This is a genomic window from Saccharothrix sabaoui, assembly GCF_051756985.1.
Taxonomy (GTDB): domain Bacteria; phylum Actinomycetota; class Actinomycetes; order Mycobacteriales; family Pseudonocardiaceae; genus Actinosynnema.
This window is the reverse complement of record NZ_JBPKJK010000021.1, coordinates 1-57,671: the sequence shown is the minus strand read 5'-3', so window position 1 is coordinate 57,671 and position 57,671 is coordinate 1. Positions and strand designations below refer to the sequence as shown.

At 71.6% G+C, this 57,671-nt stretch carries 29 protein-coding genes, 1 tRNA gene and 3 pseudogenes (1 of these 33 running past the window's edge); 18 read left to right on the top strand and 15 right to left on the bottom strand.

Annotation, left to right across the window (positions count from 1 at the left end; all coding sequences use genetic code 11):
- Together ACR807_RS09260 and ACR807_RS09255 are read right to left on the bottom strand one after the other, a co-directional pair.
- Positions 1 to 4,249 (bottom strand): annotated as a pseudogene (locus ACR807_RS09260) (thioester reductase domain-containing protein); its annotated part reaches 1,586 nt to the left of the window's first position; the annotation flags it as partial.
- Between the two features lie 11 nt (positions 4,250 to 4,260).
- Positions 4,261 to 15,264, bottom strand: a complete 11,004-nt coding sequence (locus ACR807_RS09255) for a beta-ketoacyl synthase N-terminal-like domain-containing protein (RefSeq protein ID WP_438920808.1) — start codon at positions 15,262 to 15,264, stop codon at positions 4,261 to 4,263.
- 136 nt (positions 15,265 to 15,400) lie between these two features.
- Between ACR807_RS09255 and ccrA the strand changes: the two genes are divergently transcribed.
- The gene (ccrA, locus tag ACR807_RS09250) at positions 15,401 to 16,747 is read left to right on the top strand and encodes a crotonyl-CoA carboxylase/reductase (RefSeq protein WP_438920807.1); all 1,347 of its coding nucleotides are present in this window, start codon (positions 15,401 to 15,403) and stop codon (positions 16,745 to 16,747) included.
- A gap of 10 nt (positions 16,748 to 16,757) precedes the next feature.
- Positions 16,758 to 18,761 carry an aminotransferase class III-fold pyridoxal phosphate-dependent enzyme gene (locus tag ACR807_RS09245; RefSeq protein WP_438920806.1) on the top strand — a complete coding sequence of 668 codons (2,004 nt, stop codon included), beginning with the start codon at positions 16,758 to 16,760 and terminating at the stop codon, positions 18,759 to 18,761.
- A 105-nt stretch (positions 18,762 to 18,866) separates the two neighbouring features.
- On the opposite strand, the gene ACR807_RS09240 is transcribed toward ACR807_RS09245, so the two are convergent.
- On the bottom strand, positions 18,867 to 20,054 hold the full coding sequence (locus ACR807_RS09240) for an acyl-CoA dehydrogenase family protein (RefSeq protein WP_438920805.1): 1,188 nt from the start codon (positions 20,052 to 20,054) through the stop codon (positions 18,867 to 18,869).
- Between the two features lie 546 nt (positions 20,055 to 20,600).
- On the opposite strand from ACR807_RS09240, the gene ACR807_RS09235 reads away from it, so the two are divergent.
- Together ACR807_RS09235 and ACR807_RS09230 are read left to right on the top strand one after the other, a co-directional pair.
- Positions 20,601 to 21,389: an AfsR/SARP family transcriptional regulator gene (locus tag ACR807_RS09235; protein WP_438920804.1), complete on the top strand. Its 789-nt coding sequence runs from the start codon at positions 20,601 to 20,603 to the stop codon at positions 21,387 to 21,389.
- 202 nt (positions 21,390 to 21,591) lie between these two features.
- Positions 21,592 to 24,201, top strand: a complete 2,610-nt coding sequence (locus tag ACR807_RS09230) for an ATP-binding protein (RefSeq protein WP_438920803.1) — start codon at positions 21,592 to 21,594, stop codon at positions 24,199 to 24,201.
- A 964-nt stretch (positions 24,202 to 25,165) separates the two neighbouring features.
- Here the strand turns inward: ACR807_RS09230 and ACR807_RS09225 are convergent.
- The gene (locus ACR807_RS09225; RefSeq protein ID WP_438920802.1) at positions 25,166 to 27,892 is read right to left on the bottom strand and encodes an AfsR/SARP family transcriptional regulator; all 2,727 of its coding nucleotides are present in this window, start codon (positions 27,890 to 27,892) and stop codon (positions 25,166 to 25,168) included.
- 174 nt (positions 27,893 to 28,066) lie between these two features.
- On the opposite strand from ACR807_RS09225, the pseudogene ACR807_RS09220 reads away from it, so the two are divergent.
- A pseudogene (locus ACR807_RS09220) lies at positions 28,067 to 28,189 on the top strand (IS5/IS1182 family transposase); the annotation flags it as partial.
- A gap of 492 nt (positions 28,190 to 28,681) precedes the next feature.
- Here the strand turns inward: ACR807_RS09220 and ACR807_RS09215 are convergent.
- Positions 28,682 to 29,972: pseudogene (locus tag ACR807_RS09215) on the bottom strand (IS256 family transposase).
- A 723-nt stretch (positions 29,973 to 30,695) separates the two neighbouring features.
- Between ACR807_RS09215 and ACR807_RS09210 the strand changes: the two are divergent.
- Together ACR807_RS09210 and ACR807_RS09205 are read left to right on the top strand one after the other, a co-directional pair.
- Positions 30,696 to 31,286 (top strand): RNA polymerase sigma factor, encoded by a 591-nt coding sequence (locus tag ACR807_RS09210; RefSeq protein ID WP_438920801.1) that lies wholly within the window; start codon positions 30,696 to 30,698, stop codon positions 31,284 to 31,286.
- Between the two features lie 62 nt (positions 31,287 to 31,348).
- Positions 31,349 to 31,819, top strand: coding sequence for a hypothetical protein (locus tag ACR807_RS09205; protein ID WP_438920800.1), 471 nt, complete (start codon positions 31,349 to 31,351; stop codon positions 31,817 to 31,819).
- Positions 31,820 to 31,916: 97 nt separating this feature from the next.
- On the opposite strand, the gene ACR807_RS09200 is transcribed toward ACR807_RS09205, so the two are convergent.
- Positions 31,917 to 32,495: a hypothetical protein gene (locus ACR807_RS09200; protein WP_438920799.1), complete on the bottom strand. Its 579-nt coding sequence runs from the start codon at positions 32,493 to 32,495 to the stop codon at positions 31,917 to 31,919.
- A gap of 700 nt (positions 32,496 to 33,195) precedes the next feature.
- Between ACR807_RS09200 and ACR807_RS09195 the strand changes: the two genes are divergently transcribed.
- From ACR807_RS09195 to ACR807_RS09180, 4 genes are all read left to right on the top strand, one after another.
- Positions 33,196 to 33,828, top strand: coding sequence for a hypothetical protein (locus ACR807_RS09195; protein WP_438920798.1), 633 nt, complete (start codon positions 33,196 to 33,198; stop codon positions 33,826 to 33,828).
- Between the two features lie 376 nt (positions 33,829 to 34,204).
- Positions 34,205 to 34,287 (top strand) — tRNA-Leu (locus ACR807_RS09190).
- A 342-nt stretch (positions 34,288 to 34,629) separates the two neighbouring features.
- Entirely contained in the window at positions 34,630 to 35,061 is a 432-nt protein-coding gene (locus ACR807_RS09185; RefSeq protein WP_438920797.1) for a hypothetical protein, read from the top strand.
- Positions 35,054 to 36,187: a tyrosine-type recombinase/integrase gene (locus ACR807_RS09180; protein WP_438920796.1), complete on the top strand. Its 1,134-nt coding sequence runs from the start codon at positions 35,054 to 35,056 to the stop codon at positions 36,185 to 36,187. Before ACR807_RS09185 ends, ACR807_RS09180 begins: the two co-directional genes overlap by 8 nt.
- A gap of 242 nt (positions 36,188 to 36,429) precedes the next feature.
- Here the strand turns inward: ACR807_RS09180 and ACR807_RS09175 are convergent, their stop codons facing one another.
- Positions 36,430 to 37,437, bottom strand: a complete 1,008-nt coding sequence (locus tag ACR807_RS09175; protein WP_438920795.1) for a PIN domain-containing protein — start codon at positions 37,435 to 37,437, stop codon at positions 36,430 to 36,432.
- 384 nt (positions 37,438 to 37,821) lie between these two features.
- On the opposite strand from ACR807_RS09175, the gene ACR807_RS09170 reads away from it, so the two are divergent.
- Positions 37,822 to 39,114 (top strand): hypothetical protein, encoded by a 1,293-nt coding sequence (locus ACR807_RS09170; protein WP_438920794.1) that lies wholly within the window; start codon positions 37,822 to 37,824, stop codon positions 39,112 to 39,114.
- A 200-nt stretch (positions 39,115 to 39,314) separates the two neighbouring features.
- Positions 39,315 to 40,520: a hypothetical protein gene (locus ACR807_RS09165; RefSeq protein ID WP_438920793.1), complete on the top strand. Its 1,206-nt coding sequence runs from the start codon at positions 39,315 to 39,317 to the stop codon at positions 40,518 to 40,520.
- A gap of 222 nt (positions 40,521 to 40,742) precedes the next feature.
- Here ACR807_RS09165 and ACR807_RS09160 read toward each other — a convergent pair whose 3' ends face one another.
- Positions 40,743 to 41,258 carry a helix-turn-helix domain-containing protein gene (locus tag ACR807_RS09160; RefSeq protein ID WP_438920792.1) on the bottom strand — a complete coding sequence of 172 codons (516 nt, stop codon included), beginning with the start codon at positions 41,256 to 41,258 and terminating at the stop codon, positions 40,743 to 40,745.
- 1,231 nt (positions 41,259 to 42,489) lie between these two features.
- On the opposite strand from ACR807_RS09160, the gene ACR807_RS09155 reads away from it, so the two are divergent.
- Both ACR807_RS09155 and ACR807_RS09150 read left to right on the top strand, forming a co-directional pair.
- Entirely contained in the window at positions 42,490 to 43,680 is a 1,191-nt protein-coding gene (locus ACR807_RS09155) for a hypothetical protein (protein WP_438920791.1), read from the top strand.
- A gap of 64 nt (positions 43,681 to 43,744) precedes the next feature.
- Positions 43,745 to 47,491, top strand: coding sequence for a hypothetical protein (locus ACR807_RS09150; protein ID WP_438920790.1), 3,747 nt, complete (start codon positions 43,745 to 43,747; stop codon positions 47,489 to 47,491).
- Between the two features lie 421 nt (positions 47,492 to 47,912).
- Here the strand turns inward: ACR807_RS09150 and ACR807_RS09145 are convergent, their stop codons facing one another.
- Positions 47,913 to 48,266, bottom strand: coding sequence for a DUF6283 family protein (locus ACR807_RS09145; RefSeq protein WP_438920789.1), 354 nt, complete (start codon positions 48,264 to 48,266; stop codon positions 47,913 to 47,915).
- Positions 48,267 to 48,355: 89 nt separating this feature from the next.
- Here ACR807_RS09145 and ACR807_RS09140 point away from each other — a divergent pair, with 89 nt between their 5' ends.
- Positions 48,356 to 49,138 carry a hypothetical protein gene (locus ACR807_RS09140; protein WP_438920788.1) on the top strand — a complete coding sequence of 261 codons (783 nt, stop codon included), beginning with the start codon at positions 48,356 to 48,358 and terminating at the stop codon, positions 49,136 to 49,138.
- Here ACR807_RS09140 and ACR807_RS09135 read toward each other — a convergent pair.
- From ACR807_RS09135 to ACR807_RS09125, 3 genes are all read right to left on the bottom strand, one after another.
- Positions 49,127 to 49,495, bottom strand: a complete 369-nt coding sequence (locus ACR807_RS09135; protein WP_438920787.1) for a helix-turn-helix domain-containing protein — start codon at positions 49,493 to 49,495, stop codon at positions 49,127 to 49,129. The two genes, ACR807_RS09140 and ACR807_RS09135, sit on opposite strands and share 12 nt — an antisense overlap.
- Positions 49,496 to 49,649: 154 nt before the next feature.
- Positions 49,650 to 50,096, bottom strand: coding sequence for an SsgA family sporulation/cell division regulator (locus ACR807_RS09130; RefSeq protein ID WP_438920786.1), 447 nt, complete (start codon positions 50,094 to 50,096; stop codon positions 49,650 to 49,652).
- A 156-nt stretch (positions 50,097 to 50,252) separates the two neighbouring features.
- Entirely contained in the window at positions 50,253 to 50,795 is a 543-nt protein-coding gene (locus ACR807_RS09125; RefSeq protein ID WP_438920785.1) for a hypothetical protein, read from the bottom strand.
- A gap of 266 nt (positions 50,796 to 51,061) precedes the next feature.
- Between ACR807_RS09125 and ACR807_RS09120 the strand changes: the two genes are divergently transcribed.
- Positions 51,062 to 52,516 (top strand): cytochrome P450, encoded by a 1,455-nt coding sequence (locus ACR807_RS09120; protein ID WP_438920784.1) that lies wholly within the window; start codon positions 51,062 to 51,064, stop codon positions 52,514 to 52,516.
- Between the two features lie 15 nt (positions 52,517 to 52,531).
- Here the strand turns inward: ACR807_RS09120 and ACR807_RS09115 are convergent, their stop codons facing one another.
- From ACR807_RS09115 to ACR807_RS09105, 3 genes are all read right to left on the bottom strand, one after another.
- Complete coding sequence (locus ACR807_RS09115; RefSeq protein ID WP_438920783.1) at positions 52,532 to 54,997, bottom strand: winged helix-turn-helix domain-containing protein; 2,466 nt, start codon at positions 54,995 to 54,997, stop codon at positions 52,532 to 52,534.
- A 240-nt stretch (positions 54,998 to 55,237) separates the two neighbouring features.
- Positions 55,238 to 55,459 carry a hypothetical protein gene (locus ACR807_RS09110; RefSeq protein ID WP_438920782.1) on the bottom strand — a complete coding sequence of 74 codons (222 nt, stop codon included), beginning with the start codon at positions 55,457 to 55,459 and terminating at the stop codon, positions 55,238 to 55,240.
- Positions 55,460 to 55,841: 382 nt separating this feature from the next.
- Positions 55,842 to 57,041 carry a hypothetical protein gene (locus tag ACR807_RS09105; RefSeq protein ID WP_438920781.1) on the bottom strand — a complete coding sequence of 400 codons (1,200 nt, stop codon included), beginning with the start codon at positions 57,039 to 57,041 and terminating at the stop codon, positions 55,842 to 55,844.
- 99 nt (positions 57,042 to 57,140) lie between these two features.
- Between ACR807_RS09105 and ACR807_RS09100 the strand changes: the two genes are divergently transcribed.
- A complete protein-coding gene (locus ACR807_RS09100; RefSeq protein ID WP_438920780.1) occupies positions 57,141 to 57,326 on the top strand; it encodes a hypothetical protein in 186 nt (61 codons plus the stop codon).
- The last annotated feature ends 345 nt before the right edge of the window (positions 57,327 to 57,671 follow it).

Sequence of the window (57,671 nt, the reverse complement as noted above, 5' to 3'; positions counted from 1 at the left end):
CGACGGCGGCGTCCAGCAGGGCCGTGCCGCGGTCGGCGGTGAGCGCGCCGAACCCCTCGCGGCGCACCCTGCGCAGGTCGCCCGCGGCGGCCATGCCGCCACCGTCCACGGCCCACGGGCCCCAGGCGACGGAGGTGGCGGGCAGGCCGAGGGCGGCGCGGTGCTCGGCGAGGGCGTCCAGCCCGGCGTTGGCGGCGGCGTAGTTGCCCTGGCCGGGTCCGCCGAGGACACCGGCGATGGAGGAGAACACCACGAACGCGCGGAGGTCCGCGTCACGGGTCAGCTCGTGCAGGTGGTGGGCGGCGAGCAGCTTGGGCCGGGCCGCGGTCGCCAGTCGCGCGGGGGTCAGTGCGGTGAACGCGCCGTCGTCCAGGGCTCCCGCGGCGTGCACGACGCCGGTGAGGGGTGGTTCGACGTCCGCGAGGACGGCGGCCAGGGCGTCCCGGTCGGCGACGTCGCACGCCGCGGTGGTGGCGCGGCAGCCGAGCGAGGCGAGTTCGGCGACGAGGTCGGCCGCGCCGGGTGCGTCCGGGCCGCGCCTGCTGGTCAGCAGCAGGTGCCGCACGCCGTGGCGGCCGGCCAGGTGGCGGGCGACCAGCGCGCCGAGGGCGCCGGTGCCGCCGGTGACGAGGACGGTGCCGTGCGACGGCCAGCCGCCGGTGGCGGGACCGGCGGGCAGGGGCGCGAGGCGGGGCGTGGTGGCGCGGCCCGCGCGCAGCGCCAGCTGGGGTTCACCGGAGGCCGCGGCGGCGGCGAGCACGTCGGGCGGCACGTCGTCGTGGTCGCTGTCGAGGAGCACGAACCGGCTGGGGTGCTCGGACTGGGCGGAGCGCAGCAGGCCCCAGACGGGGGCGACCGCGCCGTGCGGGCCGACCGCGTCGCGGGTGAGCACGACCAGCGGGCGGGGGTCGTCGCCGGTGAGCCACCGCTGGGCGGCGGTGAGGGTCTCGTGGCCGGAGCCGGGGTCGGTCACGCGGTGCACGGCCGGGGCGGGGTGGTCGCCGGGCGGCAGCAGCACGGGTTCCCAGGTGACGTGGTAGAGGTCGCCGGGCGGCACGACCGGGGTCACCGTGGCGGACGCGGTCACTGCGGCGGACGCGGTCACCGAGGCGGCCTCGACGACGACGTGCCCGGTCGGGTCGGTGGCGGTGAGCCGGTCGCCGTCGAGGTGGACGCGCAGGGAGCGGGCCCCGGAGGCGTGGACGCGGACGCCGCGCCAGCGGGTGCGGTCGCCGAGGGTGTCGGCGAGCAGCGCGGGGTGCAGCAGGTACGCGCCGGTGTCGTCGGTGGTGACGGGCTCCCCCTCGCCGTCCGGGACGGCGGCGGCAGGGGTGGCGGGTGCGGCGGTGGGGCTCAGGACGGCGTGGGCGTGGCGGGTCCACGCGCCGAGGTCGCCGGGTCGGGCGTGCAGGCGGGCGGCGCGGCGGCCGTCGGCGTCGGCCGGGTCGACGGTGACCAGCAGGTCGACCGCGCGACCGGCCGGCAGGTCGAGGGGCACGTCCACGTCGAGCCGGTCGACGGTGGTGCAGCCGGACTCGTCGGCGGCGCGCAGGGCGGCCTCGACCCAGGTGGTCGCGGGCACCCGGTCGGTGGCGAGCCAGGGGTGGTCGGCGCGGACGAGGCGGCCGGTGAGCGTGACGCGGTCGTCGGCGTCGGTGACCGCGCCGGTCAGCAGCGGGTGTCCGGTGCCCCGGTCGCCGGAGGCGGTGGTGTGCTGCCAGTAGCGCTGGTGGTCGAAGGCGTAGGTGGGCAGGTCGACGCGGCGTGCGCCGGTGCCGTCGAAGAACGCCTCCCAGTCGACCGGCACGCCGAGCGCGGCCAGGCGCGCGACCCCGGCGGTGAGCAGGGCGGCCTCGTCACCGCCACGGCGGTCCAGCACCACGACGGGGGTGTCGCTGATCGCCGGGGCCAGGACGGCGTCGGGGCCGATCTCGGCGAGCACGTCGGCGCGCAGCGCGGTGACGGCGTCGGCGAACCGGACGGGTTCGCGGACCTGCCGCACCCAGTACTCCGGGTCGGTGACCTCGCCGGGGCTGACGGCCTTGCCGGTGAGGCCGGACACCAGGGGCAGCACGGGTTCGCGCAGGGTCAACCCGGCCACCACGCGCCGGTAGTCGTCCAGCATCGGTTCCATGAGGGCGGAGTGGAAGGCGTGGGAGACGGCCAACCTCTTGTGCCGGTAGCCGTCCAGGTCGGCGAGCACGGCGGAGAGGGCGTCCTCCGGGCCGGAGAGCACGACCGCCCGCGGCCCGTTGACGGCGGCGATCGACACGTCGTCGCGCAGCAGCGGCAGCACCGCTTCCTCGGGGGCGCGCACCGCAACCATCGCCCCACCGGGCGGGAGGGCCTGCATGAGCCTGCCGCGCGCCCGGACCAGCGCCCACGCGTCGTCCAGGTCGAGCACGCCGGCGACGTGCGCGGCGGCGATCTCGCCGATCGAGTGGCCCGCGACCGCGGTGGGTCGCACGCCCCAGGACAGCAACCGGTGGAACAGCGCGACCTCGAACCCGAACAACGCCGGCTGCGCGAACTCCGTGCGGTCGAGGTCACCCTCGGCGGTGAACCCCAGGGCCGCCCCCATGCCTGACCACTGCGCGCCCTGCCCGGAGAACACGAACCCCAGGCGGCTGCGGGTGACGGGGCGGAGCTCCTCGGCGGTGTCGAGGGCGGCCAGCACCTCGTCGCGGGTGCGGCCGGTGACGGCGAGCCGGTGGGGCAGGGTGGCACGCGTGGTGGCGAGGCTGTAGGCGGTGTCGAGCAGGTCGTGGTCGGCAGGGTCGTGGTCGGCGAGGTGGGCGCGCAACCGCGCGACCTGCCCCCGCAACCCGCCCGACGTGGCCGCCGACAGCACCACCGGCACCGGCACCCCGGCAGGACGGGAAACCTCCTGCTCGGCCTCGACCTCCGGCGCCTCCTCGATGATCACGTGCGCGTTGGTGCCCGAGATCCCGAACGACGACACACCCGCCCGACGCGGCCTGCCCGCCGTGCGCGGCCAGGGCTGCTCGGTGGTGGCGAGCCGCACCGCGCCCGCGGTCCAGTCGACGGCGGAGGTGGGCTGCTCGGCGTGCAGGGTGCGCGGCACCCGTTCGTGCGCCAGGGCGAGCAGCACCTTGAGCACACCGCCGACGCCCGCCGCGGCGGAGGTGTGGCCGAGGTTGGACTTCAGCGACCCCAGCCACAACGGGGTGTCGCGGTCCTGCCCGTAGGTCGCCAGCAGCGCACCCGCCTCGATCGGGTCGCCGAGCCGGGTGCCGGTACCGTGCCCCTCCACGAGGTCCACTTCGGACGGTGTCACCCGCGCGTCGGCCCACGCCTCCCGGATGACGCGCTCCTGGGCGGGGCCGTTGGGCGCGGTGAGCCCGTTGGACGCGCCGTCGGAGTTGACGGCCGTGCCGCGCACCAAACCCAGGACGGGGTGGCCGTTGCGGCGGGCGTCGGACAACCGCTCCAGCAACAGCACCCCCACACCCTCCGACCAGCCCGTGCCGTCCGCACCCTCGCCGTAGGACTTGCACCGACCGTCCACCGCGAGGCCCTGCTGGTGCGAGAACTCGACCCACGCGCCGGCGCTGGACATGACGGTCACCCCGCCCGCGAACGCCAGGTCGCACTCCCCCGACCGCAGTGACCGGACCGCCAGGTGCAGCGCCACCAGCGACGACGAGCACGCCGTGTCCACGGTGAGCGCGGGCCCGTGCAGGCCCAGCGCGTAGGCGACGCGGCCGGAGGCGACGCTGGCGGCGCTACCGGTGAGCAGGTAGCCGCGCAGCTCCTCCGCGCCGCGGTCCATGTCGGTGTAGGTCTGCCCCGCGAAACCCGCGAACACCCCGGTGCGGGTGCCGCGCAGGGAGGACGGGTCGAGGCGGGCGCGTTCCGCCGCCTCCCAGGCGGTCTCCAGCAGCAGCCGCTGCTGCGGGTCGGCGGCCAGCGCCTCGCGGGCGGACATGCCGAAGAACGCCGGGTCGAAGTCGCCCGCGTCGTCGAGGAACCCGCCGCGGCGGGTGTCGGAGGTGGTGGCGAGGCCGTCGAGGTCCCAGCCCCGGTCGGTCGGGAAGTCGCCGATCGCGTCCCGCCCCCCGTCCAGCAACGCCCACAGGTCCTCCGGCGCGCGGACACCGCCGGGGTAGCGGCAGGCCGCGGACACGACGGCGATCGGGTCGTCGGCGGCCTCCAGGCGGGCGAGGCGCTCCCGGGTGCGGCGCAGTTCGGTGGTGGCGCGCTTGAGGTACGCGGCCAGCTTCTGCTCGGCTGGGGTGGTCATCGGTGGTCGCTCTCCTCCGGGCCGAGTTCGCCGTCGACGAGCGCGAACAGCTCCTCCAGCGAGGTGTCGTCGGGGCGCAGCCGGTCGCGCAGGTGCTCGGCGAGCGCGTCGGGGGTGGGGTGGTCGAAGACGAGCGTCGGCGGCAGGTCCAGGCCGGACAGGGTGACGAGCCGGTTGCGCAGCTCGACCGCGGTCAGCGAGTCGAAGCCCAGCTCGCGGAACGCCCGGTGCGGGTCGACCTCCGCGTCACCGCGGCCGAGGACGGCGGCGGTCTGCGCGCACACCACGTCGAGCAGGTCCGCGTCGGCGAGCGCGGCCAGGTCGACGGGCGGGACGGGTTCGGCGGGCGGGTCCGGTCGGAGCACCGGCGACGCGCCGTCGGCGATCCAGTAGTGCCGGTGGTCGAAGGCGTAGGTGGGCAGGTCGACGCGGCGTGCGCCGGTGCCGTCGAAGAACGCCTCCCAGTCGACCGGCACGCCCAGCGCGGCCAGGCGCGCGACCCCGGCGGTGAGCAGGGCGGCCTCGTCACCGCCACGGCGGTCCAGCACCACCACCGGCCGGTCGGTGACCACCGGCGCGAGGACGGCGTCCGGACCGATCTCCACCAGCAGGTCGGCGGCGGTGGCGGTGACGGCGTCGGCGAACCGGACGGGTTCGCGGACCTGCCGCACCCAGTACTCCGGGTCGGTGACCTCCCCCGGCCCGACGAGGCGGCCGGTGAGGCCGGACACCAGGGGCAGCACGGGTTCGCGCAGCACCAGCCCCGAGACGACGCGCCGGTAGTCGTCCAGCATCGGTTCCACGAGGGCGGAGTGGAAGGCGTGGGAAACGGCCAACCTCTTGTGCCGGTACCCGTTCAAGCCGGCGAGCACGGCGGTGACGGCGTCCTCCGGGCCGGAGAGCACGACCGCCCGCGGCCCGTTGACGGCGGCGACCGACACGCCGTCGCGCAGCAGCGGCCGGACCAGGTCCTCCCCTGCTTCCACGGCGACCATCGCGCCGCCCGGCGGGAGGGCCTGCATGAGCCTGCCGCGCGCCCGGACCAGCGCCCACGCGTCGTCCAGGTCGAGCACCCCGGCGACGTGCGCGGCGGCGATCTCACCGATCGAGTGCCCGGCGACGACGTCCGGCCGTACACCCCAGGAGCGCAACCGGTGGAACAGCGCGACCTCGAACCCGAACAACGCCGGCTGCGCGAACTCCGTGCGGTCCAGGTCCCCTTCGGCGGCGAAGCCCAGGGCCGTCCCCATGCCGGCCCACTGCGCACCCTGCCCGGAGAACACGAACCCCAGGCGGCGGGCGGCGGCCTGCTCGGGCACCGCGGTGTCGAGCGCGGCGAGCACCTCGGCGGTGTCGCGGCCCGCGACCGCGATGCGGCGCGGCAGCGGTGAGCGGGTGGTGGCGAGGCTGTAGGCGGTGTCGAGCAGGTCGTGATCGGCCAAGTGGGCGCGCAACCGCGTGACCTGCCCCCGCAACCCGCCCGGCGTCGCCGCCGAGAGCACCACCGGCACCGATACCGGCACCGGCACCCCGACAGGACGCGGAACCCCCGGTCCGGACTCGACCTCCGGCGCCTCCTCGATGATCACGTGGGCGTTGGTGCCCGAGATCCCGAACGACGACACACCCGCCCGACGCGGCCTGCCCGCCGTGCGCGGCCAGGGCACGGGTTCCCGCAGCAGCCGGACCGCGCCGGAGGACCAGTCGACCTCGGGCGTCGGCGTGTCGGCGTGCAGGGTGCGCGGCAGGCGGTCGTGCCGCATCGCCTGGAGCGCCTTGGCGATCCCGGCGACACCCGCGGCGGCCTGCGTGTGGCCGATGTTGGACTTGACCGAACCCAACCACAGCGGCGTGTCGCGGTCCTGCCCGTAGGTCGCCAGCAGCGCACCCGCCTCGATCGGGTCGCCGAGCCGGGTGCCGGTACCGTGCCCCTCGACGAAGTCCACTTCGGACGCTGTGGTGCCCGCGTCGGCCCACGCCTCCCGGATGACCCGCTCCTGGGCGAGGCCGGAGGGGGCGGTCAGGCCGTTGGACGCGCCGTCCTGGTTGATCGCCGTGCCGCGCACCAGGCCCACGACCGGGTGGCCGTTGCGGCGGGCGTCGGACAACCGCTCCAGCAACAGCACCCCCACACCCTCCGACCAGCCCGTGCCGTCCGCACCCTCGCCGTAGGACTTGCACCGACCGTCCACGGCCAGGCCCTGCTGGCGGGAGAACTCGACGAACGTGGTGGGGGTGGACATGACGCTGACCCCGCCCGCGAGCGCCAGGTCCGACTCGCCGCGCCGCAGCGACTGCACCGCCAGGTGCAGCGCCACCAGCGACGACGAGCACGCCGTGTCCACGGTGAGCGCGGGCCCGTTCAGGCCGAACGCGTAGGCGACGCGACCGGACGCGACGCTGCCCGCCGAGCCGGTCATCAGGTAGCCCTCGACGCCCTCGGGCACCTCGGCGGCGCGCACCGCGTAGTCGTGGTAGGCCACGCCGAGGAACACGCCGGTACGGCTGCCGCGCACCTCGGCCAGGGGGATGCCCGCACGCTCCCAGGTCTCCCAGGAGGTCTCCAGCAGCAGCCGCTGCTGCGGGTCCATCGCCAGCGCCTCGCGCGGGTTGATGCCGAACAGGTCCGCGTCGAACTCGCCCGCGTCGTGCAGGAAGCCGCCGCGCCGGGTGGCGGACCGCCCGCGCCGCGCCGGGTCGGGGTCGAACAGGGCGGCGGTGTCCCAGCCCCGGTCGGCCGGGAAGTCGCCGATGGCCTCGCCGCCCTCGTCGACCAGCCGCCACAGGTCTTCCGGGCCGGTGATGCCGCCGGGGAAGCGGCAGGCCAGCGCGACCACGGCGATCGGGTCGTCGGTGGGACGGGTGCGGGTGGTCGCGGTGACGTGCTCCGCCCCGCCGAGCAGGAGGGTGCGCAGGCGCGCGGCCAGCGCCGCGGGCGTGGGGTGGTCGAACAGGAGGGTCGCGGGCAGCGTGAGGCCGGTGGCCGCGCCGAGCCGGTTGCGCAGCTCGACCACGGTCAGCGAGTCGAGGCCGGATTCGCGGAACGCCCGCTCGGGGTCGACGGCCGCGGTGTCGGCGGGGTCGTGGCCGAGCACGGCGGCGGCGTGGCCGCGGACCAGGGCGAGCAGTTCCCGGTCCCGGTCGGCGGCGGACAGTGCGGTCAGCCTGGCCGCGTACCCGGTCCCCGGGGCGCGACCGGCGCCCGCGGCGGTGCGGGTGGGTCCCCGGACGAGGCCGCGCAACAGCGGTGGCACGTCGCCGCGCCGGGCGCGCTCCCGCAGCGCGGGCAGGTCCAGCGCGGCGGGCACGAGCAGCGCCCGGTCCGCGCCCAGCGCGCTGTCCAGCAGTGCCCACCCGTCGTCGGCGGACATCGGGGCCAGCCCGGCGCGGGAGAGGCGCGCGAGGTCGCGCGCGTCGAGCGCGCCCAGGCCGCTGTCCAGGTCCCACAGTCCCCACGCCAGGGACACCGCGGGCACGCCTCGGGCGCGGCGGCGCTGGGCGAGGGCGTCGAGGTGGGCGTTGGCGGCGGCGTAGGCGGCCTGCGCCGGGGTCCCGAGGACGCCGACGGCCGAGGAGAACAGCGCGAACGCGCGCAGCGGCTGGTCGCGGGTCAGCTCGTCGAGGTGCCGCGCGCCGTCGACCTTGGGCCGCAGCACGGCGGCCAGGCGGTCGGCGGTCAGCTCCTCCAGGGGCGCGTCGTCACCGGCGGCGGCCAGGTGCAGCACGGCGGTGAGCGGCCGGTCGAGCCCGTCGAGCAGGGCGGCGAGCGCGGCGCGGTCGGCGGTGTCGCAGGCGACGGCGGTGGCGCGCGCGCCCGCCTCGGCGAGGTCGGCGCACAGCTCGGCGGCTCCCGGCGCGTCGGGACCGCGTCGGGAGACGAGCAGGAGGTGCCGGACGCCGTGCCGGGTGACCAGGTGGCGGGCCAGACCGCCGCCGAGGGCCCCGGTGCCGCCGGTGACCAGCACGACGCCCTCGGGGTCGAGGACGGGCGGCGCGGCACCCGCGACGGGCGTCAGCCTGGGCACCAGCAGGTCGCCGCCGCGCAGCGCTCCCTGGTCCTCCCCGGCGGCGGCCAGGGCCGCGACGGCGCGGCGCACGGCGTCGGCGTCGGTTGACGGGTCCGCTGACGGGTCGGCGTCCAGGAGCAGGAAGCGACCCGGGAACTCGGCCTGCGCGGAGCGGACCAGGCCGCGGGCGGCGCCGTGCGCGGTATCGGTGACCTCGGCGGCGTCCCGGGTGGCGACGCCGCCCCTGGTGACCACGGCGAGCGGTTCGGGCCGGCCGTCGGCCAGGTGCCGCTGGAGGGCGGCCAGCACGGTGGCGGCCGGTGCGCCGGAGGGCGGCTCCAGCACCGCGACGGCGGTGCTCCCGACGGGGGTGCTCCCGACGGGGGTGCTCCCGACGGGGGTGCTCCCTGTAGGGGTGCTCCCTGCGGCGGCCGCCGGGGGCCGCCAGTCCAGGCCGTAGAGCGCGCCGCCGCCGGTGGGCCCCGCGGTGAGGTCGGCCGGGCGCACGGGCCGGAACAGCAGGGACTCGACGACGGCGACGACGTGGCCGGTGTCGTCGGTGGCGGTCAGCCGCACGGCCTCACCGCCCGCGGGGCGCACCCGCACGCGCAGCGCGGTCGCGCCCGCCGCCGGCACCGACACGCCGGTCCAGGCGAACGGCAGCCGCAGCACGCCCGGCTCGGCGGGTGCGCGCAGCAGCTCGGCGTGCAGGGCGGCGTCCAGCAGGGCCGGGTGCACGGTGAAACCGCGCGCCTCGGCGTGCCGGGAGGGGTCCAGGGCGACGTCAGCGCACATCTCGTCGCCGTGCCGCCAGGCGGCGCGCAGTCCCCGGAAGGCCGGGCCGTAGCCGTAGCCGTCGCGCTCCCGGTCGGCGTAGAAGCCGCTGACGTCCACGGGTTCCGCGCCCGACGGCGGCCAGTCGCCCGCCTCGTCGTCGGGCGGGGCCGGCTGGGCGGTGAGGGTGCCCGAGGCGTGCCGGGTCCACGGGCCGGAGCCGTCCTCGGGGCGGGCGTGCACGGCGACCGCGCCGCCGTCGCGTTCCACGACCACGCGCAGCAGCACAGGGCGGCCCGCGGGCAGCGGCAGGGGCCGTTCGACGGTCAGCTCGGCCAGGTGGGGCGCGCCGATCTCGTCACCCGCGCGCAGCGCCAGTTCCACGAACGCCGTGCCGGGCAGCAGGGCGGTGCCGGACGCGGCGTGGTCGGCGACCCACGACGGGGCGTTCGCGGTGACGCGGCCGGTCAGCTCGACCCGGTCGCCGCCCAGGTCGGCGACGACCGCGCCGAGCAGCGGGTGCCCGGCCGGGGTGAGGCCCGCGGCCGAGACGTCGGGCGTCCCGGAGCCGGCGGTGAGCCAGTGGTGGCGGTGCTGGAACGGGTAGGTGGGCAGGTCGGCGCGGCGCGCCCCGGGCAGGGTGACGTCCCAGTCGACGGCGACGCCGCGGACGTGGGCCTCGGCCAGGGAGCGGCGGAACCGCGCCCGGCCTCCTTCGCCCCGGCGCAGCGTGGCGAGCACGGCGGGTCGGTACCCGGTGGCGTCCGCGGTGTCCAGCACCGCGGCGGCCAGCACCGGGTGCGGGGCGCACTCGACGAACGCGCCGTGCCCGTCGGCCAGCAGGGCGGTGACCGCGGCCTGGAAGTCCACGGGCTCCCGGACGTTGCGGAACCAGTGGTCGTCGCCCAGCTCGTCGAGGCGGGAGCCGGTGATCGCGGAGTAGAACGGCACGGTGGGCGGGTGGTGGGCGATGCCCGCCAGGGCGGCGAGCAGCGGTTCGCGCAGCGGTTCGACGATCGCGCAGTGCGACGCGCCCGCCCGGACCACGACCCTGGCGCGGACGCCGTCCTCCTTGCAGCCCGCGACGAACCGGTCCACCTCGTCGGGCTCGCCGCCGACGGTGACCGCGAGCGGGCCGTTGACCACCGCGACCTCCAGCCGGGCGGCGCGGTCGGCGATGCGGGCGCGGGTGTCGGCGGCGGACAGCTCGACGGCGGCCATCGTGCCGCGGCCGGTGAGCAGTTCCGCGTAGACGCGGCTGCGGCGCACCACGACCCGCGCGGCGTCGGCCAGGGTCAGCGCCCCGGCGACGCAGGCCGCGGCCAGCTCGCCCTGGGAGTGGCCGACGACGGCCGAGGGCCGCACGCCGTGCGCCTCCCACAGCGCAGCCAGCGACACCATGACGGCGAACAGCACGGGCTGCGCCACGTCGGAGGTCTCGCGGTCGGCCGCGCCGGGCCGGTCGAGCGCGGTGTCCAGCAGGGACCAGTCGACCAGGGGGTCGACGGCGGCGGCGCACTCACGCAACCGGGCGGCGAAGGCGGGTTCCTCCGCGTAGAGGTCGGCGACCATGCCGGGCCACTGGGAACCGTGGCCGGGGAAGACGAACACGACGCCGCCGGGGTCGGTGGCGGTGCCGGTGGCGGCGGTCGTGGGCGCGGTGCCCGCGAGGGCGGTCAGGGCAGCGCGGTCGCCGGCGGTGACCACGGCGCGGTGCGGGAACGGGGTGCGGGTGTGCAGCAGGGACCAGGCGACGTCGGCCGCGGGCAGGCCGGGGTGGGCGTCGAGGTGCTCGCCCAGCCGGTCGGCCTGGGCGGCCAGCGCCTCGGGGGTCGCGGCGGACAGCGGCCACATCACCGGGCCGTCGACGTCCGCCGCGGGCTCGTCTGGGTCGGCGGGCGGGGGTTCCTCCAGCAGCAGGTGGGCGTTGGTGCCGGAGATGCCGAAGGAGGAGACGCCGGCGCGGCGCGGCCGGTCGGGGTCGCGCGGCCAGTCGACGGCCGCGGTGAGCAGCCGGACCGCCCCGGCGTCCCAGTCGACGCGCGGGGTGGGTTCGGCGGCGTGCAGGCTGCGGGGCAGGACGCCGTGCCGCATGGCCTGCACGACCTTGATCACGCCCGCGACGCCCGCGGCGGCCTGGGTGTGGCCGATGTTGGACTTGACCGAGCCCAACCACAGCGGGGTGTCGCGGTCCTGGCCGTAGGTGGCGATCAGGGCGGCGGCCTCGATGGGGTCGCCGAGCCGGGTGCCGGTGCCGTGCGCCTCGACGGCGTCCACGTCGGCGGGCGACAGGCGGGCCGCGGCGAGGGCGCGGCGGATGACCTGCCGCTGCGCCGCGCCGTTGGGTGCGGTGAGGCCGTTGGACGCGCCGTCGGAGTTGACGGCGCTGCCGCGCACGACGGCGAGCACGGGGTGGCCGTGGCGGCGCGCGTCGGACAGGCGCTCCAGGACGAGCACGCCCGCGCCCTCGGCCCAGCCGGTGCCGTCGGCGTCGGCGGAGAACGCCCTGGAGCGACCGCGCGGCGACAGGCCGCCGAGGCGGCCGAGCTCGGCGAACACGCCGGGGGTGGGCATGACCGTCGCGCCGCCCGCCAGCGCCAGGGAGCACTCGCCGGAGCGCAGGGCCGCCGAGGCGGTGTGCACGGCGACCAGGGACGCCGAGCAGGCGGTGTCCAGGGTGATCGCCGGGCCGTGCAGGCCCAGGACGTAGGCGATGCGGCCGGACGCGACGCTGGGGGTGGTGCCGGTGAAGCGGTAGCCGGCGGAGCCCTGGCCGGGCTCGCCGAGGCGGGGGCCGTACTCCTGGTAGGTGGTGCCGACGAAGACGCCGGTGTCGGTGCCGCGCAGGGACGCGGGGTCGACGCCCGCGCGTTCCAGCGCCTCCCAGGAGGTCTCCAGCAACAGCCGCTGCTGGGGGTCCATCGCGGCGGCCTCGCGCGGGTTGACGCCGAAGAACGCGGCGTCGAAGCCGGTGACGCCGGACAGGAAGCCGCCCTCGTCGACGGGGGTGGCGTCGGGGCGGTCGGGGTCGCGGAGGCGGTCGGTGTCCCAGCCCCGGTCGGTGGGGAACGGACCGATGGCGTCGACCCCGTCGGCGACGACGCGCCACAGGTCCTCCGGGGCGCGGACGCCGCCGGGGAAGCGGCAGGCCATGCCGACGATGACGACCGGGTCGTCGTCGAGGGCCGCGCGCGGGGTCCCGGGGGTCGTGTCGTCCGGGTCGTCGTCCGCGCCGCTTTCGGCGAGGTGCGCGGCGAGGGCGGCGGGGGTGGGGTGGTCGTAGACGAGGGTTTCGGGCAGTGCCCGGTCCAGGGCGGTGGCGAGCCGGTCGCGCAGCTCGACGCCCGTGGCGGAGGTGACGCCGAGGTCGCGGAACGACCGGTCGGGGACGATCCCGGCGGCGGTGTCCAGGCCGAGGACGGCGGCGGTGTGCACGCGGACCAGGCGCAGGGTGTCGGGCCGCCGGGCTTCGGGCCGCTGCGGTTCGGGCCGCTGCGGTTCGGCGGACTGCCGGGGCTGCTCGGGCAGGAGTTCACCGGCCGGGGCGGTCGGGTCGGCCGGGGCGGAGGAGTCGGCGGGATCGGGCAGCCAGTGCCTGCGGCGGCGGAACGCGTAGGTGGGCAGCGGCACGCGGTGACCGCCGGTCAGGGCGGCGAGGTCGACGGCCACGCCCGCGGCGTGCAGGGTCGCCAGCGCCTCGACGAGCGCGGTGGGCTCGGGGCGGTCGCGGCGCAGGGCGGCGGCGAAGGCGTCACCGGGGACGGCGGCGCGGACCGCGGGCGCGAGCACCGCGTCCGGGCCCAGCTCCAGGTGGGCGGTGACCCCGGCTTCGGCGAGCCGCCGCGCGCCGTCGCCGAAGCGGACGGTCCCGCGGATGTGCCGCACCCAGTACTCGGGATCGGTCAGCTCCCCCGGGCGGGCGGGGCGACCGGTGACGTTGGAGACGACGGGAACGGCGGGCTCGGCGTAGGACAGGGAACGGGCCACGGCGCGGAACTCGTCGAGCACCGGGTCCATGCGGTGCGAGTGGAAGGCGTGGCTGACCCGCAGCCCGCGGGTGCGGCGGCCCCTGGCGCGCAGGCGTTGGACCAGCGCGTCCACCGCGTCGGCGTCACCGGAGACGACGACGGCGCGGGGACCGTTGACCGCGGCGACGCCCACCCGACCGGCGAGGTCGGCGAGGTTGGCGAGGTCGGTGAGCACCTCGTCCTCGGTGGCCTCGACGGCGGCCATCGCGCCGCCCGGCGGCAGCGCGCCCATGAGCCTGCCGCGCGCGACGACGAGGGTGGCCGCGTCGGGCAGGGTCAGCACGCCCGCGACGTGCGCGGCGGCCAGCTCGCCGACGGAGTGGCCGAGCAGCAGGGCGGGGCGCACGCCGAGCGCGGTGACCAGCCGGTGCAGCGCGACCTCCACGGCGAACAGGGCGGGCTGCGCGTAGGCGGTGTCGTCCAGGTCCTCGGCGGAGGTGCCCCAGGCGACGTCGCGCAGGGGCCGGTCGAGCAGCGGGTCGAGGTGGGCGCAGACCTCGTCGAAGGCGGCGGCGAACACCGGGTGGGCGGCGTGCAGCTCGCGCCCCGCGCCGAGCCGCTGCGCGCCCTGGCCGGTGAACAGCGCGGCGAGCACCCCGTCCCCGGCCGAGCCGGTCACAAGCCCGGCGGCGGGCTCGTCGACGGCGAGCGCGTCGAGGCGACCGAGGAGGGCGCCGCGCTCCCCCGCGACCACGACGGCCCGCCGGGTGAACGCGGTGCGGGTGGCGGCGAGGGAGTGCGCTAGGTCGGCGGGCGCGGCGTCGGGGCGCTCGCGCACCCAGTCGGCGAGCCGTGCCGCCTGCGCGCGCAGGCCGTCGTCGTCGGGCGCGGAGAGCGGGAACGCCAGGGGGCCGCCCACGAGCGCCGGCGGGTGGGCGGTGTCCCCGGTCCCCGCCCCGCGCGGTCCGGGGGCCGCGGCCAGGACCAGGTGGCAGTTGGTGCCGCCCATGCCGAAGGAGCTGACGCCCGCGATCAGCGGCTCGTCCGGGCGCGGCCACGGTGACAGGCGGTCGTGCACGCGCAGCCGCCACTCGTCGAACGCGATGTCAGGGTTCGGCTCCTCGTGCCCCGGGCTCGCCGGGAGCAGGCCGGCGTGCAGCGCCAGCACGACCTTCAGCAGGCCGGTGACGCCCGCCGCGCCCTCCAGGTGGCCGACGTTCGTCTTCACCGAGCCGACCAGCAGGGGGCGGTCCGCCGGGCGGTGCGCGCCGATCGCGGCGCCCAGGGCGCGTGCCTCCACGGGGTCGCCGACGCGGGTCCCGGTGCCGTGCAGCTCCACGTACTGCACCTGGTCCGGCCCGATCCCGGCGGCGGCGTGCGCGGTGGTGACCACGGCGCGCTGGGCGTCCGCGTCGGGCGTGGTCAGCCCCGCTCCCCCGCCGTCGTTGTTGACCGCGCCGCCGCGCAGGACCGCCCACACCTCGTCGCCGTCGGCCAGGGCCCGCGCCAGGGGCTTGAGCACCACGACCGCTCCGCCCTCACCGCGCACGTAACCGTTGGCGCGGGCGTCGAACACGCGGCACCGGCCGTCCGGGGACAGCGCGCCGAACCGCTCGGCGGCGACGGTCGACGTGCCCGCCAGGTTGAGCTGCACCCCGCCCGCGACGGCCAGCTCCGACTCGCCGGAGCGCACGCTCTGCGCCGCCAGGTGCACCGCCACCAGCGACGACGACTGGCCGGTGTCGACGGTGGCGCTGGGGCCCCGCGCGCCCAGCAGGTAGGACAGCCGGTTCGCCAGCAGCGCCCGGTTCAGGCCGGCCAGGGTGTGCGGGGTGACCGCGTCGGGGCCGGCGCGGTCGGTGAGGCGCGCGTAGTCGTCGGCGGTCGCGCCGATGAACACGCCCACGTCGGTGCCGCGCAGCGCGGCGGGCACGAGGCCGGCGTGCTCCAGCGCCTCCCAGCCCAGCTCCAGCACCAGGCGCTGCTGCGGGTCGGTCGAGGCGGCCTCGCGCGGGGTGAGCCGGAAGAACCCGGCGTCGAAGCCCGCGACGTCGTCGAGGAACCCGCCGCGGCGCACCCGCACGGGCGCGTCGCGCCACCGGTCGGCGGGCGCGTCGGTGATCGCGTCGCGCCCCTCGCTCAGCAGCCGCCAGAAGTCCGAGGGCCCGTCCGCGCCGGGCAACCGGCAGGCGAGCCCGACGATCGCGACGGGATCGGTACCACGTGGTTCTCGTTGCGCTTCTCCAGCCACGTGCCGAAACGTATCGACGGGCGTCCGGATCACCGGAACTCCGCGGTAATCCGGGTGCGAAGAACGCGCGAGGAACGAACCACCACCGCCCGCCGCTAGCGTGCGGAACGGACCCGCCCCGGCGTGTGGAGCTGTCGTGAACCCCTTTGCAGAAGCCATTGTCGAGAACCGGCCCGCGGCGCACCTCGCGGCCCTGGAACTGCCCGGCGAGTACGAGGCCGCGCACCTGCGGGCCGAGGACGCGGACATGTTCGCCGGGGTGGCGGACAAGGACGTGCGCAAGTCGCTGCGGGTCGGTCCGGTGCCGATGCCGGAACTGGCGCCGGACGAGGTCGTGGTGGCGGTGATGGCGAGTTCGGTCAACTACAACACGGTCTGGTCGGCGACGTTCGAGCCGATGCCGACGTTCGGGTTCCTGCGCCGCTACGGCGCGCAGGGCGGGTGGGCGGCCCGGCACGACCAGCCGTTCCAGGTGGTCGGTTCCGATGCCGCGGGCGTCGTGGCGCGGGTCGGGTCGGGCGTGCGCCGCTGGAAGGTCGGCGACCACGTCGTCGTGCACCCGGTGCACGTGGACGACGAGGAGCCCGCGACCCACGAGGACGCGATGCTCGGCGTGGACATGCGCGCCTGGGGCTACGAGACGAACTACGGCGGCATGGGCGAGTTCGCCGTCGCCCGCGCCAACATGCTGGTGCCCAAGCCCCCGCACCTGACGTGGGAGGAGGCGGCCGTGTCGCCGATGTGCGGCAGCACCTCCTACCGGATGCTGGTCGGCGAGCACGGCGCCCGGATGAAGCAGGGCGACGTGGTGCTGGTGTGGGGCGCGACCGGCGGCCTGGGCGCGTACGCGGTGCAGCTCGTGAAGAACGGCGGCGGTATCGCCGTGGGCGTGGTCGGCTCGGCCCGCAAGGCGGAGGCCGCGCGGGCGCTGGGCTGCGACGTGGTCGTGGAACGCGCCGACATCGGCCTGGTGGGCGGTGACTTCTCGCCCGAGCGGACGGTGGAGGTCGGCAAGCGGCTGGGCCGGGTCATCCGCGCCGGGGCGGGCCGCGACCCCGACGTGGTGTTCGAGCACGTCGGCCGCGCCACGTTCGGCATCTCGGTGTTCGTCGCGGGCAGGGGCGGCACGGTGGTGACCTGCGGGTCGAGCACCGGCTACCGCCACGAGTTCGACAACCGCTACCTGTGGATGCGGCTCAAGCGGATCGTGGGCAGCCACGGCGCGAACCTCCAGGAGCAGCTGGAGCTGACCCGCCTGGTGGCCTCGGGCGCGATCGCGCCGACCCTGTCGTCGCTCTACCCGCTGGCCTCGGCGGGCGAGGCGGCGCGGCTGGTGCAGGAGAACGGGCACGTCGGCAAGGTCGGCGTGCTCTGCCTGGCCCCCGAGCGGGGGTTGGGCGTGACCGCACCGGAGCTGCGCGCCCGGATCGGCGAGGACCGGATCAACCCGCTGCGGCCGTTCCGGTCCGCCGCGTCGATGTGAGGGGCTGGGCATGAGGGAACACGCGGAACGCTTCCTGGGCGACGCGCTCGCCGCGTGGGGGCTGGACGTGGAGTACGACCACGGCGCGGGCGACCTGCTGCACCGGACCACCGACCCGGGGCGCCGGTCGCCGGTGCTGGACCTGGTCGGCGGTTTCGGTTCGCTGTTCTTCGGCCACAACCACCCGGAACTGGTGGCGCACGCCAAGTCGCTGCTGGACGCGGGCACCCCGGCGCACGCGCAGCTCTCGAAGCGGGCCGAGGCGCAGCGGGTCGCCGCCGCGCTGAACGTGATCGCCGAGCGGGAGCTGTCGCCCGGCGAGCCGTACTCGGCGATCTTCGCCAACAGCGGCGCGGAGGCGGTCGAGGCGGCGGTGAAGCACGCCGAACTGGCACGGGTGGTGCGGGTCGGGGCGCTGGGCGCGGAGGTCGCCGAGCACGCCGCGGGGGTCGGGGCGGCGGCCGGTGGGCCGGACCCGCTGCGGCTGTCACCGGAGGCCGAGGCCGTCGCGGCGGGCGGCGGGGTCGCCGAGCTGCTGGAGGCGGCGGGGCGGCACAACGCCGCGGCGCTGGCGCACCCGCCGGTCTTCTTCGCGCTGGAGGGCGGTTTCCACGGCAAGCTGGTGGGCAGCCTCCAGCTGACCCACAACCCCGTCTTCCGCGTGCCGTTCGGCGGGCTCGGGGCGCACACCCGGTTCGTCGCCGCGGACTCCTGCGAGGACGCGGTGAAGCTGGCCGAGGCCGAGCAGCCGCACGTGCTGGACGTGGTGGCGGTCGACGGGGTGGTGGGGGTGCGGCGGCGGCCGGTGCCCTTCGTCGCCGCGTTCTTCGTCGAGCCGGTGCGGGGCGAGGGCGGCATCACCGCGCTGACCGCGGAGCAGGCGGCCCGGATCACCGAGGTGTGCCGGGTGCTGGACTGCCCGCTGGTGGTGGACGAGATCCAGACCGGCGCGGGCCGCACCGGCGCGTTCTTCGCGGGCGCCGCGATCGGGCTGGTCGGCGACTACTGCACGCTCGCCAAGGCGGTCGGCGGCGGGCTCGCCAAGACGTCGGTGCTGCTGGTGCGGGAGTCCCGGTACGTCAAGGAGTTCGAGCTGCTGCACAGCTCCACCTACGCCAAGGACAGCTTCTCCTGCTCGATCACCGAGAAGGTGCTGGAGATGCTGGAGCGCGACGACGGCGCGGCCTACCGGCGGGCCGCCGAGCGGGGCGCGGCGTTGCGGGCGGCGTTGGAGGAGGTGCGCGCGGAGTACCCGGACGTGGTGGCCGACGTGCGCGGGCGGGGCCTGCTGCTGGGCTTCGAGTTCGCCGACCGGTCCGACTGCGCCTCGCCGCTGATCCGCGACTACGCGCGCGGCGGCTTCTTCGGGTTCGCCGTGTCGGGGTTCCTGCTGCGCAGGCACGACCTGCGGCTGATGCCGACCGGCAGCGCGCCGGGGACGCTGCGGGTGCAGCCGTCGAGCGGCATCGACGACGAGTCCGTCCGGCGGCTGGCGGCGGGCCTGCGGGACGTGTGCGACGTGCTGCGCCACGAGGACGCGCTGCACCTGGTGGACCCGGCGACGTCGGTGGGGACCAGGGACTTCCGCGGCCCCGGCGCGGTCGCGGCCGGGGGCGGCACGCGGGTGGCGTTCGTGGCGCCGCTGGGCGAGCCGGAACGGTTGCGGCGGTTCGACCCGGCGCTGGCGGGGTCGGACGACGCGGCGCTGCGCGCGTTCACCGCCCGTGCGGCGGCGGTCAACGCGATGGCGCCGCTGCCCGCGGTCGCGTGGGACCCCGACGTGGCGGTGTCGGTGTTCCCGCTGCTGGTCGGGCCGCACCTGTCGGCCGACGCGGTGGCGGCCGGGGTGGCGGGTCAGGTCGCGGCGGCGCGCGGCGCGGGTTTCGACGTGGTGGTGGTGAGCGGGGAGTTCACCGGCTCGTCGGCGTCCGGGCGCGGTCCCGCGGGGTTCGCGCTGCCCCCCGGCTTCGGTGACGAGGTCCCGGCGGAGCTGGCCGCGGCGCTCACCGGTTGACGCTCGCCGGCTGGCGCTCGTCGGTTGGGCGGCCCACGACGACGCGCGGTCCCGCCCCGGGCTCCGGGACGGGACCGCGTCGCCGGTCGCTGGTCCGGTACGGGGTCAGAACAGCAGGGACACCGGGCGGCCCAGGTCGAGCAGGGAACGCGCGTAGTCCTCGACGATCATCGGGCGGTTGAGGGCGGTGTGCCTGCTGCCGATCTCCAGGTCGCGCCAGTACCGCTGGAGCGGGTTGGCCTGCGCGAAGCCGCTGGTGCCGCCGAGGTCCAGCAGCAACTGCACGGCCTCGCGGGCCCGTTGGAGCGAGGTGACCATGTGCATCCGCAGGCGGGCGCGTTCGGCGGGGGTGGCGTCCTCGCCCTCCTTGACGGCGTCGAAGCCCTCCGCGACGTGCAGCATGTGCAGGACGGCGGTGTCGACCAGGTGGGTCGCCTCGGTGAACTGGTGCTGCACCGAGGTGGAGTCGACCGCGCGCTCGTAGATCGAGAAGGCGAGCGGCTTGTGCTCGGCGAGCTTGGCCGCCACCAGGTCCAGCGCGCCCATGGCCGCGCCGACCAGGGACGACAGCGAGTGCAGGTTGCCCTTGATCAGGATGGTGGCGGCGATCGGCGACTCGGGCTCGCCGTCCGGCTTGAGCGGCGCGAACTGCACGAACCGGTCGGGCACGAACAGGTCCTCGGCGACCATGGCGTGCGTGCCGGTGCCGGACAGGCCCGCCACCTTCCAGGTCTGCTCGATCCGCAGGTCGGTGGGCGGGGCCAGGAGGTTGGCGACGCCGACGTGCTTGTCGTCCTCGTCGAACACCGGCACCCACGCCAGGAACGCCCAGTCGGAGAACTCGCAGCCGGACGCGTAGGGGAAGCGACCGTTCACGCGGAGACCGCCGGGCACCCGGTCGGCGCGCAGCTTCGGGTCCAGGCTCGCCGCGGACAGCATCACGGCGTCGGGGTCGGCGTCGTAGATCTCGCGCACGCCGGCCTCGGGCATGACCATGACGAGGTCGACCGAGGCGGCGTGGTTGGCGGCGATCCAGCCGGTCGACGGGCAGCCGCGACCGATCTCGACGAGCACCCGGACCTGGTCCCGCATGGGCAGGAACCAACCGCCGTGCTCGCGCGGCGTGCTCAGCCGCAGCAGGCCCGCGGCGCGCAGCGCGACCACGTTCTCGTCGGCCACCCGCGATTCGTGCTCGGTGCGCTCGGCGTTGGCCCGCAGCAGCGGGATGAGATCACGGGCTCGACCGATCAGCTCCTCGGTGGTCGGAGTCGGTTGGGCGGTGCTGAGCGACATCGGGTTCCTCCTCCGGGGCGTCGCGGCGTGCGGACACCCCGGCGAACGGTAACGACGTTCCCCACCGGGCCGTCCACCCCGCCGTAATCCGCGGCCGATTACTTCGCAGAGAACGGGCCGAGGATCTCCGGAGCGAACCCGGCGGGGGGCGGGGGCGGGACGCGGTGGCGACGGCGATGGTGGCGACGACATCCGACGCGTACGTCGGGCGGCACCTCGCGGCAGGTCCGAAGCCGGCAGGTCGGCCGGTGGTGCCGCCGGGAGCGCGACCGGCGCGGTCCCGTACCGCGTCCTGTCGATGTGCTGTCGATTTACGTCCACGACGAGATCGATGCGATCCGCCGCGGATTGGGAAGGCTCAGAGTATAGCGCGAGTTCACCTCCCGAGGGAGTGCGACATCCCACTTCCTGCATGTTCGGGAGCACTTCGCCGCACCGGCCGGGCGGTCCACTAGGATCGATTCGAGGCACCCTTCGAAATTTCGCCAGCCCTGCGGAATTCAGCAAAAGGCCGAACGGCCTACCCGATACCCCGTCTGGAGCCATATGGAATTCCGCGTCCTCGGGCCACTGGAGGTCGTCCACGACCACTTGCCCGTCCCGGTGAACGGGGTGCGACAACGGGCGATCCTGGCCTTCCTGGTGCTGCATTCGGGTACTTACCTGACAGTAGGACGACTCGCGCGCGCCCTGTGGGAGGACGAAGAGCCCGCGACCGCCCGCAAGGTCCTCCAGAACGGGATATCCCGATTACGCAAGGCGCTGTTCCGCCCCGCCGCGGCCTTGCCGCTCGAACTGCGCACCGGGCCACAGGGGTACATGCTGCGCGTGCCCGCCGCGGCCCTCGACTCCGCTCGTCACCACGAACTGGTCGCCACCGCGCGGCGGGACCTGGCCGAGCGGGACTTCGAGTCGGCGTCCCGACACCTGGGTCTGGCCCTGGACCTCTGGCGCGGGGACCCACTGGCCGACCTCGCCGAAGCGGGTTTCGCCTGGCCGGAACTGGCCGCGCTGCGGGAAAGCCGGTGGCAGGCCGTCGAGGACCGGATCGCCGCGGAACTGGTGCTGGGTCGCGACCGGGGCGTCATCGCGGAACTGGCGGTGATGACCGAGACCGATCCGACCCGGGAGCGGCTGTGCCTGCTCCAGATGGTCGCGCTGCACCGCAATGGCCGGTCCGCCGACGCCCTGGACGTCTACCGGCGCACCCGCTCGGCGCTCACCGACCATTTCCAGACCGCTCCCGGCGAACGGCTGCGCCGATTGGAACAGGACATCCTGATGCACCGCGCCGGGCAACCGGAACACTGCACGGCCGAATTGCTGGCCGCCTGAAGCGCACGCGATGCCCGGTTCCCCGTCCGGTCACCGCCGGCCCTTTCCGCGTTCACCTGACCGCTCTTCACCGCGGAGGGTGTGCGCCACGCATTTCCCCGGCGCTCCCCCGTGCCCCCTGCACTGATTCGGCAATGCGGGAAGAACGCCGACCACCACCCCGTCCCGCATTTCTCGCCCGCGAACCCGAGTGGAGGCCCTCATGAGCACCGCCCGATGTCGCGACGAACTCAGGTTCGACGTGTTGGGTCCGCTGGAAGTCGTCCGCGACGGCAGGCCGTTGCCGATCGGGAGCATCAAGCAGCGGGCCGTGCTCGGCTACCTGCTGGCGCACCCGAACCAGGTCGTGGCGACCAGCCGGCTCATCTCCGCGCTGTGGAACGGAGCGGCGCCGCCGTCGGCGCGCAAGATGGTGCAGAACGCGGTGTGGCGACTGCGCGCCCTGTTCGGCGAGCGGCCTGGTTCCGCGTCGCTGCACTCCCGGCCGCCCGGCTACCTGCTGGAGGTCGACCTGGCCGCGGTGGATTTCTTCCGCTTCGGCGAACTGGTCGCGGCGGGCCGCGACAGCGCGCGCGAGGGCGCGGTGGCGAAGGCCGCGCTGCTGTGGCGCGAAGCGCTGGACCTGTGGCGCGGCCCGATGCTGTCGGACCTCGTGGAGGCCGGCATCTCGTGGCCGAAGGTCAAGGCGACCGAGGCGGTGCGGCTGGACGTGCTGGAGGAGTACTTCGACGCCGAACTGCGGTTGGGCAGGCACGAGGTGGTGCTTCCCGACCTGGAGTCGGTGGTGCGCGCCGAACCGAGGCGGGAACGCCTGGTGGGACAACTCATGCTGTCGCTGTACCGCAGCGGACGGCACGCTGACGCGCTGGCCGCGTTCAGCTCGACCCGGGCCTACCTGTCGGGGGAACTGGGCCTGGAGCCCGGACGGGACCTGCGGGAACTCCAGAAGGCGATCCTGGCGCACGACCCGGCGCTGACGCCGACGCCCGCACCCACCGGTGTGCAGGTGGTGACGCCGCCCGCTCCCCCTTCCCCCTTCCCGGGAGCGCCGCCCGTGCGCACGCCCCTCCGGGCGGTCGACGACGTGCGGGAGCTCAAGGAGGTCATCACCGCCCTGTTCCACATCGCGGTGGGACCCGAACACGCCGACCTCGAGGAACTGGACGCCTCGATCGAGGCCGTCCACGACCTGGTGGCCGAGCGGGCACGGCACTTCGGCGGCACGGTCACCGGACGGATGGGCTCGCTGTGGTCGGTGACCTTCGGGGTACGGCGCGGCCGCGACAACGAGGCCATGCGCGCGATGTTCGCGGTCATGGCCGTTCGGCACGGCCTGCGCCTGCACCACCCCGGCGAACGAGTGCTGGTCCGGGCGGTGGTCGACTCGGGCGAGGCGCTGGTGCACCACCGCGACGACGGGACGCTGCGCGTGGTGGGCGCGGCGTTGGACCGGTCGTACTCGGTGTTGCCGCTGGTACCGCCGGGCGAGCTGTGGGTCAGCGACGTGGTGCGGGAACAGATCGCGAGCCGCTTCGACTGCGAGCGCACACCGTTCTCCGGTCGGCTGTGGGCGGTCACCGGTGTGCGGTCCGGGCACGGGGGCGGGCGACGGGAACTCCTGGAGCGCGACGACGAGGTGCGGGCGCTGCTGGCGGCGCTGGACGGCTCGCCGGGACTGGTGCTGGTCACGGGTGGCAGCGGCGCGGGCAAAACCGCGCTGCTGGCCGAGTTCGAACGGCGGGCGGGGCAGCACTCGCCGCAGGCCCTGCTGGTGTCGATGCAGCCGTTCACCGTCGACGAGTCGCAGGTGGGGCAGCTGGCACCGTTCCTGGCCCGGTGCTGCGGCATCGACGAAGCCGACCCGCCCGGGGTCGCGCGTGCCCGGCTGTGGGCTGTCGTGGAACGGGTCGTGGACCACACCGGGGCCCGGCGGGTCTTCGACGCGCTGCTGGTGGCGTTGGGGCACGTGAGCGGGCACGAGCGCACCGCGGGCCTCGACGAGGTGGTGGCGGCCTGGCGGACCCTGCTGCGCGGGCTGGCCGCGGAGCGCCGGGTGGTGGTGCTGGTGGACGACCTGCACGCCGCGGACGACACCGCCCTGCTGGCCGTGGACGCCTTCCTCGATCAGGACAACGGGCCGCTGGTGGTGGCGGTGGCGCGGCCGGAACTGTTCGACCGGCGGCCTCGGTGGCGGGCCGGGGCCGTGGAGCTGCCGCCGCTGAGCGACGAGGCGGTGGCGTGCGAGGTGCTGGACCTGGTCGCCGAGCACGGGGGGCACCCGACCTCCGGTCCGACCGTCCGCGAACTGGCGCGGCTGGTGGTGGCGCTGGCCGACGGGAACCCGATGTTCGCGGTGGAGCTCACCCGTACCGCACTGGCCGCGGTCGACGGCCCGACGTGCCCGTCACCGCGGGACCTGGTGCCGCGTGCGGTGCACCGCGTGCTCGCCGCAAGGCTGGACGGCCTGCCCGACCGGCTGCGGCAGGTGCTCCAGGACGCGGCGCTGACCGGCGACGTGGTGCACCTCGACGACGTACGGGCACTGCGCCCGGACGACGCGGGCACAGCGGAAGCGCTGGAGGAGTTGAGCGAGTCGGGAATGCTGTCCGCGGTGGCGACCGGCCGGTACGTCTTCCGGCAGCCGTTGCTGAGGGCCATCGCCCGCACGCGCGTGCCGTGGAGGACGAAGGCGGCCCGCCCGGCACCGCGAACGGAAGTGCTGCCGGGCGGGCATCACGAGACACCGGAACTGCTGCTGCTGCTGCGGTCGACCGTCCAACGCCTGCGTGCCGAGACCGCGTCGAGGCGATGAGCCGCGTGGGGGCCGCGCCGCTCGACGGCGGCACCGGGCCGTCCCGGAGCACACCGGCGACTCACGGTCGTGCGGCGGAAGGCGGAGGAATCACACCAGCGCCGCCGAAGGCGGACCGCTCTCCGGGCACCAACTCGGTGCCCTGTTCGACCGCTCGGAGCCCTGGGTTCGCGACCGCATCGCCGAGGCACGCCACGACCCCGTCCCGACTGCCACCGGACGCACCCGACACCCACACCCGTGTCATGCCGCAGCGGGGTCTACCTCGTGATCGGCTCTGGCGCACTTCCGGCAGCGCGTCCCGCACGGCCTGCGCGCAGGCGATCGAGCCGTCCCGGCACACCACCTCGACCCCCCGGACGCGCCCGCAACCACCCGGCCACCACCTCGTCGCCGCGTCCGGGCAGCGCGTCGATCCGGGCGTCGGCGTCGATCCCCGGCACCCGCGGCACCGCTCGATCCGGTAACGGGACACCCAGCAGGACCCGCACCGCGGTGTCCCGCCCGACCGCGATCCCCAGCGCCGGCAGCAGCCGGCCGGGGGCCCTGCCCGCCGGCTCGCGCACGACACCGCGGAGCTGGTCATCGAGTCGGACGGTGCGTCGCCGGTACCGCTCGACCAGACCCGGTACCTGCTCCCGGAACACCCGGCGCGCACATTCCGTGACAGGGCAACGCATTCGACGTATCCGCGCCCTGACCAGCTTCGCCACCTGAGCCATAAATGATCATGACAACCCTCGACCCCGTCACGGACTGGGTGGCCGCCGCACCACCACCGGGAGTGCGCCAGAGCCGATCTTGAAACAGCTCCGTTGAAGGTGCAGACGGACACCCGGCTGACCCGTGATCCGCTGAACGAGTCGGACGGTTGCGGGTTGGCTGTCCGGACTTACGCGGTGGTTTCCGTGCTCGGGCGTGACTGGTCGCCGCTGTGGTCGCGAAGGCCGTGGACGTCGGATCTCTACTGCACCCGTGCGGCCTCCTGATTCCGCCCCTGCAGCCGGTAGAGCGCGGACGCTGCCCGCCGGCGGTCGTGGGCTTCCTGATGTTCGCCGAGGTCGTACAGCGCTTCGGCCAGCCGGTCGAGGAGATCCGCTTGCAGGTAGGTGTTGGTCTGCTGGTGGGATAGCTCCAAGGCGGCACGGAAGTGCGTCGCGGCATTGCGCGGATCACCGGTACCGAGTGCGATCAGTCCCAGGACGAACACGGAGTTGACCTCGCCGTCGCGGTCACCGTGTTCACGCTGCACGGGCAGCGCGGCCAGGCAGTGCGCGGTGGCCAGCTCGTGACGCCCCAGGCGGACGGCGCTGTTGGCGGCGACGGTGCGGATCTTGGCGGTCCACAGCGGGCTGTCCGGTGCTGTCACCGAGCGCAGGGCGTGGCCGGCGCTGCGCAGCGCTTCTGCGTACCGCCCCTGGTGCATCCAGGCCAACGCGAAGGCGAAATGGGTCTTCGACAGGTAGGCGGGCTGGTCGAGGCTCTGTGCCCTGTGCAGCGCGGTGTTCAAGTACCGCACCCCCTCGTCGTGCTGCCCGGCGCTGCACAGCGCCTCGCCGAGGAAACGGTGGACATTGCAGTGCAGCACCGGGTCTTGCAGGTGTCGCACTCCTGACAGGGCGATCCGACACGCTGTGACGTGGCTTGTGAAGTCCGCGGACATGTGGTGGAAGGGATACAGGGCGAACATGAGCAGGTACGCGGTCAGGTGGTCCCCCCGATCCGCGGCCACGCGTTGGGCAGCCAACGCGCACGCTTGCTCGCGGCGGAACCACGCCCACGCCTGCTGCTGTGAGTCCGGACGTTCGGGAACACAGCCCGGCTCGGCGGGCGCCGGGGATCTTCTGGAGGCGTGCGGGTGCACCAACCGTGCCGCGATGTCGGCCGTGTGCACGTAGTAGCCGATCACCCGACGCTGCGCGGCGTCGGCATCGGGCACGGGTAACGCGGCGGCGTACTGGCGGATCAGGTCGTGCATCCGGTAGCGGCCATGGGCATCCTGCTCGACCAGTGACGCCTGTTCCAGCCCGTGCAGCGCCGCCCTGGTGTCGGCAGGCGCAAGGCCGGTGAGACTTGCCGCTGCGGGAAGGCCGATGTCGGGACCGGGTGCGGCCGCGAGCAGGGCGAAGGCGGTGGCCTGCTCGGGTGGCAGGGCGTGGTGTGACCAGGACAGGACGGTCGGCAGGCAGGCGGTGGGATCGGCGTCGCCCAGCATGCCGAAGCCGAAGTCGCGCAGTTCGGCGGTAAGAGTGGCCAGGGGCAGCTGCGGCCGCATGGCGGCGCGGCTCGCGATGACGCCCAGCGCCAACGGCAAGCCGCCGCACAAGCGCACCAATTCCCGCACTGCGGTCGGTTCCGCTCCGACGCGGGCCGGACCCAGCCGAGCGGTCAGCAAGGCGTGGGCTTCGGACTCGGTCAACATGTCGAGAGACACGTGTCGTGCAGCGCGACCGGTGACCAATGCCTGCAGGTGGTTGCGGCTGGTGATCAGCGCGGTGCAGGTGGAACTGCCCGGCAGGAGCGGGATGACCTGGTCGGTGTTGGCGGCGTTGTCCAACACGATCAGCACCCGTTTGTCGGCCACCAGGCTGCGGAACAACGCCGATCGTGCGTGCGTGTCGACCGGGATCTGTTCCGAGGACACGCCCAAGGCGTTGAGGAAGCCGCACAGGGCTACCGCGGGATCCATCGGTGCGCCGTCGGGACTGAAGCCGCGCAGGTCGACGAAGAGCTGCCCATCGGGAAAGTCGTCGAGGTTGCGGTGCGCCCAGGTCAGTGCGAGCCAGGTTTTGCCGATACCGCCGGTACCGACGACCGCAGCTGTCGCCACCGTGGTGACCGAAGGGGTCAGCGCGGCGTCGAGCCGTTCGACGTCCTCACTGCGACCGGCGAAGGCCCCGGGCGCGGCGGGCAGTTGGCGTGGTACCACCACCGCCTTCGCCGTGCTCACAGCAGCGGAGGACGGTGCGGGTTCGTCGAGGATGCGCCGGTGCAGGTCGCGCAGCGCGGCACCGGGGTCGACACCCAACTCCTCCACCAGTCGCTCGCGCAGCCGCCGGTAGTGCTCCAAGGCGTCGGCGGTGCGCCCGGCGTGGTGCAGCGCCAGCAGGTACTGGCCGGCCACCCGCTCGTCCAAGGGGTGCTCCTCCACGCGCGTGGCCAGCTCGGTCACCAACTCCTCGCCCTGTCCCAGGCGTAGCCGGGCGTCGACCAACTGGTGCGCGGCGGCCAGCCGCTCACGGCCGAGCCGGTCTCGTTCGGCGGCCACCCATTCACCGTTCAGGCCGGTCAGCGCCTCTCCGCGCCACAACCCCAGCGCCTCGGTCAGCAACGGCACCGCGACGGCGTCGTCGGCCTCGCGGGAGCGGGCGTTCAAGGCGCGGAACCTGTGCAGATCGACGCTGAGCTCCTCGACCGCCAGCAGGTAGCCTCCCGAACGGCGAATCACTTCCGCAGCTCGCGCCCCCGCCAGCACCCGCCGCAACCGCGAAATGTAGGTGGCCAACACCGCCCGCGCCTTCGTCGGCGGATCTTCACCCCACACCCGGTCGACCATGCGTTCCACCGGTACGACACGACCGATGTCCACCGCCAGTGCCGCCAACACGCACCGCTGCCTGGAAGGCCCCGGATCGACGCGGAGGCCATCCACGTGTACGGCCACCTCACCCAGCAAATGTACTTCCAGCACCGCTCCACCCCCACAACCAGCAATAGCGGGTCGAGCAGCACGACGCGAAGGAGTTGCAGGCGATTCACCTCAACGGCCCAGGCCGTCCGGCCGGCGACGTCGACCGTGCGGACCGCGCGTTGGTCGAGTCCGCCTGGCTGGCCTCATCCGCGCGGAGCGGGCGCGGTGTCGGTCCAAGGCACGGGCGGAACGGTGCGCACCCCGTTCAAACGCCACGCCACCCGGCCACGGCTGTCACGCGGTCAGAAGGCGGCCAACCGGGCACGTGCCCGCATCCGCGCCCTCGACGAACACGCCGTGTCGCTGCACGACACGCCGCTCGGGTAACGCTGGAGGGGTTCGAGGTCGTCCCCGAAGACCGGGCACCGGGTCACGTGCGGACGATCGCGGGCTTCGGCTCACCTGTCGGTGTCGATCAGGACGAACATCTCCTCGTCGGAGGCGCTCGCCAGGTCGGGCTGCGTCGTCGTCCTCCAGCGGACGAGGTGCGGGCCAAGCCGGGCACCGGCCCGCAGGGCGTGCTCAGCCTCCGCGTCACCCGGTAGCCCGAAAGCCCGGTACCGCGGAGAGGTATCCGGGCTTTCGCGCACGCGGCGTCCCTGAGCCGCCTCAGAGGCCGCGGACCGGCCCACCTCAACGCGACCAATGCGCGGACGCCGTGGCCCCGGCGCAGTCGGTGAGCGTCGTCCAGGCGCTGATCGACCGGCACTCGTTCATCGGGCTCGAAGTGGTCAGGCTGGTGTTCGACGCGAAGCGGAGCTATTGTCAATACCTGTGGATCAAGGTGGTTCAGGCCGCTGATGGTGGGGACTGGTCGTCGGGTCGTTCTACCGGCAGACCGTTGATGAACCGGGTGCCGGCTCGGACCAGGGCGACGAGATGGGGCGCGTTCACCAGACGCCAGCGTGCTTGAGCGGCTTCGATCAGCTTGAACGCCATCGCCAGACCCGCAGCCCGGGAACCGGGCCCCTTGGTGACCTTCGTTCGGTGTCGCACTGTCGCGAAGGTCGATTCGATGGGATTCGTCGTGCGGAGATGGATCCAGTGCTGGGCGGGATAGTCGTAAAACGCGAGCAGGACATCGATGTCGTCGGTGATCTTCGCGGCGGCTTTGGGGAACTTCGCCCCGTAGGCGGCCCGAAAGGAGGTCACCGCGTCCAGGGCGTGCTGGCGATCCTCGGCGTTCCAGATCTCCGCCAGGGCCTTCTTTGCCCCGGGATGGGCGGTTTTCGGTAGCGCGGCAAGGACATTGGCAATTTTGTGGAACCAGCACCGCTGCTCTCGTGCCTCGGGGAACACCTCGCGCAGCGCGCCCCAGAACCCGAGCGCGCCGTCGCCGATCGCCAGCACCGGGGCGGTCATCCCGCGCCGCTTGCATGCAGTCGCGCAGCAGATCCGCCCACGACTCGGTGGACTCGCGGTAGCCGTCGGTCAGGGCGACGAGCTCTTTACGGCCGTCCGCGCGCACTCCGATCATCACCAGGAGACACAGCTTGTGCTCCTCCAGGCGGATGTTGACGTGGATCCCGTCCGCCCACAGGTACACATAGTCCACACCGGACAGGTCACGCTCGCAGAACGCGCGTTGTTCGGCCTTCCACTGCTCGGTCAACTTCGTGATCACCGGACCCGACAGACCCTTCTCGCTGCCAAGGAACTGCCCCAGAGCGGGCACGAAGTCCCCGCTGGACAGGCCGTGCAGGTACAGCAACGGCAGCACTTCGGTGATCTTCGGTGTCTTGCGTGCCCAGGCGGGCAGGATCGCCGAGGCGAACCTCTTGCGTTCACCGGTGTCCGGGTCGACGCGCTTGTCGTTGACCCGCGGCGCGGTCACCTCCACCGCGCCGGCGCTGGTCAGCACCTCGCGGGGCCGGTGGTGACCGTTGCGCACCACCAGGCGGTGACCGCGTTCGTCGCGTTCGTCGGCGAACGCGGCGAGATAGGCGTCCACCTCGGCCCGTAGCGCTTGGGCCAGCATTCGTCGGGCGCCCTCGCGGACGATCTCGTCGATCAACGACGACGAGCCCGCCGCGACCGGCCGGTCGTCACCGGATGCGGGGTCAGGGACTACTGTGAGCACGGGCGTGCCTTCCCGACCGACGCGCCAACGTCGGCCTGTTTGAGACCTCTACTCGATCACCGGGAAGGTACGCCCTCCCTCGGCCGATCCACAGGTCTCAAGCATTGCTCCGCGAAGCGATTGCACACCCGTTCCGATGACGCAGGAGCTGTTCACCGGCATCGAGGACACTGAGGTTTTCTCGGTAGAACCGCACTCAACAACGCCCGGCGCGGACTTCCGTTGAGAGACCTCACCGAACCAACAGTGCCCACATCCATTCCGGGCGGGCCCTCCCCCAGCAGGTACGCAGCCTTCCCCGCGCGAGCGAGGGGTGCCCCGCTGGCGAGACGTGGGCGTACGCGTGGGACCCGACCTTCCCATGCGAGCGGGAGTGGTCCGTTTTTCGAGGTGGTACTCGATTCAGAAGACCGCGAGCGGGATCGTCCGGTGCGCGGAACGGTTGAAGGATCAACGGGTTCTGCGGCACCGAGCGCATCCAGAAGGACCTCGGCCGGCTCAGCCCGGAGTCGACCCGCCCGACTTCGACGCCCCACAAGGTCAGGCCGGTTCGACGTACCGCCTCCGGCGACCACCACATGGGCCGTTGGGGACGAGCCGACCGCCGTCCAAGTGGATGTCAAGGCTCCGGGAGAAGTTCAGGGAACTCGACGGCCCGAGCGCGGCAACGGCATCATCGGACACCGGGTGGAACCACACCGCGTCGAGCGGACATGAGTTGGCATGGACCCAGTTGAGCCTGCGGAGACCGACGAGTCGCTGTGGCGGCGGGCAGCCGCGGGCGACCCGACGGGCATGGGCGCGTTGTTCGAGCGCCACGCGGACACCGTCTACAACCACTGCTTCCGGCGGATCGGGAACTGGAGCACGGCCGAGGACCTGGCCTCGGTGGTGTTCCTGGAGGCGTGGCGGCAGCGACGCAGGCTGCGGCTGTCGGCGGCCGGATCGGTGCTGCCGTGGCTGCTCGGGATCGCGAACAACGTGATGCGCAACCACACGCGGGCGCTGAGGCGGTACGACCGGGCGCTGGCCCGGTTGCCCGCCGCGGCGCCCGAGGTGGACCCCGCCGACGAGGCGGCGCTGCGCGTGGACGCGGAACTGGAGATGGCCACGATCCTGCCCGCCTACCGCCAGTTGCGCCGGGAGGAGCAGGACGTGCTGGCGCTGTGCACCTGGACCGGCCTGAGCTACGAGGACGCCTCGATCGCCTTGGGCGTCCCCGTCGGCACCATCCGCTCCCGGCTCAACCGGGCTCGCCGACACCTGCGCGAGCTGCTCGACCGGCCGACCACCTTGGAAAGGGAAATGCGATGACGGACTCCTTTGGCCAGATCCCCATGGCACCGCGCCGGCGCGAAGCCCGCCGAGGGCACCTCATGACCGTTGTGGCCGAGCGGTCGACGTCCCGCCGCCGGGCGGTCCGCTGGGCGGTGCCCGGCGCGGTGACCGCCCTGATGCTCTCCGGGGGCGTGGCCGTGGCCGCGTACGTGGTGTCCCAGCAGGCCACCGTCCGCGAGCAGGTCCACTGCTACACCGAGGCGGACGTGAACGGCTACCGCAGCGACGGCGTGGGCGCGACCGCCGAGGGCAAGCCCGCCGACGTCGCCGACGAGGCGGTGGCCCTGTGCCGGCAGCTGTGGGAGTTCGGTGTGCTGACCGAGGGCCCGGCCGCGGCGCAGGTGCCCCCGCCGGAGCAGGACCCGAAGGCGGGTCAACCCGCCGCCAAGCGGGTCGCGCCCCCGCTGGTGGCGTGCGTGGTGTCCGACGGGGTGGCCGGGGTGTTCCCCGGCGACACGGCCACCTGCATCCGGCTCAACCTCCCGGAGTTGCGCGCGCTCGACAACTGATTCCCCTGCGGCCGGCCCCCGGGGAATTCCCCGGGGGCCGGCCGATCTCACGCCACGCGGCATTGTGCCGTCGTGTTCAGCGCTTTGTTCCAGAGGTCTACGACCAGCGGATGCACTCGGTGCGGTCGCGGGCGGTGCCCATGTCCGCGGAGGAACCGACGTAGCCGAGCATGAGCCCGGTGCAGTTGGAGTAGTCGTACATCCGCTGGTAGCAGTTGTTGTAGCCGCGGAACGAACGGATGTTGTTGTTCCAGTTGATGCCGCCACTACCGCTGTAGTTGGGCAGCGGGTTGTACTGGTAGTCGGTGTCCCCGGTGGTCGTGGTGCAGGCGGTCGCGCCGGAGAAGGTCAACGACGGGGTGCCGTAGTTCTGCAGGTAGTACTCGATGCCGATCACCACGGCCATCGTCCCGGGGTCCGAGGCGTTGATCTCCTGCGTCAGCTTCGCGTCCTGGATCACGGCCCGCATGTCGGCCGGCGCGCTGGTCACCCGGCCGCCGGTGGCGAAGGAGATCGACTCGGTGGCGGTGGTGAAGCACTTCACCGCGCCGGTGCCCACGGACACGACGCAGTGCTGCGCGTCGCCGGTCGGGGCGGGCTTGCCGTCGGCCGCGGAGGCGGACGGCGCAGCCGCCACCCAGGCCAGGCCGAACAGCAGCCCGGCGAAAGCGGCCATGATCTTGGTTCTTCGGTTCGCGCTCATAATAATTACGACTCCTGTGCGTTGCACGACGATGGATACGGGGAACCACTCGCCGAATACCGCCGCAAGGTGCCGCCAAGAGTGACGGACCAATCGGCTTATTCACTCGTCGTGTGGAAAATCCCCCGTGCTCGATAGACATCCAGCGCGGCAAGTATCAACAAGTATCGGAGACCGAGGAATAGGCCGAACAGGTCGAATAAAATTCCTTCACATTACCGTCCCATTGGGAACCCGACGCACCCGTGGGATGACCGGACGCGAATTAACGATAATGCCATCCAATGCGCCCGCAGCGATACGATTAATACGGACAAGAGGCTCCGCGCGATGCGGAGAGCAGGTCCGCGGGCGCCGGGGAAGGGCACTTCGACCCGGATCGGGTCCCGAAAACGCGAGGCGCGCGATCAGCAAACGTGAAATATCGGCCCGTGCGCAGGACCGGGGAACCCGCACACGGGACTTCCGCAGTCGGCACCCGTGACGACGCCAGCCGGAGACGCGGCCCCGCACCCCGCGGCGGCAGGACGCACGCCCCGGTCCTGTCCAGCCTGACGGGACCCACGCGGGCGGCACACCCCGACGACGATCATGGAGACCAGCCATCAGCCCCTCGGCCCCCGCCCCGGCGGTCGCGCTCTACCGACCCCGCCCCGGTACGACGATCAAGTCGGTGGCCCGAGACCTCGGGGTCAACCACAAGACACTGCGCAACCGGATCCGCCTCAACGACGGCCAACGCACCACCGGGCCAGGAGCCGCCGCCACCGCGACCGTGCCGCCGTCAAGTTCACCGGCGGACAAGAACGCTGCGCAGGCGGTTCCGCGAGCCGGAGAAAACGCGACATCCCGCGCAAGGCGGCCCAGCACTCCGCAGGAAACGCGCCGGCGAACCGCTTCGGATTCGTCTCCGACCGCCGACGCCGCCATGGCGCGAAGCGGTCGTGCCAGATCGTCGGATCGCCCGGTCCAGCCACCACCACAGGAAGACCATCACCACCGAACTGCACGGCACCCCGTCGACCACAAGCGCATCGCCCAGGTCATGCGCGGTATCGGCCAGCCGGGCTGCGGCTACGCCACCGGCACCACCGCGATCAAGGCCACTGACCTGCCCAGCACTCACTACGTCGGCGACACAACGTATCTACCGATCGCCGGGGTCACCAGGTCCATGGGCGCGGTGGGCAGCTCTGCGGTCAGCGCCGCCGCCGAAAGCCTCAACGCCTCCTCCAAACGCGAGCTCCTCCAACGCGCCCAGACCTGGGACAGCGAAAGAGAAGTACGCCTGGCCGTGTTCGACTGAGCACACCGCTACAACACCCGCCCCCCGCCACTCCCCTCGGCCAGGCATTCCCGATCGACTACGAGAACAGCCTCACCCCGACACCGGCTACACGTGCCCCACGCCACACAACCCCATGCCCAGCATCCAGGACAGGGCTCCAGGGCACACCCATCCCGGCGCGAAACACCTCCCAGCCTGCCGCTTCCGCCCACACCCTCCAAGCAGGTCCCGCACCGCAGCCAGACGGAGCCCTCCAGATGACGACCTCACACCCACCACAGTCCACCCCACCGTGACCTGCGCAAACCTTCCGACGACACCCGAAGCCCACCCCCGATTTTGGTACTCGGGAACGATCATGTAATCTATGCACACACCACGGCGAAAGCCGAAGGTCCGGGTGGCGGAATGGCAGACGCGCTAGCTTGAGGTGCTAGTCCCCGAAAGGGGGTGGGGGTTCAAGTCCCCCCTCGGACACTCAAACGTGGGGAATTCCCCACTACCCATCATGGCAGTACCGGCCCCCGACCGCAGCACGCGGTCGGGGGTTCAAGTCGCTTCGACGGCAGTCCGCCCTCCTGCGGGGTGGCCACCTTGAGTGATCGGATCATCCCCGCGCTCGTTCCCGGCCGAACGACCCGCCGCGCCCCCTCGGGCGCGCCGTCGGATCCGGGACGGACGCCCTCGACAGCGGGGACGGGCATCCCTGCGGCGGAACCGCTCGTACCCCGGGAATTGGATCTGCGGCGCACTCCGGCACCGGCTCCGGGCGAGCTTCCGCCGATTCGGATGCGGCACCTGCGCCGGTATTCCACGTCGGTGTTCGACCACAAGGGCCGGTTGACGTGCGGGATGTTGTTCGACGTTCTCGGCTGGGAAGCGGGAACGCGGATCGACATCACCGCGCAGGCCGGGACGGTCGTGGTGCGCCGCGCCCGCGGCGGCGAGTACGAGGTGAAGAGCCGCCGGTTCCTGCACATCCCCGCGACCGTCCGGCACTGGTGCTCCTTCGGCCAGCGTGAACTGGTGCTGCTGCGGGCGGTGCCGGAGCTGTCGGCGCTGCTGATCTTCGGCCAGGAACGGCTGGACCACGCCCTGCCCGACCCACGTCGACTCGTGGACGCGGCTCGCGCCGTGGGGGTCCAAGTTGGCGGTCCCGGCGATGGCCCCTCTGATCGAGCCGCGGAGGCGGGGGCGTCGGCGTCGCCCGTGTCCGGATCCGTGGAGTCGGGAGGTGGGCGTCGTGGCTGAGGCTGTTCCCGACCCGGCCGACGTGGCGATGGCCACGCAGCTGCTGGCGCGGATGAACCTGCGCATCGAGGACCTGGTCGACCTCGACGCGTTGGTGGCCGAGCGCGCGGGAGTCGGCGGCGGTGAGGTTCCGACGGTGCGGCGCGTGCCGACGTTCGCGGAGTTCGTGCCGGTGGTCGAGGGTGCGGTTCCGGCGCCCTCGCGGCGGGTGTACGGCACCTACTGGCGCAAGATCGTCGAGGTCTGGGGCGAGCGAAGGCTGGACGAGGTCACCGTCTCCGACGTCCAAGGGATGTTCGAGCTCATCAAGGCCGGGGTGGTGAAGCGGCGGTCGGGCAACGGCGGGCAGGGCGCGGCCGAGCACACCTACAACGCGTTGTTGTGCCTGTACCGGTACGCGATGGACGAGGAACTGCTGTCGCTGCGACAGAACGTGATGCTGCGGGTGGCGAAACCGAAGCGGGTGAGGTCGCGTCGACACAGCCTCGATCCGGATCTGGTGGCGAAGATCCAGGAGGTCGCCTCGACCACCGGCAACGATCCCGGGCTGGACGCGCTGCTGCTGAGGTTCCACATCGAGACCGCGGCCCGACGCGGCGGCGCGCTCGGGCTGCGGCTGCGGGACTTGGACCGGGAGCAGTGCCTGGTGCTGCTTCGGGAGAAGGGCATGACGTCGCGGTGGCAGCCGGTGTCACCGACGCTGATGGACACCCTGCTCCACCACGCCCACCAGCGCGGTGCACGGGACGAGGACAGCCCGGTGCTGCGGTATCACGACGGCACCGCGCTGACCCGCAAGCGCTACGAGACCCTGTGGGGACGCATCGGCAAGCACGTGGACACCGTGCACACCCAGATGATCAGCACCCACTGGTTGCGGCACACCACGTTGACCTGGGTGGAGCGCAACTTCGGGTTCGCGGTGGCGCGGGCCTACGCCGGGCACGCCGAGCCCACCTCGAACAAGCACGGCGCGACCTACACCTACGTCAAGGCCAGCCTGGCGGAGGTGTCCACGGCGTTGCAGGCGATGACCGGCATCCGGCACCCGCTGGCGATCGTCGGGTACGAGGAGGTGGAGGAACACCCATTGCGAGCAGTGCTCGTCGCGCCACAGGCGCCGTAGCGAAAGCGCAGGCTGCCCGGCCGTTGAACGCCGGTCGGGCAGCCTGCGCCAACGAGCCGTAGCTGCTTGTGCGAATTGGTGCTCAGCGATCAGGAGTGGCGAACCGTTCGGCACCACGCTTGAACTGCAGCTCAGCCGGGCGGTCTCGGGCTGACCCGCCTGATGCCGCAGGCGATCATCTTAGTCGCTGATTGTGGTTACTTCTGCGGGGCGTTGGGTCCTGGCGGTGCCCTGAAGCGCGTTCAGGTGTCGAGGGAGTCCCACTCCTCGCCGAGTACCCAGCGCAGGGCGGAGAGTTTCCCGTTCCACATGCCCCACTCGAAGTCGCTGTCGACTGGGTGCAGATCGGGCCGGGCGGCGGTGACGCGCTCGGCTGCCGCCAGTGCCATCTCGTAAGTGTTCTTGGTGGTGCGGTCGTCCTCGCCGTGCTCGTACCGGTAGCGGAAGAGTAGGTGCCGTTCGTACCAGACGCGGTCGAAGAACTCCTTTTCCGCGTCGGAGATCTCGGCAAGGGTGCGCGGCTCCTCTTGGAAGTCGGACTCCTCCACCAGTTCGTCGAACTCCTCGCCGAAGTGCTGCTGAAGGGCCAGCGCGATGCCCTCGATACCCCGGTGGTAGCTCGACGTGACGGCGGCGCCAGGGGTGCTGTTCGTGAAGAACTCAGCGATGTCGGGGTGTGGTTTGCGGTGATCGTCGGGTGCGGAGAAGTCACGATGGTTGGAGGTGATGAAGCACAGTTCGGCTCCGGTGCCGGGGGCGGTGGCGCGTACCGCAGTGGCGTAGAGCTCGATGATCATGGCGTCGGCGGTGCTGTTCTTCGTGCCGATGAACGGAGCCTTCTTGGCGATACCACGCTCGACCACCCGCCGGTGCTCGTGTTCACCTGGTACCAGCGGCTCGCCGTTGGCGAGCAACTCGGCGATCTCGTCGAAGTTACGAGTCGTCATGGCCCCGATCAGAGGCACCTGGTGCTCAAGTCCGCGGACCAACGCTATCGATGCTGCTTGATCCGCGCCGCCGTACTCAGCGAGGTCTTGGCGCAGCAGGCGGAAACGGTCGGAGACGCTACTTGTCATCGCCGTCTCGATCCGACTGCGGTTGCGCGTGTACTCATCGAGTACCAGCTGCGGCACCAGAAGATCGAGCCTCCGCTGATGGTGCAGGACCCGGATCGGCACGATCCATTTCTGGCCGTCGCGTCGTTTGGCGAGGTCGAGCCACGCACTCGTGTCGATCAGCAGCCGGAGCACCTCAGCATGCTACTGAACACAGCGCCATCAGCAGGCCAGCTAATCCGCCAGCCTCGGCCCCGTCCGGGATCGACCAGCGAGGCTGGTTTGCCGAGGCCGTAACCCGCGCCGGACAGGTGCTCGGAACATGAATCGACCCGCCGGCCCTGCTTCCCTCTCACCACCGTCGAACCGTGATCAGCCAGCCCTCAGCTCGGAACACCCGCTGCACCTGATCCACTATGCACGACCGCCGGGCGTTCGGACATGCGCGGCCCTGTCGCCCGTCGGGCGCCTCGTCGGATTCATCGAGCGGGACCGTCACGTGGTGTGGCATCCTACTGAGCTTGCTTCCAGGTCGGCCCGACCACCTCGGTCGGCAGCAGGCGATGAGGGAGCCAGTCGATGATCACCCGCACGCTGGACGAGTTGCGCACGCCCGACGAGCGCGCACAGCTCTTCACGCCCTACGGACTGGGCGTCAGCCACATACTGACGCCGGAGTCGGCTCTGGCCCATCAGCACGCGATGCTGGACGGCACCGACCTGGTGGACGAAGTCGCCGAGAGCACCCGCCTTCGGTTCGAGCGCGTACGCACCCTCTACCTGCGCGGCGTGCTCGACTACGAGTCCTTCACCGTCGCCGACGACGACGCCCGCCTGGTCGTCGAGCACGCCCTCCGCGACCGGTTCATGGCCTTCTACCGGCACCGCATCGTCCTGGTGAACACCTCCAGCGGGCGGAAACGCACCAAGCAGGTCGACTCGTTCGAGAAGGTCCGTGCCACCTTCACGCGGCGAAACAGTCAGTGGAAGCTCCAGTTGACCACCGGCGGCGTGCTCGACGAGTTCAACGGCATGCTGAACGACCTGTGGAACTGGGCCCGCGCGGAAGGGCTCCTACCCGGCCAACGAACCAGAAGCATGCAGCTCGTGCAAGTCGCGCTGCGCAACGCCGTCGCGCATCCTTCCGGCTACCACCTCGGCACACCCGTCGACGCCGCCCGGGTCATCCATGACCTGGCCGAGATCATCAACTGCCTATGGGGCGCCCGCACGCCCGGCGGGCGCCTGCACCCCGCGCCCGTGCACCGGTCGGTGCAGCTCATCGTCTGGGACCACACCGGGCGGGTGAAGATCGGCGACGTGTCCTCCGTGCCCACCGAGGACATGGCGATCGACGCCACCTGCCTGGTCGTCCGGGCGCAGGTCGACGACCGCGACGAACTGCTCGGGTTCGATCCCCGGTTCGAGACCACCCGCTACCCGGTGGAGCTGCTCTGGGGACCGGGCACCGCCGAGCAGGCACGGGCCTGGGTCCAGGCCCACCGGCCCGAGGACGACGAGGTCGACACCCTGGACCGCCACTTCGTGATCCGCCGCCACGGCGACCGCGTCGGCCCACCCCGCAGCACCGCGGTCACCGCCGGACTGCCCAGCGACCAACGGGCCGGCACCTGGTTCCTGGTCAAGGCCGACGACCCGCTCAGCGCCTTCAACCACATCCGCAACCAGACCGACGCCACCAGTGCCTGCACGAACACCGAGCCGTGTAGGAACTGCCCCGCCCACACCCTGATCGAGGGCGACTGGGACACGATCCTCCACTACGCCACCCAGGCAGGGCTCGACACACGCCCTGCGGATCCTGCTCATATCCGGGTGCCGTTGCCGCTGCCTCCATGGCCGGGATCCTGACCGACGCCACCGCCGCGCCCCACTCCGGTGTCCGGACGCGCAGGTGCCGTCTCGTCCCGCCTGCCAGTGGACGAGCCCGATGGGCATCGAGCCCAGGCGAACGCATGCCACCATCCGTCGCCTGCGTGGCTAGCGCCCGTTCCGTCTGCGGTGACGTGTCGATGACCGGCCCGACGGGATACGAGAAGGAGACTGAACCGATGAACAGCTCGACCGGTCACCGGCGGACTCGAATGGTGTGGGACGTCGAGCGCGAGACGATCACGATCGCGCTCGACGACGGTCGCGAGATCACCATGCCCAGTGACCAGCCCTACGACCCCGAGTTGGGCATCCGGCGCATCGCCTACGAGCAGGGCGAGCACACCATGACCCTGGACCTGGTCGAAGGACGCCAGGTCATGGTGGAGATCGGCGGCCGGGACACCGCCCTGTCGCTGGCCGGGCGGACGGTGGTGTACCTGGACCAGAACCAGTGGATCAAGCTCGCCCAGTACCGGCATACCCCGGACAAGTTGCGGCCCGCCGAGCGGGACGCCGCCGCCGTGGTGATCGACCAGGTCGAGGCCGGACGCGTCGTGCTGCCGCTGTCGGGAGCGCACCTGGCCGAGAGCGGGTCGGCGCGTACGCGGTACCGGGCGACGCTGGTGCCGTTGATGCTGGAGCTGTCTCGTGGCTGGCAGATGCGCAATCCGCTGCGTGTGCGCGCGGACGAGCTGCGGGCGCTGTTGACCGCCCGCCGCCTCGGAACGCCCCTGTCCGCGCCGCGGACCGGCCCGGCGGTGTTCACCCTCGATCCCGGGATGCTGTTCGCCGACTACCCCGAGGCGCAGCACATCGCCGACCTGCCGCCGGAGCTCGCCCAGCTGCACCGCAGGCAGACCTGGGCGATGGGCCTGTACTCGGCGATGCTCGACGGGGAGGCCGTCGACCGGACCGTCGCCGATGACCTGGCTGCTAAGTGGGCGGCGTCCTTCCAGGACCTGGCCGGCGCGCTGCGTGACAACCCGGCGGCCCGCCGGGACTCTCGCACGATCGTCTTCGCCCGTGTCATGGTCGACATGCAGGCACACCTGGCCCAGGCCGCGGCGGGATCCGGCATGACGCCCGACCAGTTCCACACCTGGGTGTTCGGCCAAGCCGCCGACGACCTCGCCACCCTGCCCTACCTGGGCGCGGTGTTCGAGGCCACGCACATCCGGCTGCGCAACGCAGGTGACGCCTGGCACGCCCACGACCTGACCGACCTGCTCTACCTGGCCTGCGCCAGCGCCTACGCCGACATCGTCGTCTGCGAGAACAAGGCCGCCGACTACCTCACCCGCGCCTGGCGCACCTGTACCGGCGGAGCACCGCTGATCACCACCCTCACCTCACTGGTCGAGAAACTGCGGCCAACGATGTAGCGCACGACACGGAAGTCGGGTGATCCTCCGCTATCCCAAACGGGACGGAAGTGCGGCCGGGTAGAGGCCGGACATCCTCGGGACGTGGCATCTGGCAGCTGGACCGCTGACGGCGGTCGGGCCGAGGCCCGTCGAGAAGGTTGAACAGCAGGCCTTTCAACTGGCCCCGGCCCTGCCGTGACCGGATCGTCGAGGTTGCCTCGCGGATGAGTCCGCGAACTGCTACCGGACGGCCTGGTCACGCCCTTTGAGGTGGCAGCAGGGGCACGGGACCAGTAGGCCGGTGCCGTCGTCGACGTAGCGTTCCTGCGGTGCGGGGCCATCGCAGCGCCCGCACCACTGCCGCCAGTCGACGCGGTCGGACCTCCGGTCCGATTCCCGGGCGCGGCCTCGACGGGAGGGCACAGCGGTGGTCCGGCGATCTACCGGTGCGGCGGGCTGATCCTGTGGCGGTGCTGGGCGGGTCGGGGTCGGCGGTGGGGTCATGAGGATGGCGTAGCGGTTACGGCGCCGTCCGCCGCCGATCTCGATCGCGATGCGGCCCTGGTCGTGCAGGCGTTTGAGGCGGCGTTGGACGGTGCGTTCGTCCAGCCGGGTCTTGCGGGACAGGTCGGTGATCGACGGCCAGGCGTTGCGTCCTTGGTCGTCGGCCGAGTCGGCGATCGCCAGCATCAGCAGCAGATCGGTGCCCGCGGCCTCGGCGTGCTCCCACACCCAGGTCATGATGCGGATGCTCATACGATTTCACCGGCGGTAGGGGCTACCGGCGAAATAACCATAGGTCCCGAGAGTCCTTTCCCCTGCCAACTCACAGCCGTCCTCGATGCGCATTGACAGCCTGCCGGAAGCGTCGACGATGCACTGCTGTCGCTTTGTTGCCGCCATCCGACTTCACGTCCCCCGGTTCGTCTCGCAGGGGCATCGTCACATCGATCGCCCAGGGTGTCAAAGTTTTCAACGAATGGAATCAGGGGCAAAGAATGGAACCAAGCCGGTATTTCGGCCTGTGAAATCTTCCGGGTCGGCCGGGTCTTGACGCTGTGCGCTGGGTTCGAGACCGGGCCGCCGAGTTATCCACACCCCCGGCAAGTTGCCACCCCCGGCAGATTGCCACCGGTGGCGCAGCTGCGCCGGGGCTGGGACGGCAAGGCTGCGCCGGGGCTGGGGTGGCACAGCTGCGCCACCCGTTACGTCCTATGACGTCCTATCCCTTGAGCGGCCGGGCCGCTCTGGCACCGACGAGGCCGACGCGGTCGACACCCGCGACGAGATCGCTCGCTGACCGTTCACCAGCTCCCGATGTGGCAGCCAGCCCGCCACAGCTCGGGCGAACAAAGCAGGAAGCCGCCGCTGGCCGCGTGACCTCGCCGTGTGCGCAGTCTGGGCAGATATGGATGCCGCGGTCCGCACGCGAGGCTCCGGGTACGCGCCGAGCAGCCCACGACAGCGCGGGCATGAGATCTCGGCGTCGACGTCGAGATGGGGGTGGCCCATGACGTTTATTGCCACAAAGGCCGACCTCCTTCACTCCCGATGACGCGAATCGATGCGCAAACACCACCGATAGCGATGTAGAGGAGCAGCCGCCAGGAAGGCAATCCGATCAGCCCAACGCCTCCGGCCAGAATGTTGCCCACACAGGCATCGCGCCGTCCATCTCGCCGACCACACGCTGGACGATAAGCGTGACACCCGCCTCCACCAGCACGGATGCCGCCAAAGAGATTATTTCAGATAAATAACCTGACCGTCCAGGTTCCCTCGAATGACACCATGCCGAGAGGTCGATAAATGGCACTGAGTGAGCGAGGGCGAACCGCATGCGGATATGACGCAGACCCTGTTATCACCGGAAAGTCCGACTCTACATAATCGGGTCCGCACCCTCGAACGTCTCGGTCGGTGAACCGGTAAGGTTGCGGCGCCGGATACCGGATACACCGGGCGTATGAACCAGGTGAGGATGCCGATGACGCAGCAAGGCGAGCATGACCGGCTTCGCAGGATGCTCACGACGCTCTCGGACCGAGTCCGCCATCCCGATCTCCCGCTGAGCCTGTTCCTCGATCCCGACAGCGTCCACGCGATGGACGAGGATGTCGACACGTCCGCGTGGTCCGATGACGCACTCCGGAACGCCCGACTGCGGCGCGGTGCGGTGATGGCCGCTGCCCACCGCATCGTCGACGAGTGCATCGACGACCTGCACGGCATCGGCTTCCCCGGCGCTGGAGCACCCAACGCCGGCGAGGCGGAGGAGTCGTTCGTCCACCGCTTCTTCCCGATCCGTTCCCGGGACGGCAATGACGAGGGCTTCTTCCGCAAGGCGCTGGTCACCGCCGTCGAGGTCGCCCAGGACCTGGCCGACCCGCACGGCGGTGCCGCCGCCTGCACCGCCGAGGCGATCATCCGGGCGGCACTGCCCGCGATCACGCAAGCGATGTGCGAGGAAGCGGGCGTCGGCGCCGGAGTCCTGGACGAGTACCTGTTGGAGGACATCGACTTCGAGTCGCTGTTCGCCGACGAGGTCAGCGGGGTCGAGAACGACCCGCGCCTGGACGGCACGGCCAATCTGTTCAGCGAGGGGGCGCACGACTGGTTCGCCTCGTTCGGCGAGACCAACCTCGTGCACCCCTACGCCGAACCGACCACGGCGCGGCGACGGGTGCACGACCTGCGATACAGGTTGCCGACCGTCACCGGCCCGCCCCGCAGCCTGGACCGGGAGTTGGACGCGCACGAACAGGTGGCCGCTGTCGGCGCCGGTAGCGCCGCGGTCGCGGCAGCGCGCACCGCAGCCGACCGCAGCGACCCGGAGCTGTGGGTGCCCGACGACACCGATGCCGACGCCTCGTTCCAAGCGCTGCTCGACGCGGTGTCCCGTGCGCCGAGCGGCAGCGGAGGGCTGACCTGGCAGCCGTTCGAGGACGACGACACGATCCGCACCGACATGCTCATACGCGACCCCGTACCCGCACTTCCCCATCGAGCAGGACGAGCCGTGGATCGACGCAGCCGTCGCCAAGGCCGCGCTGCTTGCAATCCCGCTGCGCTACGTCGTCTCCTACCGCCCCGACCCCGACCTGCGTTCCCACGTGAGTCCGGAGACACCGTTCCCCTGATCCCTTTGCCTCCGCAAGGACCCGCAAACGCCTCTTGAAGCGAACCGCCGGACCTCGCTTAAGCCGTAAGGTATGTCGTCGAGTGGGTCTGAAGGGATACGGGTGGGTGGACAGGACGCGGTACGGGGATTCGAATACCAGTTTCTCCGTACTTTGGAATACGCACTCGACCTTGTCGGCGATGACGACACCGACGTCACCGGGGTTCGCATCGAAGGGACAATCGACCGAACCGGCGGTCCCGACCCCGAGATCGTGGACTTCGCCTTGGTCGACGACGAGGGCAACCTGACGATCGCTCAGGTCAAGAGCGGCAGACCAGGCAGCTCGCTGAGTGCGTTGGACACCTTTGAGGTGCTGGTGCGCCTGTTGAAGCACCCGGCACGAAGGTACCTGTTGATCACCAACCGGGCGGCCACCACGAGTCTGCGAGATCTGTCGGCGCTGATCGACGACCAACAGGCCGACCTGCGCGAGGAGGTGTTGACGCTGCTCGCGCAGTCGAGGATGGCCGACGAACTGCGGGATAAGGACGAGGAGTTCTGGCAGCGGCTGCGCTGCACCAAGGTGGTGCTGGATCTGCGGGACGTCGAGCAGGTACGCGAACAGGTGCGCGACCGCGTCCGCGCCGTGCGTCATCGAGTGGCGCCGTCGACGATCGGCTGGGATGTCACCGGCCTGCTGACCGGTTACCTGGTGTCGGAGGTGATGGCCAGGGCGGCAAGCCCTGATGCCTCCGAGCTGACGGTTACGGAGTTGACCGACGCCTTGGGCGCGGACCCTGAAGAACTACGCGGGCTGCTGCGCGAACGGAACTGGGCGGTGCATGTGACGGCCGGGCCGCGGGCCACCGACATCGCCCGCCCTAAGCTCCTGGACCAGATGGCCCGGTACCTGTCCACGCCGGTGCGCGGTGACACCGCGCCGGTGTGCCTGCTGACCGGCCTGTCCGGCATCGGCAAAAGCAGTATGGCCGCTGCCTGGGCCGACGAGCACGCCGACGCCTACGCCGCGATTCTGTGGGTCGACGCCTCCGGTCCGGTGCAACTGGAGGCGTCCTTCGCGGTGATCGCCGCTTGGTTTCACAGCCAAGGCGTGTTAACCGACGCCGAAACCGGCCTGCCGGTGCAGCAGCGGGTCTTCGTCGCGCTGGCGCGCACTGCCAGGCCGTGGCTGATGGTGTTCGACAACTGCGCCGACCAAGCCGTCCTACGCGGCTGGATCCCCCATCGGGGACGAGGACACACGATCGTGACGAGCACCGATCAAACTGGCTTGGCCGGAGCGCATATGCACACGGTGCCGGTACCCGGCATGACCGACGCCGAGGCGACCCGGTTGCTCGCCCGCCGGATTCTCGGTCAACGGACCCCCACCGACGAAGAGTGGGGCGTGCTCGGTGGTATGGCTGCATGGCTGAACAACTGGCCCTTGGCCTTGGAACTGGCTGCGGCCTATCTGGTCGGCACGCTGCCGGAGGAGACCGGTGATCTCGCGCGGCGCGTCGCTCAGTACGAGCGGCTGCTGAAACGATCGATGAGCGACCCGCCCTCGGTCCCGGAGGGCTATCCACAGACCGTAGTCGGTGCCGTTTCCCTGACCTGGCAGCGTATCGTCGAGCGGGAAACGCCAGCCGAACGGCTCGCCTCGCTGGCGTTGCGCAGTGCGGCGTTTCTGGCCTCGCGCCAGATTCCGCTGCATCTGTTGCTGGCCTGCTGGACCACTGACTCCTGGGAGTTCAGCGGCCCTCTGGTGTATGACCGCCTGCCCACCTACCTACAGGACGATCCGCCGATCGGCGAGGTGCTGCGGGCGGTCCACCGTGACTCGCTGGTCCGTGCCGACGAGGCATTCCCGCTGCCCGGACCGACCAGAGCCGAACCGGCGGTGCGACTGGGCTACACGATCACGATGAACGACATCGTTCAGTTTACCGTCCGCGGCCTCGTCGACCGCGAAAACCTCACCCATCAAGTCCTGGTCCGTACCGCGTTCTACGTGCAGGCTTGGATGTCACACTTCGCCGAGCATGGCCGGATGCGGCTGGCGCTGGGCCTGCGCGGACACGGCATCGAGACGTCCGAGCACGCTATCGACCTGGGAGCTGCGGACAAGAATGTCGCACTGCTGTGGGGCAACACCGCTGGGCTGTTGGGCTATCTCGACGAGTGGAGCGACGCCGCTCGCTACCTCGTCGCCGAGCTGGCGTGGGTCGACTCCACCGATCAGCCCGACCTGTTGATCCGCATACAGACGGTGGTCGGTCTGGCCACCGCTCACTACAACCTCGCCGACCCGCCGCGCGACGCGGCCGAGCGGGTCGTCGCCTTGATGGAGGATCTCCTCGGCGACGTACCTGCGGCGCTGGAGCTGGACCGGGAAGTGGTCGGTCGCACCGTCGCCGCGGCCTGCTCAGTCGTGCTGAGCCTGCGCTTGAGAGGCGCCGACCATCCCAGACTGGCCGCCCTGCAGTCGGCACTGGAAGACATCCTCAAGATGGCGCCGCACGACGAGACCGTCGGACACCTCGTCGAACTGCGGCGCCTGCACAGCCTGATCGGTGAAGGCAGGAACGCCGAGGTCCGGCTCATCGCCAAAGCCCTGCTCTCCCGATGGTCGTCCGACCATCCTGACTATCTTCAGGTGCTGCGGATGCTCGCTGAAGCCTGCGTCCACCTGCGCGACTGGGCCGCCGCCCGCAGCACCCTCGCCCGCTTCACCGACGCGGCCGACGAAGGCATGCTTCGACGATTCGACCTCGCACTGCTGCTGCGCAATGTCGGCATAGACCTCGTGAGCGCCATGCTCGAACAAGAACAACCTGCCTTCGATCTGTTCCGCACCCTCGATTACATCGCCTCGTTGTGCGACCGCCACAGTGTGGCGATCCAAGCCGGCGACCGGGATGTCATCGCGGTTTTCCGGGCGCTGCGTGCCTACCTCGACCAGGACAAGTCAGCCTGCATCGAATGGCTCGACCAGGTCGACCTCACCGAGTTGACCATCGTCGAACGCGGCGGCATGACCACGATCATGTACCGGCTGCTGCGCAACTGGACTGCTCCGCCAAGCATCCTTCAGAACGAGACCCGGCCGTTCGAGACGCCACAGCAGATGATGGACAAGGTCGTCAGTGGCCCACGCTCACCGGCTCTCGACACCGTCGTCCCGTGTGACGACAGCGACATCGCCACCATCGTGCTCGGATGCAAGGCGGAGTCGGCACCGGCCCACGCGCTCAGTCTGAGCCAAGTGCGCCGCGCCGGTGGCCGCGTCCCACGTGAATCGCTGGAGATCGTCGTGGAGAGCTGCCTCGCCCTGGACCTGCTCGGTTTTCCGACCCGAATCGCCGAAACCGCGTTAGCCATCGCCGATCGTGACTCCCGCAAGCAGATAACCGATCCGTTCCTGCCCACCCTCGACAACGCCTCCCGCGCACGCGCGTCGCGAGTGCCTCACTACACGGTGCTGATGACCACTTCGCAGCATCTGGTCGATCCAGTGCTACCGCAGCTGGCTGCGATCCGGCCGCTCGCAGCGACCAGGCCACTTCATCGCTTCTCGGCAGTGCTGCCGTTCCAGGGCGAGAACAGCATCCACGTGATCGTGCGCGAGGAGGTCATGGTGGCGTACCAGCACCTAGGGACCTATAAGGCACAGCACGTCGCCACCACTCTGTTGTCCCCCGAGCAGCGCGCGGCCTGCGCAACCAACGCCTTCTTCGTCGCGCTGCACACCGTGTTCACGCTCTCGGCCACAAGCGGCGAGCGCGTCGCGGAACTAACTGCGGTTCATCGCCAACTGGACGGCCTGCTCATCTCGCCCGACAGCCTCGCCGATCGTCGCTGAGGCCCGTCGGTGCCTCGCGGTGCCCGCGCGGGGCATCGGGAGGTCCCGAACCGCACGCGAGTGAGCCTCAGCTCTTGCGCGCCTCGTGCCGAGCTTGATCGACGGGTGAGGTGATTTCGGGCAGCAACTCGGCCAGGACCGCTTCCACGATCGGCGAACCGTGCCATGCCAGGTAGGCGCGTCCGTAGGGCAGGCGGTTGAGCCCATGACGTTGGTACAGCGCCTGGGCGCGAGGAGTTGCAGCGTGCTCGTCTTCGGGGTCGATCAGTCCCAGGCGTCGCGCGGTCGCCAGGTGCTGGGCGACGCCGCCCAGGGAACTGAAGTGCCGGTAGGGATCGCCCTCTATGGTGCCTTGATCAATGCCACGGTGAAGATGTCGGCGAAGCAGTCGCGCCGGTCGTCCTCAGCCACTGTTGTCGTCCTACTCGTGGTCGAGACCGATCATCGGCCGGTCGCAGCGGCATGGGACCAATGCGGCGTCGTCCGGGTCGAGGCCGTTGGCGATGGCCATCGCGCGGTAGTTCGGGTAGAGCCCGACGAGGCTGCTGATCGAATCGGGATCGATCCGGCCGTTGATCAAAGCCAGGCGGACGGTGAGGTTGTCCGAGGCTCCGCGCAGAAGGAACCCCGCACAGGTCTGGGGACGCGTTCGGGCCGGGCCGTGGCAGCCGAAAGTGTGGGTGGCCATGTCGTAGGTGGTGCGGGCGCTGTCGCGGAACACCTGCGGCGGGAATGCCCCGGTGGGGCGTCCAGCCGCCAAGGGCAGCGCGGACATGGCTCGGTCCTGTGGTCGCTGCCTCGGCGTTCGACGGTGACGATGCCCCACTTGCCGTCCCCCGCCGGGCGGACCATGACGATCTTCGGTTGGTCTACCACCAGCGGTGGGAGCACGAATCGGCGTACTACGCCCTGTGTCACACGATCACCGGCGGACGCGTGCTGCGCTCGGGCGACCCGACCGGGCTCGATCAGGAGATGTGGTCCCTGCTCACGCTCTACCAACTCCTGCGCACCGTCATGGTCGACGCCGCGGAATCCCGGCCCGGCACCGGTCCCGACCGCTGCGGATTCACCATTGCCGTGCACGCCGCACTCGATCAGGTCGTCCAGGCGACCGGAATCATCAGCGACAGCAACGGAGAATCCGGGGTCATCGCACGTCGGGTCCTGGCCGCGCTCCTTCCGCCCCGACACCCGAGGGTGAGCACCCGCAAGGTTAGATCCCCGATCTCCCGCTACAACGAACGTCGCGACGACGGCAGACCGGGCCGAAGCCGCACCGTCACCGCCCTCGACATCGGCGTCCTGGAACCCCCGGAGCCGCAGCCCACGCTGCCCAACGCCTCTCGGGACGACCGCAATATCGCCCCAGCAGAGCGTCGCAGGCACCGGATTCTGATCCTGTTACAGGAAGATTCCACCCGTCTCTGGCGACCCCGCGACATCGCGGTCCACTTCGGTGACATCACCCTCGACACCATGTACAGACAGCTTCCCGATGGGCCGACAGCGGACTCATCCACAAGATCGCTCCTGGTCTCTACGCCGCCACGACATGGTCACCGACTTCCTTGCAGGAGCGCGGAAATCCTTAACTACCCGGCCTTGGGACAACCTCACAACGGTGTCTTCCGGTCAGTTCGGTGAGCTTTCGCTGTGCTGTCCGGCCGTCTCGCACCACTGCCACCACACAGGGCCGAGCGTGTATCGACCGGCGTCCTTCTCCAGGGCGCCGAGCCTCACCAATGCCTTCGCCAGGCGGTAGGTGGTGGGCAGTGGAAGCTTTGCGGCGCGGCTCATCTCGGTCAGGTTCAGCGGACGCTCGCCGCTGGCGACCTTGTCCAGCATCTGAAATGCCCTGTCGAGTACCGAGTTCCTGCCGGCGGCGCCGAACTCACCGCCTGCGGTGTCCTGACCGGACGGTTCCACCCCGCTTGGCCGTAGCTCGTGCTGCGCACCATCGGGTCGGGTGTCCCTGCTGTGGTTGTCGTCGGCAGTCCACACGTGATCTCCTCCTCGTCCGTGCGGGATGGCTTTCATGCCGAGCCTCGTCATCGTCGAGCGGCATCGGGGCCGTGGCGAATTGGGTGCCACGGTGTTCGACATGTGTTCGCCGTTCGAGGGCATCTGTGGATCAGTGCCCGCGTTGCCCGGAAGGTCAGGAGCCCTTCCCTGCCTGCCGTGCGGGGAAGGCGGCTTCCGGCGTAGACGGGCATCGAGTTGCCCATTCCCACTCGCCTCCAGCGGGAACGAGTTCACGGGACGCTTCGATGAACGATCGGACCCGCGCCGAGACGAGCACGAGTTCGGATCGCTCGATCCAGTCGCCATGGAGGATTCTGGTGATTTTCATGGTGTGCTCGTTGACCCTGGTGATGATCAGGTCGCCGTCGCCGTGCTCGGCGCCGTCCTCGTCGGGCGTCAAACCGGCCGCCAGCAGGTCTCGCGCGAACACCCACACGACGTCGGCCTCGATGGTCCAGTCGTGGAGATGCACGGAGACCGCGAACGGGTCGGCAGGGTCGTAGACGAGTCGCACCGCGACTCCGACTGGTCCCATCGCGCCTGTCGTCGCGAAGGTGATCGGGGTGATCGGGTCTGTCACTGAGTGTCCCTTTGTCGTTCTTTGGACGAAGATGGGGGTTCGAGCGCCGACGAGGTGCGGGCCGCGCCCCTAGGCAGGCGGTCACGACCGGTCGACACGGGTGTTGTCGTGTCGACCGGTCGACGTGGCGCGGCGACGCCGGTGGACGACGCGAGGTCAGTTCGGGGAGGAGTGGCCGTCCGCTCCCGGTCTGTTCTCCGAGTGGGCCGTCAACAGGGCCAGCCTGTGCTCGAGCGAGAAGTAGAGCCTTTCGGCCGCCTGGTGGAACTCCGTCAGCAGCGGTGCGATCGAACCGACCTTCGAACGCAGGTCGTGGTGCGATCGCACGTCACCATCGGTGAGAACGTCAGCGAGTCGATCCAACACGTCACCATGCCTTCGCAACTGTTCGTGGCGGCTGCGGAGGTGCTGCGCATCGTCGATCTGGTGACGTGATCCGTAACGGTCGGCCGCCGCGACGATGATGTCGACGGCGCCGGAGGCGGCCGTGGCGGCACGACGCAGGGCCTCCGTTCCCGTGCCGGGTGCCATGTGCCGATCGGTGTGGCTGTCGGCGCGCCCGGCTTCCTGTGAGGTGCACTGCCGGCCGAGCGGGTCGACCGCCCCCTCGATCCATGACGTCACGATCCCGACCACACGACCCAGGACGTCGACGTGCCCTTCGAGCGTCCCGATCGACTCGTCGTCGCCGACCACCACACCGCATCACCTCCAATTCTTCCGCCGTTCAAGGGCGCGGCGGACGCCGACCGGTTCGGACCGCCGCCGTCGGCCACTCGGGTCACCGCCGTCCGCATCAGCACCCGACGAACAGCTTCGCGATTCCAGACGACGCGGACATCAGGGCCGACACGGACCCCGACCCGGAACCGCATAGTTGCGGAGAAGCACCACCGTCAGATGTCACGCTTGGTACTGCACCTGTCACGTACGGCAGTGCACGTAGCCTGATCGGCCTATCAAGGGTGGCATCCCCGACGTGCGAGGGGCGTTCAACCAGCGGAATCGCATCGGCCGAGCGCGAGGCGTATTCGTGCCTGGCGGACGCGGGACACCTGGCCAATATCGCTGATCTCCGTGTCAACCCGGATGCGACCGCGCGGCGATACGGGAATCGTGTGCGGCAGCCGCACCGACGAACCATTTCGACCCCAGGAGACGACCCGGAGATGGCGACGTCCCAGATCACCGAAGCCGACCGCGGCCTGTTGCTCGGCGGCCGCCTGCGCGGGTACCGGCACCACGAGATCGAGGACGCCGCCCGCCGTGCGGGGCCGGTGCACGTGGCTGTGCAGCCCAACGGGGTCGAGGTCCACGTGCTCACCGTCGGATTGCGCCAGGCACGCGACTTGCTCAACGATCCGCGACTGTCCAAGGACGCGGCGGCGATCATCGCCGCGATGGGCCGCCACATGACCGCTGCGGGCCGCAATCCGAAGGACCTGTCGGCCATCATCGGCCGGAGCATGATCAACAGTGACGCGCCGCGCCACACCCGGCTGCGGCACCCCGTCGCGGCGGCCATGACTGCCAAGCGGCTCGCCGCGCTGCGGCCGCGCATCACCCAGGTGGTGCACGACCTGCTGGACGGTCTCGACGCGGACCGCCCGGTCGATCTGGTGGAGCAGTTCGCGCTGCCGTTGCCGCTGACCGTGATCTGCGACCTGCTCGGCGTCCCCGAGGGAGAAGACCGGTCACAGCTGGCGCAGTGGTCGTCGGCGATGATGACCGAGGTACCCGAGCTGCAGAAACCGGCGTCCGACGCGATGGCCGGCTACCTGACCGCGCTGATCGAGCAGAAGCGGACACGACCGGACGAGGCGCTGCTGTCGGCGCTGGTGCACAGTGAGGTCGACGGCGACCGCCTAGACGTCGACGAGGTGCTGACCACCGCCATCCTGTTGGTCGCGGCGGGACACGAGACCACGACCGCGGCGATCGCCAACACCGCGGTGGCACTCCTGCGCACCGGGAGCTGGTCCCGGGTCGCCGAACAGCCGGAGTCCGTGGCGGACGCCGTGCAGGAAGGGCTGCGCCACGACCCGCCCACCCGTAACATCCCGCACTACCTCGTCACCGAGGACGTCGAGCTCGACGACGTGACGGTCCCGGCGGGGGCCATCGTGATGGTCAACCTGGGTGCCGCGAACCGCGATCCGGCCGCCTTCGGCGCCGACGCCGGCACGTTCGACCCGTTCCGCGCCCGCCCGGCGGGCGCGCTCACCCACGCCACATTCGGCAACGGTCCCCACCGCTGCGTCGGCAGCCGTCTGGCGACCATGGAGATCGAGACCGCTCTGGGGGAATTGACCAGGCGTTGGCCCACCGCGCGCCTGATCGACCCGGCCGAGGATCTCGCCCGCGGCGCGGCCGTGGTAATCAACGGGTTCGCCGAAGTTCGTGTCGCGCTGCGCGGTTGACCGACCCCGCCGCTCTCATCTGCCGATCAAGTCGCGGTGATGCTCATTGAGGTAGGCGATGAGACCGATGCGGTTGGCAACATCGATCTTGCGGTACAGGATCGACAACTGGTGCTCCACGGTCCGGTGGCTCTTGAACTGGCGCTCGGCGATCTGCTTGTTCTGCAGCCCCTCGCTGACCAGAAGGGCCAGTTGCCACTCGAAGGTCGTGAAAGGCGCAGGCGGAACGACCGCGCCCGGCGTCCCCGCGTCGCCGCCCGGCCGAGGCCGGTGACCGCCGGTGTCGCGGTCGACAACGTGGGTCGCCGCCACGGGCATGGGCGCTCGGCCGCCGGACATCCGACGAAGCTCCCGCTCCGCGAGGGCTCGTAGGCCGCCGTCGAGGACCAGCGTGTAGGCGTCCTCGACGGTGCCGACCTGCGCGGTGTGGGCCGCGTTGTACTCGTCGTCGCTCAGGTGTTCACAGACGGCTGTCTCAGCGTGTTCGCGCAATGCCGCGAACACCTCGAGCCGTCGGGACAGCTGGATACCGGTTGCCTCGTGCAGCGCGTCGGCGGCCCCCAACAATCGCGCCGCGTCGCGGGCGTACTCGCGTCCGGCACGGGCCAGCGCCCACGCCAGCACCGGAAGCGTGAACAGGATCGTCCACCGGTCACCAATCTCACGCTGCCCGCGCACACTGTCCAACAGCACGTCCACGGCGGCGAGCGGGTCGTCGTCGAACCTGACCAGCGACACCGCCAGGCACCACCGGGCCCACGCCATCCCCCACTCCGCGCCCAGCCGCTCGCACTCCGCGACGAAGGCAGCAGCCGCGGCCCGCCCCTCCGCGGCTTCGCCCAGCAGCACCGAGCCCATCGTCAGCAGTATCTCCGTCAGATGGGCGTCGACCAGGGCCCCGGGTCCATACGACACCCACAGCCGGTGGGACTCGCGCAGCAGGTCCATCCCGTGGCGATCGCCGTCGATCAGCAGCACCTGCGCGCCGCGGATGAACAGCAACGCGGCCACGGGTTCGTCGTGCGGAGCCACCGCCTCCGCGTCGGCGATGCGCGCCAGTACGGCGTCGCGGCCCTCCCCCAGGCATAGCTTCATCCAGGCATCGAGCGCTATCGCGCTGGCCCGCAACCCCGACCGGTCCACCGGGGCGGCCTGCAGGGCACGCCGCAACCACAGCGACTGCTCCGGCAATTTCCCCGAGTACGTCCACCAACGACTACGCGAGAGAGCGACGGCCATCTGCAGCCCTTGGGAAGCACTGTCCGGATCCTTCAGTACCGAACTCAAAGCCGTGCGGAGGTCGGGCATGTCGAGCCCGACCTCACGCAACAGCGAGATCTCGTTGTCGCCGCGGAACCCGGCAGCATACCCTGCCGCGCGCTGCTTGTAGTGGTCACGGTGACGCGCACGCACACCGGAACCACCGTCATCCGACTCCCCCAGCAGCGTCGTCGCGAACTGCCGGATGGGCATCAGCAGCCCGTACCGCCGACGATCGTCCGAGGGCACCACCAACGACTTGTCGACCAGTTCGGCCAGAGCATCGACCACTTCGGACTCCGCCAGCGCGTCGCCGGCGCACACCCGCTCCGCGGCGTCCAGGTCGAACGAGCCGGTGAACACCGACGCCGCCGCCAACAACCGCTGCGCCGCCGGCGTGCACAACTGGAAGCTGGTACGGATCAGCTCGGCCATCCTGCGCTGATGCGGGGCCGCGTCCAACCGCTCGGCGACCACCTCCACCGACAGCGACCGCATCTGGCCGACCAACAGTTCGATACCCAACGGCAACCCGCCGGTGCTCCGCACGATCTTGCGGACCGTCGGCCAGTCGCGCTCGTCCAACCGCCAGCCCGGCGCACCGGCCGCAGCGCGCTGCACCAACAGCTGGACGGACTCCACGTCCCGGTCCAGAGGGCCGTCCTCGTCCGGCAACTCCAGGGGCGGCACCACCACCAGCGCCTCGCCGTCCAGCGCCAACAGCGTGCGACTGGTCGCCAGAACCCGCAGATGGGGACAGTCGCGCAGCAGGACGGCCACCAGGTCGCCGACCTGGTCCACGAGGTGCTCGCAATTGTCCATGATCAACAGCATGCGCCGGTCACGCAGATAGGCCACCAACGTCTGCAGCGGATCATCGGCAGCCTGACTGGGCACCCCCACCGCCCACAGCACCGCCTGCTCCAACAGCGTCCGGTCGCCCTCGGACACCTTCGCCAACTCGACCACGCACACGCCGTGCTCATACGCCGACCGCACAGCCTGAGCATGCTCCAAGGCCAACCGGGTCTTCCCCGCGCCGGGACCACCGGTCAGCGTCACCATCCGCGTGACCGTCAGTCGCTGCCTCAGATCCTTCAACAGCGCGCGCCTGCCCACGAACGCACTCAGCGTGAGCGGAAGCCCACTCCTACCGGTTTCGTCCATAACCATCCCGCGCCCCATGGCGTCATAATACGACAGCACCTGAGCGATCCTCAACTTCTGGCAATATCCTCCGAATTTCCGCAGCTTTGATAGCCAATCACGCAGCCATTGGCCTCAACCCATGCTAAGCGTCGAGGAACGAAGCAGCTTGAGCGTGAGCACACAGCGCAATCCGACGATCTGGGCAAAGATGATCGACGACGACACCATCCACCCTCCGTCGCCGCGCGAAATCCTCGACGGCCGCGCCCACCGAGACGATTCCCGTGTCCGATGGCTCATCGGGTCATCGATCTACATCCGTCGGGGCGCGGAAGCGGGTTCATCGGCAAGCCGGAGCGCGTTCAGAAACCCGACCGCGGCGCGGTGTGCTGACCCGTCCGGCGGCACGACCTCCAGCAACGCGACCAGGGCCAGCAGGCGGTCCTTGTCCACGGCCTTGAGGTACTGCATCAGGTAGGCGTTCCAGCGGCTGTCCACCCGCAGCAGCACACCACCCCCACACAGGGCGTCCACCAGCGTCGGCGTCCCGTCGTGCTCCTCGACCCGCCAACCGGCAACGGCGCCACCAACCGACGGAACCGATCGACCATCCGCTCGTACTCGCGCCGCTCCGTGCGACCAACCCCTCGATCACCGACGACCGTCCCACCCTCACAGGCGGGCTCAGGCGATCGGGGAAGAACCGCTCCACCAGATCATCGCACAAGCGTTCGATTCCACGCGAATCTTGATCAACGATGAACGACGTATAGGAGTGGTGCCCGGAGCCGTTGTGGCTGCTGGCGCGTCCATTGTTGCCCGACGCGCCGCAACGCCACCAGGGGCGGACCTGCTCGCTGGCGGCGGCGTTGTCCTGCACACGTGCTGGTTGCGGCGGGGTGGTGTGCGGGCGGGGTCAGGTGTTCTCGGGTGATGGTGGTGCGTCGACCAGGTGCACGCGGTCGGTGATGACCAGTGGTTTGTCCGCGGGGCCTTTGATGTGGCCGGGTACGACGGTTTCCTGGTGTTCGCAGTCGCCGGTGACGTGCAGGTGGGGGTTGAGGCAGGTGTTGCGTCGGTAGGCGCGTACGGGCCAGCGTCGGGTCCACTGCGGTACCCGACGGTAGTCGGATGCTTCCGCGTCTTGGGCACGGGCTTGGGAGGTGGGGCGGTGTCGGGTGTGCACGCGTACCAATTGCACGCCGCCGGGTGTGGTGATTCCGTCGCGCTGGTCGCGTTTGCCGGCGCGGCGCGTGCGGTGGAGGGTCTCGGTTTCGGTGAGTCGGGCCGCGCCGGTCTGGGCCATGATCTGCCAGGTGGTGTAGACGACGTGTGCCCATTGGTGTTCGGTGTCGGGTGCGGGGCGTGGGAGTGGTCGGTCGAAGGGGAGCAGTGTCTCGGCGAGGCTGCGCAGCGGCGGTACTCCGTCGCGTTTCTCGATGTCGGCCAGTTCTCCGACCGTGATGGACAGGCCGGGGCCGCCGGAGATGACGGCGTCGGGTGGCAGCGCGTCCCAGCCCTGGCTGCCCGGTGTCCAGAACGTCAGCCACACGCCGTCGAAGTCGTGCTGCACCGGGATGGGGCCGTCGGGGGTGGTTCTGTTCCACCGTGCGGTGGGCATGCCCTCGAGGTGGAGGTCGGCGGTGGTGATCTGCGACCAGGAGACGGCGACGATCGGGGTGGGCATCAGCAGCGTGCCCGGCTCGCACGCGTCGGGCCAGCCCAGGGCGGCCATGGACGGGGCCGGGTCGAGGTCGCGTCCGCCGATCGGGTGGGCGAAGACCATCAGGCCGGCTTCGGCGGGCATGCGGCGGGCCCGTACCGGCTCCCGGGAGGGGGTGTCGGCGGCGGCGAGCGCGAGCGAGGTCATGTCCTCGTCGACCCAGTACAGCGCCGCCTCGCTCAGGCGTCGGTGCTCCTGCCGCGCCACCAGTCGGGCACCGGCCAGGGCTGCGCGCAGGGCCGGTTCCGAGGGGCCGGTGGTGTCGGGGTACACCATGTTCCGGTTCTGCACACGGACGTAGAAGTCGAGGTTGTCGTGATGCAGGACGTGCTCGCGCAGCCACAGCCGGGCCTCGGGCAGTTCGGTGGCCTTCAGTGCCGTCCACTGCGCCACCAGCTCGGGTCGGATGGTCACCACGTGGGGCTCCGGTCTCCTCCGCCGGGGCGGATGTCGGTCATGTCGGGTCCGTCCGGGTCAGAGGCGACGTAGTGCATGCAGGACCTGGTCGAGGAAACCGAGGTGGTCACCGTTCGGTATTTCCCTTTGTCGCAGGGCTTCCAGCGCCGCGGCCCGCTCACGGTCGCGCTCGGCAGCGTCGGCTTGCGCTGTCGGGCGGGGCAGGTCTCCGAGTACAGGCAGGTACTCGGTCGGTGGGCCCGGATCGTGCAGCGACGGTGACCCGCCGCGGTGGGCGAGTCCCCACGACGGGTCCGCCGCATCGGAAGAACGACGTGGTGGTGGAAGGCTCACCATTGCGTCCCTGTGCCCGATCACTGCGTGATCGACGCCGGTGATGACCGGACCGCGTGGTGGCGACGACCGAGCCAGACCGGCGGTGGCGTCGTGCCCTCCCGTCATGCCGTTCTCCCCCACCATCGGCGCCGCCCGGTGATGAGGACCGCGACCTGTGCCCGGTCGCCGAGGACTGCCGTGGTCTTCGGCTCCGGTGGGGAGATGCCGGGAAGCCGGCGCCGGCCCGCGCGTCGCGCGATCGGCAGGGCGTCGGGCAGGGCCGGGTCCGGT

Coding starts and splice junctions, on each gene's coding strand:
- ACR807_RS09245 (WP_438920806.1), top strand. CDS start 16,758: ATGAGGGAACACGCGGAACGCTTCCTGGGCGACGCGCTCGCCGCGTGG.
- ACR807_RS09240 (WP_438920805.1), bottom strand. CDS start 20,054: ATGTCGCTCAGCACCGCCCAACCGACTCCGACCACCGAGGAGCTGATC.
- ACR807_RS09235 (WP_438920804.1), top strand. CDS start 20,601: ATGGAATTCCGCGTCCTCGGGCCACTGGAGGTCGTCCACGACCACTTG.
- ACR807_RS09230 (WP_438920803.1), top strand. CDS start 21,592: ATGAGCACCGCCCGATGTCGCGACGAACTCAGGTTCGACGTGTTGGGT.
- ACR807_RS09210 (WP_438920801.1), top strand. CDS start 30,696: ATGGACCCAGTTGAGCCTGCGGAGACCGACGAGTCGCTGTGGCGGCGG.
- ACR807_RS09205 (WP_438920800.1), top strand. CDS start 31,349: ATGACCGTTGTGGCCGAGCGGTCGACGTCCCGCCGCCGGGCGGTCCGC.
- ACR807_RS09200 (WP_438920799.1), bottom strand. CDS start 32,495: ATGGCCGCTTTCGCCGGGCTGCTGTTCGGCCTGGCCTGGGTGGCGGCT.
- ACR807_RS09170 (WP_438920794.1), top strand. CDS start 37,822: ATGATCACCCGCACGCTGGACGAGTTGCGCACGCCCGACGAGCGCGCA.
- ACR807_RS09165 (WP_438920793.1), top strand. CDS start 39,315: ATGAACAGCTCGACCGGTCACCGGCGGACTCGAATGGTGTGGGACGTC.
- ACR807_RS09160 (WP_438920792.1), bottom strand. CDS start 41,258: ATGAGCATCCGCATCATGACCTGGGTGTGGGAGCACGCCGAGGCCGCG.
- ACR807_RS09155 (WP_438920791.1), top strand. CDS start 42,490: ATGACGCAGCAAGGCGAGCATGACCGGCTTCGCAGGATGCTCACGACG.
- ACR807_RS09145 (WP_438920789.1), bottom strand. CDS start 48,266: ATGTCCGCGCTGCCCTTGGCGGCTGGACGCCCCACCGGGGCATTCCCG.
- ACR807_RS09100 (WP_438920780.1), top strand. CDS start 57,141: ATGCAGGACCTGGTCGAGGAAACCGAGGTGGTCACCGTTCGGTATTTC.